Raw genomic sequence first — 57,671 nt, 5'->3', positions numbered from 1 at the left:
TGTTTGGTTACCAGTTCTTCCATTTTTAAACAGTTTTTCATGGTCGAAAAGTATTGTGCCTCATCAAATTTGGTAGCCGATCCTTTTTTGCCCCAGTTTCCTGTTGGGATGGTGTAATAGTGTAAAGTTAATCCCCACATCTGGTCGCCGATGTTTTTCATGCAGGTTTCTGTCCAGTTGTAATCGTCAGAATTTGCACCGCTGGCAATTCTTTTTAACGGAGCGCCCGGATAGTTACGTGCATAAGTGGCGTACCTGCGGTATAAATCAGAATAATAAGCAGGCGTCATGTTTCCTCCGCAACCCCAGCTTTCGTTACCCACACCCCAGAAAGAAACTTTCCACGGTTTTTCTCTACCATTTTGGCTGCGGATGGCCGTCATCGGGCTTACACCATCAAAATTCAGGTATTCTACCCATTTGGCCATTTCTTCAACGGTTCCACTGCCTACATTACCTGCAATGTATGGTTCACAATCGAGCATCTGACAGAGGTCTAGAAATTCGTGTGTACCAAAACTATTGTCTTCAGTTACGCCGCCCCAGTTGGTATTTACCATTTTCGGACGTTGATTTCTCGGCCCTATACCATCTCTCCAGTGGTATTCATCGGCGAAACAGCCGCCTGGCCAACGCAGATTTGGAACTTTTATCTTTTTTAAAGCATCTACAATATCTAAACGGATTCTTCCTTTATTGGGAATAGTCGAATTTTCATCCACCCAAAAACCATCATAAATACAGCGGCCCAAATGCTCGGAAAAATGACCGTAAATGTGCTTGCTTACTATCTGATCGCCAGCAGGTTTAATGGTTAACTGGGTTTCGCTTTGTGCGTGCGCTAAAATAGAACTGCAGAATACAGCCGCAGATAAGATAAGTTTTTTCATCATGATCTCGTTAAATCTATTGGTTAAATGGAATTTTGATAACGTTAAAAGAATAAGGTTTTAAAGTGATGTTGAGTTTCTTGCCTTTTAGGTTTATAGTATTTTTTTGTGGGCTAACCGCTTCAGGATTTTCGAAAGAGTTGAGTTGATTTAGGTTACTGCTGGCTATTTCCTCGTTGGTGGCCTTATTTTTTAGTTTCATTTTTCCCTCCAGGTCGAAATCTATGTTTTGTGCCTGATCGGAGTTGTTGGCAATTTTAATGATCAGTTCTTTTTTTGTCTGATCGGTTACCGCAGAAGCGTAAAGTCCGTCCTGGCCGATAATGTTTTTATCATCTAGCGTAACCGAAACTACATCTGTTCCTTTATTTGTAGAAAACTGTTTCTGAACATAATAATCGGGCGTACCGTACGATTTTAGGTTATCTACCCAGATCATGTCGGGTGCCCATTGCCAGGCATCGATATGGGCGAAAAGTGGTGCATATGAAGCCATTTGTACCACATCGGCATTGCGTTCCAAGCCTGTCATCAACGAAGCAGAAGCTAAAGCACTTTGCCAGTTGTTTCTGCTGCTGCCAACAAAATTTTTATCCGCATGAACGGCGTATTCGCCAACAAAAATTTTTGTTCCGTTTCTTGGGTAGTTATCGTAACGGCCGGCATTTTTCAAAAACCAATCGGCCGGGCGGTAATAGTGTTCATCGATAAAATCGGCATTATTGCTTCTTAGAGTAGTATTCAACAAATTAAAGCGGTCGCCTTCGGGATCGGTTCCCGAGCTGTTGATCAGTTTAAAATCGGGATACTTGGCTTTTATGGCTTTAGTGAAAATCGCTAGCCTTTCCAGGTATTGTGGCCCCCAGTTTTCGTTTCCAACCCCCATCATTTTTAAGTTGAAAGGTTTTGGATGACCCAGATCTGCCCTCATTTTTCCCCATTTGGTGGTTACATCACCATTGGCAAATTCGATCAGGTCTAAAGCATCCTGAACATAGGGATCGAGTTCGTCAAGTGAGGCTACTTCTGCAGAGTTAAACTGACAGGCCATGCCGCAATTTAATATCGGAAGTGCATCAGAGCCGATATCTTCTGCCAGTTGGAAATATTCGAAAAATCCCAAACCAAAACTCTGGTAATAATCAGGTGCCGGGCGGTGGGCAAATTCCGTATTCCAACGGTTCATCAACAGCTGTCTGTTTTCAATCGGGCCAATGGTTTTCTTCCATTGATAACGGTTGGCCAGATCGGTCCCTTCTACAATACAGCCACCCGGAAAACGGATAAAACCCGGTTTCATATCAGCCAGCAACTGTACCATATCCGCCCTTAATCCCTGCGGACGGTTTTTCCAGGTGTCGCTGGGAAATAAGGAAATCATATCGAGATCGATATTTCCTTTTCCCTGGAACCCAATGGCAAATTTTGCTTTCGGGTCGGTTTCGGTAGCGGTAAAACTTGCCGACTGCTTTTTCCAGTCGCCACCCGTTTGGTCGGGTATTAAACTTCCCTGTCCGATAACTTTATTGTTCGCATCCTTTAACAGGAGTACAAGTTTAACCCCCGGGGTTGATTGACGGTACATCACAGAAAAATCGTAACGGAGGCCTTTTTTTACGCCGATGCCTTTAAAACCTTCATTTACGAGCTCAAAATCGTCTGTTTGTTTTTTTACCTGTAAATATCGTGGATTGGCGGTGTTCACCTCTTTCCGGTTTACTACCAATATCTCGCCTTCCTGTGGTTTTTTGGTTTGGAAAGTCCAGCCCATCAGCGGTTTTGCAAATTCGAAAGAGCGGTTTTTGATCAGTTCGGCATAAATGCCGCCATCAGCGCCAAAGTTGATGTCTTCAAAAAAAACGCCCCACATGTTAGGCTGTACCTTGGCAATGGAATGGTCTGTTTTAACTTTGATTACTTTTGCAGTTTGTGCCTGTACTTCGGAAATGTATCCGATTCCAACTGTTGCATACGCCAGGCATGCCGAAAACACACTTTTTACAGGGTAATTTAATTTCATACGGTTTAATATTTGGAAGATCCTAATGGTAAAAGTAAAATATTTAAAATGATAAACGTTATCTAAACATTTATTTTTTTATCCATCTACGATTTTGTTGATAAATTCTACAATCTTAGCATTGGTGAAAATGACGCAAGCATCTCAAATATGGATTGAGGTAGTAAAAGGGTTTAGTAAAGTAACTTTTTACATGATGTTTAAAATTTATTGAGCAAAAACCTCTAAAATCTTTCTTATAACATATTGTCATCGTCAAAAAGCAGGATACTACAGGATGCGCCTTAACGATATACTATTTACATTCGACATAAATCATTTAATGGCTGCTACCCAGCGGCTGTTATGATCCGCTAACCAATAAACACATGATGAGCCTTCGTTTTTTCAATATTCAAATATTGACTATTTTATTTAGTGGGGCTTTTATGTGCAAAATAGCTGGTTCACATGCTTGATAAAAGAACTATGAATCTTAAAAAATATACTTTGCTTGGCTTTTTAAGTGCAGCAACACTTTGTGGTTTTGCGCAACAAAAAGCTACAGATAAACAATCAGTTAGACTCTTTTTTGAGAAATCATACCTACAGGTAGACCGAAGTTATTACAGCACTGGCGAAGATATATGGTTTGGCGCCTATTTGGTAAATGGAAAAAGTAGCAGTTTAACTGCTACCAGCAATAATTTATATGTGGAGCTGCTTTCGCCAAAATCGGAAGTTTTAGACCGGAAAATGATCAGGTTGGATGGTGGTCTGGGAAAGGGGGATTTTAAACTGAAAGATTCTATTCCTTCTGGTTGGTACGCCATTAGGGCTTACACCAATTGGATGCGAAACTTTGGCGATGATTTTGTTTTTCAAAAACGGATCCACATTAGCAATAACATTATTGAAAACGCTTCTTATTTTACCCGAAATCCGGCCAAAAAAACAGATGTTTCCAATTCGAAAAAATCGATTGCCTTTTTCCCTGAGGGAGGTTCGCTGGTTGAAGGATTAACCAGTATTGTAGCCTTTAAAACCAATGATGATATTGGAAATGGGATTAAAGCCACCGGAAGTGTAATCTCATCAAAAGGAGATACTGTAACTACTTTTCAAAGTACCGATGCGGGCATGGGCATTTTTGCTTTTACACCCAAAACGGATGAGAAATATAAAGTTGAGGGATTTTATGGCAAAGAAAAATTTTCGTCGGAAATGCCCGTAAGCCTTAAAAAAGGCCTCTCATTACATATTACTGCCGATTCTTTAAATATCAAAGCAAATATTAGTGCCAACGGGTTAATGTTCGGCGAGTTGAAGGATAAAAGCATTTCGCTTATAATTAAACATGCAGGCGATAATATTTATTCCGGATCGATCAAATTAAGTAAAGCCGTAGTATCGGTATCTATCCCAACAAAAGGTTTTCCGAATGGCATTGCAAGCATAACCCTGCTCGACGACCAGAACAGGCCTAATTGTGAACGGCTTATTTTTATACAAGACGAAAATAAGGTCAATTTCTCAATAAGCCCAAACAAAGCTGTTTATAAACCAAGAGAGAAAGTGCTTATTAAGGTAAAAGCGACCAATTTTCTTGGTCAGCCAGCTAAAACGGCATTTTCCTTAGCTGCTGTTGATGGCCTTATTCCAGATGATGGAAATGATATCGTATCCTATTTGATGCTGCAATCGGAGGTAAAAGGAGATATTAAAAACGCTGCGCAATATTTTGATGCTAAAAATCCATCTCGTTTAAAACAGCTCGACCTATTGTTGCTAACCCAGGGATGGAGAGATTATATCTGGAGAAAACTGGCCGACTCCGCTATTAAAATAAGTTATTTGCCTGAACCTGGCATCACAATTAAAGGAATGGTAAGAGAGAAACTGGCCGATAAACCCATTCCGAATATGAATATTACCCTGTTTGGCACCAACTTTACAGGCAATAAAATCTATACTACAAAAACCGATCAGAGCGGACGTTATTTTCTGGATGGGTTGAGTTGGTATGGCAATCAGCAGGTAAAAATTTCATCAAAAGATGATAAAGGGAAAAAGGGTGGTTGGTTGCAGATCGATACGCTGATCAAACCTTTAAATTTGGCACCGTTAAAAACGATCTCATCTGGAATTTCGAACACATTGAACGTAGAAATCGGTAAACGCATGGATTATAACCGCACTTACAAGTTTGGCGATTCGATCAGTTTAAACGATATTGAAATTAAAGCTGCTCAAAATAACAAAGTGGTACTATTTCAGGATGTGCTTACCTCATTTGGGTATCCCGAGGAAGTTTTCAACATTACAGCAGCCGATTATTCTTACAAGGGATTGGAGCATTTTCTGCTAACAAAGGCTAAAGGAAGTTATCCGGCAGAAGATAACGACACGCTGGGAAATGAAGGAGTCACCTTTATTGCCAACGGAAAAAAAGTTAGGCCGGTGATTAAAGTAAACAACAGAGAAGAACTCTTTACAGAGCGCTTGGATTACTACAGTTTAACCATGGATCAGATTAACCAGGTTAGAATTCAGCATTTGTTAAACAGTACCGGAAAAGATGTGTACCTCATCAGCCTTAATTTAAAGGATGAGGCTTTGCGCGGACCAAATTTAGACTTGCTAAACCTCAATTTAAATGGTTATTATACTGCAAGAACTTTTTATTCGCCAAATTACAGCAGTCCGGCAACACCAAATAAAGATTTACGTACCACCGTTTTCTGGGCACCAGCTGTAAAAACCAACGAAAACGGTGAAGCAACGATCACTTATTTTAATGGAGATAACAAAGCCGATATTTTGATCAAAGCCGATGGAATTACCAATAAAGGAGTGGCTGTAGCGGCAAAAACAGGCTATAAAGTTCAATAACCCATGAATCGATTATATTTTTTAATTAAGCTCGTATATAAGTCATGATGATCAAAACCATTACAGTTTTCTGCTTTATGATCAGCTTTTTCTTTGCTACACAGCTTTTCGCTCAACGCCAAATGGAAAAATTGGGCCGTGGTGTAATTGCCGTACGGCAGAATAGCGATTCTGTTTATGTAGGCTGGCGGATGTTGGGTACCGATGCCGATGACATTGCTTTTAACCTATACCGCAAAAGCGGAAATAATGAAGCCGTAAAACTCAATCACGATCCCATTACCAAGAGCACTAATTTTGTAGATGCTGGGGTTAAATTCGATCTTCCGAACAGCTATTTTGTAAAACCCATTTTAAAAGGCAGTGAATTGGAAGCCAGTAAATCTTTTACGTTAGCAGCCAAGCCACCTATTCAGCAATATTTAACCATTCCATTAAAAACACCAGCAGGTTATTCGCCTAACGATGCTTCGGTTGGCGATTTAGATGGAGATGGCGAATATGAAATTGTGTTGCATCAAACTGGCCGGAGTAGGGATAATTCATCAAACGGTATTACCGATCCGCCGATTTTTCAAGCCTATAAATTAGATGGAACTTTTTTGTGGGAGATTAATTTAGGGAAAAACATCCGTGAAGGGGCTCATTACACCCAATTTATGGTATATGATCTGGATGGTGATGGCATTGCAGAAATGGTATGTAAAACTGCCGATGGAACGGTAGATGGCAAAGGAAAAGTAATTGGCGATGTGGCTAAAGATTGGCGCAACCCGAACGGTAAAATATTGGATGGCCCTGAATTTTTAACCGTATTTAGCGGTAAAACCGGAGCGGCATTAGCCACAACAGATTATATTCCTGCCCGTGGCAATGTGGGGGCCTGGGGTGGTAGAGGTGGGAACGGTAAAAACGATAATACGGGTAACCGTGTAGATCGGTTTAATGCCTGTGTGGCCTATTTAGATGGTGTTCATCCAAGTGTGGTGATGTGCAGAGGCTATTACGGCAGAACGGTTTTAGCAGCCTGGGACTGGCGTAATGGCAAACTAACATCGCGATGGGTATTTGATACCAAAGACGCTAAAAATCCTTTTTCTGGGCAGGGAAACCACAATCTTACGGTTGCAGATGTAGATGGCGATGGAAAAGATGAAATTATTTACGGTTCGATGTGTGTAGATGATAATGGAAAGGGATTGTACACTACGGGCTTAAGGCATGGTGATGCCATTCATGTTTCAGACCTTGATCCGGAGCACCCTGGGTTGGAGGTTTTTGGTGTACACGAAATAGAAGAAGGTACAAAAGGCCCAGGAGCTGCGGTTTATGATGCCAAAACAGGCAAAATATTATGGGAAGGGTCGCAAGATGAAGATGTGGGCAGAGGTGTGGCCGATAATATCGATAATACCCGTTTGGGCGCACAAATGTGGTGGTCGGGATCCAATGGATTATTTGATATGAAGGGCAATCGGATCGGTAATCAGCCCCGGTCAACCAATTTTTTAATTTATTGGGATGGTGATTTATCAAGGGAACTTTTAGATGGTAACCACATCGATAAATACAACGGAGGACGGCTTTTTACGGCAGATGGAGCTGTTTCTAACAATGGAACCAAATCTACACCAGCTTTAAGTGCTGATATTTTTGGCGATTGGCGCGAAGAATTGATTTTAAGGTCTTATGATAACCAAAGCCTTAGAATTTATACCACAACTATACCGACTGTGTACCGCAATTATACGCTAATGCACGACCCGCAGTACCGCTTAAGCATTGCCTGGCAAAACGATGGCTATAACCAACCTCCGCATACTGGGTTTTACTTCGGTTTTGGAATGAAGAAAGCACCAAAACCTAACATTGTACTTGTTGAATCCAAAAAATAATCATGTGCAACATAAATAAATTTTAACAGAACAAGAATGAAAAAATATAGCTTTATCCTGGCGGGAATGATCATCGTCATTTCTTCCTTTGCCTTTATCGCTCAACTTAAACCCACATTACATACCATTGGCGATTCTACAGTCCGCAACTCAAACAAAGAAACCTGGGGCTGGGGAACACCGATTGCTTCTTTATTTGATACCACAAAAATCCATGTAGAAAACAATGCAATGGCCGGAAGAAGTACCCGTACGTTTTTGTCGGAGGGCAGATGGGATAAAGTTTTAGAAACATTAAAACAGGGCGATTTCGTTACCATGCAATTCGGTCACAATGATGGAAGTGCTCCTGATACTACAAAAGCAGGTAGAAGGGGCGTATTAAAAGGAACGGGTGAAGAAACCAAAGTATTAACCTGGCCGGATGGAAAAGTAGAAACCGTGCATACCTATGGCTGGTATATCCGCAAATTTGTGCGTGAAACCAAAGCAAAAGGCGCCACACCAATTGTACTTTCGATGATACCCAGAAATATTTTTAAAGATGGTAAAGTAGTTCGGGCCAATAACGATTTCGGAAAATGGGCAGCTGATGTAGCCAAAGAAGAAAATGCCTATTTTGTAGACCTGAATAAAATAACGGCTGATAAATATGATGCACTCGGCCCAGATAAGGTAAAACTCTATTTCCCTGGGGACCATACCCATACCAATTTAGAAGGCGCAAAAATTAACGCCGCATCTGTTGTAGAAGGAATCAGGGAGTTAAAAAAATGTAATTTGAAAAAGTATCTGCTTTAATAAAGGAGAAAGACTAAAGTTGAAAGACCAAAGACAAAATAAATCTGTGTAATCCAACAATCGGTGTAATCATCCCGAAGGTTGTAACCTAATAATCTGTGTAATCATCCCCCGAAGGGCAATAATCATGAAATCAACAAAATACCTACCCCTCATTCTCTTAACTGTTTTTATTGTTTTTTCTTCCTGCATTATCTTAAAACAGCAGGCAAAACCCACTTTATTCCTCATTGGCGATTCGACCGTTAAAAACGGAAAAGGCAAAGGTGATGGTTCTTTATGGGGCTGGGGAAGCTTTATCGGAGATTTATTTAATTCCGAAAAAATCAATGTCGAAAATGATGCCCTTGGCGGTACCAGCAGCCGTACTTTTCAAACAAATGGTTTATGGGATGCTGTTTTGGCAAAAGTAAAAAAAGGCGATTTCGTGATGATGCAGTTTGGCCATAACGATAGCAGCCCATTAGACGATACCGCCCGTGCCCGCGGCACCATAAAAGGCATCGGAACGGAAAACAAGGAAATTTACAACCCGATCAAGAAAAAACAGGAAGTGGTGTATACCTACGGTTGGTACCTGCGCAAATTTATCAGCGATATAAAAGCCAAAGGCGCAACTCCGATTGTATGTTCACCGATTCCACGCAATCCTGTTAAAGATAATGTTATAGTTCCAGCCAACGATAGCTATGCCAGCTGGGCAGAAGAAATTGCAAAAACTGAAAAAGTCGATTTCATTCCACTGAATCAGATCATTAAAGATAAATATGCTGCTTTAAGTGCGACTGAGGTAAAGGCATTTTTTACCGAGAAAGACCGTACGCACACCAACGAAGCAGGGGCGAAGTTAAATGCAACTGCTGTTGTAGAAGGCCTAAAGAAATTAAAAAACAATAAACTGAATAGCTACCTGAAATAAGCCATTGAGCAGGATACTACAGGATGCTTTCCTGCCAATATTGTGTTATTTTAACCGCCTAACCAAATACCAGCGGTAATAAACCGTCCAATTTTATGCAGATACAAGTTAACCGAGTTTTTAAAGTGCTGTTAGGCATTGCTTTTATATTCTTAAGCATCACGCAGATACATGCGCAAAGTATTTCGCTTGCCGGCAAATGGCGTTTCAAAATTGATGCTAAAGATGAAGGTGTAAAAGGAAAATGGTATTCAACCGTTCTTCCCGAATCCGTTAATCTGCCAGGCTCAATGGCCGAAAACTTAAAGGGTGATGATATTACCCTCAAAACAAAATGGACCGGAAGTATTTACGACAGTTCGTACTTTTTTCATCCCCGTTTAGAAAAATACCGTAAACCAGGTAATATAAAAATACCTTTCTGGTTAACTCCTGCCAAACATTATACAGGTGCAGCATGGTATCAAAAAGATATCGAAATTCCTGCCAATTGGAAGGGTAAAAGACTGGTTTTATCCTTAGAATATCCCCATTCAGAAACAAAGGTTTGGATAGATGATATCGAAATCGGAACTCAATATACCTTTGTGGTTGCGCAAAATTTCGAACTCCCAGCAAATTTAAAAGGGGGGAAACATACCATCACGTTATTAATTGATAATCGCATCAAAGCGATAAACGTTGGGCAGGATTCACATAGTTTAACCGATCACACTCAAGGAAACTGGAATGGAGTAGTTGGCAAAATGGAGGTAATTGCCGGTTCGCCTGTTTATTTTGAAGACATTCAGGTTTATCCCGATTTGAAGAACAGGTTAGCCAAGGTTAAAATCCAGCTTAAAGCCAATGCTAAGCAATCCTCTGCCGGGAAAATTACACTTGCTGCTACCACCTTCAATACCAAAAATTTACTTCAGGTTAAGCCTGTAACAGCAACTTACCAAATTACAAATGGTGACGGTGCTTTGGAAATCAATTTACCAATGGGCGATAAAATAGCCACCTGGGATGAGTTCGATCCGGCATTGTACCGTTTAACAGCTACTTTACAATCGAAAGATGGCAAAAAAGACGAGAAAAAGGTACAATTTGGCATGCGTGAGTTTAAAGCCGTAGGCAGAACTTTTGAAATTAACGGTCGCCCGGTTTTTTTACGCGGAACGGTTAACAATTGCGAATTTCCGTTAACCGGTTATCCATCAATGGACGTTGCTGCATGGGTACGCATTTTTAAAATTTCAAAGGCACATGGGTTAAACCACATGCGTTTCCACTCGTTTTGTCCACCAGAAGCTGCTTTTATCGCTGCAGATCAGATCGGCTTTTATCTTCAGCCAGAAGGACCAAGCTGGGCCAATCATGGTTCATCTATCGGAGATGGAAAACCGATTGACCAGTTTATCTACGACGAAACCAACCGCATGACCAAAAACTATGGCAATTATGCATCCTTTTGTATGATGGCTTATGGAAATGAACCGCGTGGCAAACAAGTGGAGTACCTTACCAAATTCAATAATTATTGGAAAGCTAAAGATTCGAGAAGATTGTATACCGGAGCATCAGTTGGTGGTAGCTGGCCGGTTATTCCAAATAACGAGTTTATGGTGCGTGCGGGTGCCAGGGGTTTAGATTGGGGAAGAAAACCAGAAAGTACTTCTACTTATGCCAAACAGATTGAACAATTTACCGTACCTTTTGTAGCACACGAAATGGGCCAGTATTGTGCTTTCCCTGATTTCGATGAAATAAAAAAATATACAGGTGTTTATCGTGCGAAAAATTTTGAGATGTTTCAGGAAGATCTTAAAGACCACGACATGGCCGATCAGGGACATGACTTTTTAATGGCTTCGGGTAAACTACAAGCCCTTTGTTATAAAAATGAAATCGAAAAAGCATTACGAACGCCGAATTACAACGGCTATCAGTTATTATCGCTAAATGATTACCCGGGGCAGGGAACAGCGCTTGTTGGTGTTTTAGATGCCTTTTGGGATGAAAAGGGTTATATCAGCGCTAAAGAATTTAAACGTTTTTCTAATAGTACAGTGCCTTTGCTAAAAGTTTCAAAATTTGTTTTTACCAATAACGAAACCTTAGCAGCTGCGGTAGAAGTGGCACATTTCGGAAAGGCCCCTATTGAAAATGCAAAACTCTCCTGGACGCTCAAAGATGAAAGTGGCACAAATGTGGCAAAAGGTAATTTCGATCCTAAAACCTTAGCTGTTACCAATTGTATTGCCATCGGAGAAATCAAATTTCCCCTAAATAGCATTACAAAAGCAACAAAACTGAAACTGGAGGTTACCATTGATGGAACTGAATTCGCGAACGATTGGAGTTTCTGGGTTTACCCTGCACAATTACCACAGGTTAAAAGCAACGTATATTACTGTACCAGTTTAGATGACAAAGCACAGGCCGTTTTGGCCGAGGGAGGCAGTGTTTTTCTCAATGCATCAGGCAAAGTGGTAAAAGGAAAGGAAGTGGTGCAAACTTTTCTGCCTGTTTTTTGGAATACATCGTGGTTTAAAATGCGCCCTCCACATACTTTAGGTATTTTGTGTGATCCAAAACACGCCGCTTTTAACAACTTTCCGACCGATTACCACAGCGATATGCAATGGTGGGAAATCGTTAACAAATCGCAGGTCATGAATCTCGAAGATTTTCCTTCAGGATTTAAGCCAATTATTCAACCAATTGATACCTGGTTTTTGAACCGCCGCTTGGCATTGGTTTTCGAAGCAAAAGTAGGTAAGGGGAAATTAGTGGTTTCGAGTGCCAACCTCTCACCTGATTTAAAAGACGCACCTGCTGCACAACAACTTTATTTCAGTTTACAGCAGTATATGATGTCTGCCCAGTTTAATCCAAAATATGAAGTGGCTTTTAATACCGTAAAAGATATCTTCGAAAGTCCATCGAAAATTCAGTTCGATACCTTTACGAAAGATAGTCCTGACGAGTTAAAACCAAAACCAAAAACCAATTAAGATAAGCGAAATACCACCATGAGGAAATTTATATTCAGCACTGCAATAATATTCAGTATATCTGTACAACCGCTTTTGGCACAGAAAATCCCCAATAAAAAAGAGGTTTTAAAAGTATTAAAATCAACGAATGCTTATTTCATGAATAAATGGCCTGATGCAGGGAAATCAATCATAACGAACAGAGAGCGGCCAAGCAATATCTGGACAAGGGCAGTGTATTACGAAGGATTGATGAACCTTTATAAAATCCATCCGGAAAAAGAATATTACGATTATGCCGTTCAATGGGGTCAAAAACACAACTGGGGCTTAAGAAATGGTATTACTACAAAAAATGCTGACGACCAGGCTTGTGGGCAGACCTATATCGATCTTTACCTGATTGATAAACAACCCGAACGCATTAAAGACATTAAAGCTTCTATCGATCTGGTAATCAAATCGGGCAAGGTAAACGATTGGACATGGATTGATGCCATCCAAATGGGGATGCCTGTTTTTGCCAGACTGGGTAAATTATACAACGATACCACCTACTACAATTACATGTACAAAATGTACATGCATTCTAAAAATACTGAGGGTGGTGGTTTGTACAATGCCAAAGATGGCCTTTGGTGGCGCGATAAAGATTTTGTGCCCCCTTATAAAGAACCAAATGGCGAAGATTGTTATTGGTCGAGAGGCAACGGATGGGTGGTAGCCGCATTGGTGCGCGTATTGGAAATTATCCCTGAAAATGAAGCTCACCGCAATGAATATTTAAAAACTTATCACGAAATGATCAAAGCTTTGGTGCCAATCCAACGGGCTGATGGTTTCTGGAACGTAAGTTTGCATGATGCGACACATTTTGGTGGTAAAGAAACTTCGGGCACTGCTTTGTTTGTATATGGCATGGCCTGGGGCGTAAATCAGGGTATTTTAGATAAGGTTACTTACCTGCCTATTATCACCAAAGCCTGGAACGCCATGACGAAAGATGCTGTTCAAAAAAATGGTTTTATCGGTTATATGCAAGGAACTGGGAAAGAGCCAAAAGACGGACAGCCGGTAAGTTATACCAGCGTTCCCGATTTTGAAGATTATGGTTTGGGTTGCTTTTTATTGGCCGGAACAGAGGTGTACAAGCTTAAAAAATAATTAAGATGAATTTCAGAAATCTAGCTGGCTTATCGGTATTGATGTTGTTGTTCCTGCTGCCCAAACAAAATATGGCGCAAGGGGCGGGTATTGCTGTTTCTGAAATTAATGGTGTTTCATCTTTCCCGATTGTGGATGGAGGAAAAGCAGCTTCAATTTATATCGATGAAAAAGATGCTGAAGTAGTTGGAATCGCTGCTGAAGCTTTCAAGGATGATATTCACTTGTTAACGGGGACAATAAGTAAGGTTTTGAAAAATAGCCCTGCTTTAAGCGCTTATCCCATTATTATTGGTACGATGGGGCAGTCGTTTTATATCGATCAGTTAATCAAAGCCGGGAAAATTAATCGCACTACTTTATCCGGTAAATGGGAGACTTTTTCGGTTTCAGTAATCGAAAATCCTGTAAAGGGGGTGAAAAGGGCATTGGTAATTGCTGGCAGCGATAGGCGTGGGACTGCTTATGGTGTTTTTCAGCTTTCACGGATGCTTGGCGTATCGCCGCTTTGTTGGTGGGCTGATGTGAAACCGGCAATAAAAAAAACGTTATACATTAAAGCTGGCCGGCCTTTGGTAGAATCGCCATCGGTTAAATACCGCGGTATTTTTATCAATGATGAAGATTGGGGCATCCAACCCTGGGCTGCTAAAATGATGGATACCGATGTGAAGGATATCGGTCCCAAAACTTATACTAAAATCTTCGAGCTGCTGCTCAGGTTAAAAGCTAACTACATCTGGCCTGGCATGCATCCTTCAACCAAAGCGTTTTATCATTATGGCAATAATCCCGTAATGGCCGATAAATATGCCATTGTATTAGGTTCAAGCCATTGTGAGCCGATGCTGCGGAATAATGTTTTCGAATGGGCTGAGAATTTCGAGCACGAATACGGTAAAAAACCAGGCGAATGGCGCTACGATCTGAATAAAAATGAAATTGCAAACTATTGGGCGGACCGTGTAAAACAGGCGAAAAATTACGAATCGATTTATACTGTAGGGATGCGTGGTATCCATGATGGCAGCATGCCTGGACCGAAAGATAAAAATGAAAAAGTGAAATTATTGGGTGAGGTAATTACAGATCAACGAACCATTCTCAGCAAGAATATCACTAAACCGGTAAGCTCCATTCCACAGATCTTTTGCCCTTATAAGGAAGTATTATCTTTATACCAGGCTGGTTTAAAACTGCCTGATGATGTGACCATTGTTTGGGCCGATGATAACCACGGTTATATCCGTCAGCTTTCGAATCCTGAAGAGCAAAAGCGCTCGGGGGGAAGCGGGGTGTATTACCACATCTCTTACTGGGGTGCCCCACAAGATTATTTGTGGCTTTCATCTATTTCTCCATCGTTAATTTCGTACGAGTTAAGCAAAGCTTACCAGTATAAAGCCGACCGCCTTTGGGTTATAAATGTGGGTGATATTAAACCTGCCGAAATGGAAACGCAGTTTGCCATGGATCTGGCCTGGAATGTAAACCAGTGGAAACCCGAAAATGCAGATAAATATGCCGAAAGTTGGGCTGCTGAGACTTTCGGAGCTGAATTTGCAAAACCCATTGCTGAAATAAAAGCAATTTATTACCGCTTGGCACAGGCTGCTAAGCCAGAGCATATGGCCAATGTTAGTTTTACGGATGAACAGGCTGAAGAACGTTTGGCTGCATATCAAAAGATTTATGATCAGGCCAAAAGTTTAAATAATCAGATGCCAGCACGTTTAAAAGATGCTTATTTTGAATTAATCCTGTATCCTGTTGAAGGTGCCATGCTGATGAACCAGAAGATTTTATACGCAAAGAAAAGCCTGGTTTTAGCCGCTAACGGCGATCAATCGGCTTTAACTTATTCTAAAAAATCAACAGCTGCTTTCGATCAGATTCAGTTGATTACCAAAAAATACAATGAAGAAATTGCAGGCGGCAAGTGGAACGGAATGATGAGCTGGAAACCACGCGATTTAGCTGTTTTTAAAATGCCAAAAGTGGCCGATGCTGTAACGACGAAATCATCAGACATTACCACGAAATCTGAAAATAAAATTATTGTAGGTGCGGCTAAATATGCCGAGAAATCAGTGCCGAAGGGTCTATCTTTACAAACCCTAAAAGGACTTGGTTTAGGGGGTGATGGCATTTCGCTTTATCCTTTTACTTTTAAGCCGTTCGGGGAAACAGCGCTTCAAAATGCCGCTTTTACTATTTACGAAGTTGATTTCAAAACACAAGGCGAGCACCAGATCGAAGTAAAATGTTTACCTACTCAGGGCGTTAATAACGGCATTAAAGTGCGTTATGCCATTTCGGTAAATAACGACAAGCCGCAGATCATTAACATTTCTCCGGCTTCAGAAAATAATATCTGGAAACAGAATGTATTACAGGGTTACGCTTCGGGCATAACCAAACATGAGATTAATAAAACAGGTAAATCGACTGTGAAAATTTACATGCTCGATCCGGGCTTAGTAATTAACCAGTTGGAAATACAATAAATATGATGAAGAAACTTTTAGCCTTTGCCCTATCCTTAATTTTTATGCTTGCCATCGCCAGGGCACAAAACATTGGAGATTATAAATCTGGTTTTAAGAAAACGGGCAATATCGTTTCATTTTTAACCACAAGGGGAGAAGTGAAATTGGAGTTCTGTACGCCAGAAATTTTCAGGATCAGAACCAGTTGGAACGGAAAATTCGAAGCCAACGAAAACCTGATGGTGATTAACTACAACTGGGCCAATGTAGCGATTAAAGTTTCGGATAAAAAAGATCATTTCTTGCTTGCCACCTCAAAATTGGTGGTTAAATTATACAAAACCCCTTTCAGGATTGATGTTTTTGATGTCAAGGGTAAATTGCTGAGCAGCGAAGTCAATGGATCAATAAATAAAGAAAATACGCAGGTTGGGGTAACCAAAAAACTGCAGGCCGACGAACATTTCTTTGGGTTTGGCGAGCGCATGGATTTTATGGATCGCCGCTTTAAAAAAGTAACGTTAAATGTTGGGCGTGGTAAAGGTTTGCCGCATGCTATCGGCGCTTACAATATATTGGAAGCCAATTATTGTCCGGTTCCGTTTTTCATGAGTACAAAAGGTTATGGTATTTTTCTGCATAATTCTTTTGCCACCGAATGGGATATGGGCGCTTCTAAAAAAGATCAGTACAGTTTTAAAGCTGCTGATGGAGAATTGGATTACTATTTCATGTATGGGCCAACTTTTCCGGCTATTTTAGATCATTATACCAGCATTACAGGCAAATCGCCGATGTTGCCGCAGTTTGCTTTGGGCTTACATGCGGGTACGTACAGTGGTGGTACATGGGGCCATGAGGCAAAAACTTCTGATCATTATGTAGTTGAACTGGCAAAAAAATACCGATCGTTAGGTATTCCGGTTGATCTGCTTTGGTTAGATTCTACCTGGCGTTTATTCGGCGAAAATGGAGGTAAAGGGGCAACTTCTTTCGAATGGAGAGAAACGTTTAAAGATCCAAAATCGATGTTTGATAGCATTTATGCCATGAACTATAAAATGGTTGGCTTGCACCTTCGTCCGCGGTTTGATAATGCCAAAAAGTTAAACCTGTTAGATCAGGCCAGAGCGCAAGGTCATACTTATCCCGAAAATGGTAAACCCGGCGAATTTGTCAACTTTTTTGATGAAAAGGCCACACAATGGTGGTGGGATAACGGCGTAATGCGCGTAGCAAAATTAGGCGCTAAATTCTTAAAAACGGATGAAGGCAGTGCGTTCGGATCATTGGCCAACGAAAGTGAAAAAGTAGGACCTACCGGAAAAGATGCGGAACGTTTACATAATTTATTTCCAATAGCTTATGCCAAAGCCCCTTTTTTGGAGTTTGAAAAGTTTAATGGTTTTAGGGGATTAAATCAAACCAGGGAAGGTTATTCAGGCATTCAGCGTTATCCTTATATTTTTGCGGGCGATTGGCCTAGCGAATGGCAGTACTTTGCTCCGGTAATTAAAGCCGGATTAAATGTTGGTCTTTCGGGCGTAGGTTCATGGGCACATTGTATGGGCGGTTTCGAACATCAGGCCGATCCGGAGCTGTATATCCGTTGGGTACAGTTTGGGATGTTCAGTCCGATTGCACTCGTTTTTGGGATGGATCACCCTGGTTATAAAGAACCCTGGAAATATGGTGAGGACGCTTTGCGTAATTTCAAAAAATACGATCTGTTGCGTTACCGTTTATTTCCTTATATGTACACCAGTATGCATCAGCAATACGAAACAGGTTTGCCCATGATGAGGGCTTTGGTGCTTAACCATCAGGATGATGAAAATGTGTACGAAATTGGCGATCAGTATATGTTTGGCGATAATTTAATGGTTGCCCCGGTAACCACCAAAGGCGCCATTACCCGATCGGTTTATTTACCAGAAGGTACCTGGTTTAACTATTGGACAAATGAAAAATACGAAGGCAAAAGTTATCACCATGTGGTAGCACCTTTGGATACCATTCCTTTGTTTGTCAAGGCAGGAAGCATTATTCCGATGCAGCCAGAAATGGCTTACAGTGGCGAAAAACCAGTTGACGTGATTACCCTGGATGTTTTTCCTTATGGAACTTCTAAATATGATATGTACGAAGACGATAATTTAAGCGCTGCATACAAAACAGGGAACTTTGCTTTAACGAAGATCACTTCTTCATTAACAGCATCGGATTTAACGCTGAAAGTGGCTAAACCAACAGGTAGTTTTAAGCCAACTAAACATAAATACCTGGCTAAAATACATTGGGCGGGAAAGGCAAATCCTAATGGTGTTTCAGAAAATGGTGCTAAATTGAAAGTTTTAAAAACACCAGATCAATTGGATAAAACTGATGGCTGGTTTTATGATGTAAAAAATAAGATGCTTTGGATTAAATCAGGTGGAGATAACAGTGCTGATTTGAGTTTTGTAGTGAATTAATGGGTGGTTCGTGGGGACACGAACCACGGAAGAAATATCCCAGAGGAGATTTGTCATTCTGAACGCAGTGAAGAACCTAAGAAATAGAACACAGGTTTAGCTAAAAGAACTGAACCAGAATGTAAATGAAGAACTCAGTTTAAGTGCTTATCTGTTCGGGATTCTTCACTGCGTTCAGAATGACAGAACTAATAGTTAAAATCCTTAAAAAAATAAAATTGAAAACATGAAAATTGCATTTAAGATGAAACTTAAGCCAGGTTTTGAAACAGAATATAAAAAGCGCCATGATGAGATCTGGCCAGCGTTATCTACTTTGTTAAAGGAAAATGGGATCAGCGATTATTCTATCTTTTTAGATGAAGAAACCAATACACTTTTTGCTGTGCAACAACAAAATGGAAATTCCTCGCAAGATTTAGGCAGTACCCAGATTGTGCAAAAATGGTGGGCATACATGGCCGATATTATGGAAACCAATGCCGATAATTCTCCAAAAACATTTCCTTTAGAAATGGTATTCCATTTAGATTAAAAATATGCAATTACAACGATTCTGTTCTGTCCTTCTGTTAAGCACATTAATTTTTAGTTTGGCTAAAGCACAAAAGCCTGTAAAAAATGCCAGCAATTGGCCTGTTATCGAAAAGCAGATGAAACCCTGGACCCGCTGGTGGTGGATGGGCAACGCTGTAGATGAACAGAATTTGAACCTGGTTTTAAAGAAATATGCAGATGCTGGCCTTGGCGGTGTAGAAATTACACCAATTTATGGCGCAAAGGGTTTTGAAAAGCAATATTTACAGTTTTTATCGCCGGAGTGGGTGAATATATTGCACCATACGGTTAATAAAGCCAATACTTTAGGCTTAGGTGTTGATATGAACACTGGTACGGGCTGGCCATTTGGCGGTCCACAGATTAAGCCCGAAAACGCCGCTACCAAACTGATTATCCAACAATATAAACTCAAGGCGGGAGAGAAGTTAACCGAAACCATTAAAGTTAAAGAAGCGAAACAGGATTTCGCGCAGTTACAGGCTTTAACCGCTTACGGTAACAATGGTGAGGTGCTCAACCTGTTTTCTAAAGTTCAGGCTGATGGATCTTTAAATTGGTCGCCTGGTAGTGGGAGTTGGGATATTTATGCTGCTTTTGCAGGTAAAACCAGGCAAATGGTTAAACGTGCAGCACCTGGTGGAGAAGGTTTTACTTTAGATCACCTCGATAAAAATGCAGTTGATGTTTACCTGAAAAGATTTTCGGATGCTTTTGGAGGTAAACCACAAGGTATTCGGTCGTTTTTTAACGATAGTTATGAAGTTTATGGTGCAACATGGACGCCAACTTTCTTTCAGGAATTTAAGAAAAACAGGGGCTACGATCTGGCCACTCACATTAAAGAATTAACCGGTAAAGATTCTACGAATGCAAATATTGCCCGTTTAAAATCTGATTACCGCGAAACCATGAATGAACTTTTGCTCCATAATTTTACGCAAAACTGGACCAATTGGGCGCATCAGCTTAAATCGGTGACCAAAAACCAATCGCATGGTTCGCCGGGCAATCTGCTCGATCTTTATGGAGCGGTTGATATTCCTGAAACAGAAACCTTTGGTTCAAGTTACTTCCCGATTCCAGGCCTTAGGCGTGAGGCTGGAGATATCCGCAACGTAGATCCCGATCCGATAATGAGCAAATTTGCATCATCTGCAGCACATACAGGTGGCAAAAAACTGGCATCATCCGAAACGTTTACCTGGTTAACCGAGCATTTTAAAACTTCGTTTTCGCAATGTAAACCAGAAGCAGAACAATTGTTCCTGGCAGGAATTAACCATATTTTTTATCATGGAACCACCAATTCGCCAGCAAATGTGTCCTGGCCGGGATGGCTGTTTTATGCCTCGGTAGAAATGAATCCAAACAACAGTTTATGGCCACAGGCACAAGGATTAAACAATTATATTGCCCGTTGCCAGTCCATTCTTCAATCAGGAAAGCCAGACAATGAACTTTTGATCTATTGGCCAATTTATGATGTATGGAACAAGGCGAAAGGTTTAGATATGGCCTTAAAAGTACATGATGTTGATGAATGGTTACACCCAACAGCCTTTTATAAACTATCAAAAGAACTTTCTAAATCGGGTTATTCTTTTGATTTTGCTTCCGATCGACTGTTAAAGCAATCAACGGTTAACAAAGCATTGATCAGTACTAACGCTGCCGCTGCGCCATACCAGGTGTTAATTGTTCCGCAATGTGAAATGATGAGCCCGGAAACGTTAGATCAAATGATCAAACTGGCCAGCAATGGAGCAAAAGTCATTTTTCAGGCATTGCCTAAAGATGTTCCAGGTTTAAACAACCTGGAAACCCGCAGAGCACAGCTAAAAGCAACCTTGACTAAACTGATTTTTACGGACGGCGCAGGGGGTATTAAACAGTTTAAAGTTGGGGCAGGAGTGATTTTATTGGCTAACGATGTGCAAAAAGCATTAAATGTAATCGGCATTAACAGAGAAACTTTAACCGATAGCGGACTACAGTTTATCAGGAGAAAAACAACAACAGGTAAATATTATTACCTGGTTAACCACACCGCTAAAGATATTGATACTGAGCTTTCTTTAAATGAAAGTGGGCAGGTTTTAATCATGGACCCGCAAAGTTCGAATGTGGGCTTGGCTGCAGTACGCGATAAAAAGGTTCGTGTACAGCTTAAATCGGGAGAGAGTTTGTTTTTAAAGGTTGGTCAGAATGGAACCAGCTCACCTTGGGTTTATCTGAACAAAGCTGTTAATACGATCAATCTTAACCAACCCTGGGAATTACATTTTACCGAAGGTGGACCGGAGCTTCCTGCAGATCAGCAGTTAGCTAAACTGGTAAGCTGGACTACTTTAAACGATCCTAAATTACAGGCCTTTTCTGGTACTGGTGTTTACACCTCGGGTTTTAATCTGAGTTCGAAAACAGCCAAAGAATATGTTTTAAACCTGAGCGAGGTAGATGAAAGTGCCAGGGTGTGGATTAATGGTCAGGAAGTGGGCATTTTATGGAGTATCCCTTTTCAGGCCCGGGTTGGCAAATATTTAAAAGCAGGCCATAACACCATCAAAATTGAAGTGGTTAACCTGATGGCGAACCGCATCCGTGATATGGATATCAAAAAAATCCAATGGCGGAATTACCACGAGATCAATTTTGTAAATATTAACTATAAAGATTTTGATGCATCAAACTGGAATGTAATGCCTTCGGGATTGATTGGGCCGGTGAGCATTACGCCTTTTAACTAATCATATTTTCGCATATGGGAATCCTAAAGTTTTGTACAAATCAATAGCATTTTGTCATGAAAAAACTCATTATACTCGCTTTGTTTACCGCCATTGGTATAAATGCCATGGCTCAAGATTATATCATTACAAAATTTGGTGTCGGATCAGATAGCACTAAATTAAACACGAAAGTTATTCAGGCTGTAATAGATAAAGCTTATCAAAAAGGAGGAGGAACGATTGTAATTCCTAAAGGTGTTTACCTTAGTGGAGCACTTTTTTTTAAGCCTAAAACGAAGCTGTTGTTACAAGAAGGTGCTGTGCTTAAAGGATCTGATGACATAAAAGATTACCCTTTTATCCCGTCGCGTATGGAAGGGAGGAGCCTTAAATACTTTGCTGCATTAATTAATGCAACAAAAGTTGATGGTTTTAGTATTTCTGGCCCTGGCACTATTGATGGAAATGGCCTTAAATTCTGGAAAACATTTTGGGCACATCGCGATTCGCTTAAAAAATCAGGAAGAGAATCTACAAACCTGGAAGTGAGCCGTCCGCGGTTACTTTTTATCTGGGGATGCAATAATGTGAATATTAAAGGTGTAAAATTGCGTAATGCTGGATTCTGGACCACCCATCTATACCAATCTAATAATGTGTTAATTGAGAATTGCGATATCCGTTCGCCGTTTCGGCCAGTAAAAGCACCAAGCACTGATGGTATAGACATTGATTTTTGTAAAAAAGTAACGATCAGAAATTGTTATATCTCTGTAAATGACGATGCTATTTGCATTAAAGGTGGTAAAGGACCCGATGCACAGAAACTGCCGGAAAATGGTATTGTTGAAGATATTTTAATCGAAAACTGTACCATTGGCGAAGCACATGCTACTTTAACCATGGGAAGCGAGTGTATTCATGCACGCAATATTACCATGCGAAATTGTAAGGTAGAAAATAACTGCCCGATTTTAAAAATGAAAATGCGTGGAGATACGTTTCAGCTTTACGAAAATATTACGGTAGAAAACATTACAGGAAAATGTGGTGCTATTATCGACTTAAATCCCTGGAAGCAGTTTTTCGATTTGGCCGGTAGCACCGCAAAACCATTTGGTACAATCAGAAACATCAGGATCTCAAACATTAAAGTAGAAGCAACAAAATTTGGCGAAATGGATGGGAACCCTGAAGATAATGTATCGGGTTTTCTTTTTAAAGATTTGGAAGTAACTACAAAAACACCTTTTCTGAAAAACAGGTATCCCGATGTTAAAATTGAAAACGTAATGGTAAATGGAGCGCCTTTGGTTGTTAAACCTTAATCTAACACTTATTCTTAAGCTAATGATATTGGGCTTTGAGGTCAAACGATTTGGGTTCTAGGTCAAACGATTGGGGTGACAGTTTGCAAAGAACGGTCGTCATTCCCGCGCAGGCGGGAACCTTAATGCAACATATAAACCTGGCTAAAACGTTAAGATTATTCATAAGTTTTCTTTTTATTCATAGGCATTCATGAGCACGGAATGAAGATCCACCTGTAACTGCCATTTCCTTATCCTCGGTCTGTGTCCTCACAGAACGAAAAAATTATATTTAGGTGGTCTGTGGAGACACAGACCACGGCAACTTTTATTGCTCGCGCTCGTTAAAAACGAGCGTTAGCCAAAAAAAAGAATATTAGATGGTCTGTGAGGACACAGACCATGGAAACGAGGTGAGCTACCGACCAAGAGAAAAATGCTTCTTTATTCCGTGCTTTCATTGTTTTCCGTGGCAAAAAAGTAAAATGCTACCAATCCAACTTCAACAAAGCTACTCCTTGTCTGGCTAATTCCATTTCAAAAGCACCGCCCGTGGTGTCAAATTTTCTGGGTTTACCAATCATTTTAAGCTGGCCGGATTTTTCTAATGCTGCAATCTGTTTTGCATCTGGGTTTTGAGGTGAGCCCATTTTTTTCCATTCTGAATAAGAATTGCTATTTTCGGTATCAATGCGATATTCTGTAACAGATACCATTTTTGCAGGTAATTTATTCAACAAGATGGAAACAACATCTTTCGAATCCGTTTTATCCTCATCGTGGTAATTCCACAACATAACAGCAGCGTTTTTTTCGGCTTTGGTGGCTAAAACACCTATGTCTGTTTGTGGCTTTCTGATGCTCGAATCTAAAATAGCATTTAAATTGTACATGCGGTTACTTGTGACCTCAACACGGTTCCCTTTCATCTGGCCAAACATCCTGAATACATTTAAAACAGGTTTATCAACGCCATTGGTGGCTAAATCGCGGAAACCTGCAAACCAAGGCTGGTTTTCAAATTCGAACGACCAGGTAACAGCGCCCAACAGGTTGATTTTGTATTTATCTGTAAGTTCGTAAAGCCGGGCAAAAGAGGCGGCGGTATAACTCGAATACATGGTGCCGTTTCGGTAGGCATTTTCAGGATTGGTACTCATGCCACAGGCTGCACAACCTTCAGGATCGGATTCGCCGATAATTACAGGGATATTTTTAAGTTGAGGATATTTACTGATGATCTTATAATTTCCATCAATATTGCGGAGCTGAGCCCTTACATTCATCACTACGGTTCCATTAACCACCCTTGGTGAGCCTTTAGCATGAAAAAGAACAGCATCTAAAGGAGAACCGATTTTACCCGTTACATAATTGGTATCGTTTAAACAATGTTTGATAAAGGCATCCAGGTACTTCGTTCCACCGCCTGTTACGTTGGCACCACCAATTTTTGCTGTAGGTAAGGCGCGTTTTAGTCCATCGGCAGCGTAATCGTAAAGTTTAAAGAATTCGGCCTGTGTACCTTTCCAATAAGCGCCATCCGGCTCGTTCCACACTTCCCAGTACCAGCTTTCTACCTCAGCCTTGCCATATCGTGCTACACAATGTTTTACCCATTCGTAAACCAAGTTGCCCCACTTTTTATAATCTTTAGGCGGATAGGCCCAGCCGGTTAAAATTTCATCATATCGGGCGCCGGGTTTCCATTTGTGTTGATAGGGTTGAGGTTTCGTTGAAAGTGCCTCTGGCATAAAGCCAATCTGTGCCAAAGGTTTCATGCCTCTTTTAACGTAAGTATCGAAAATCTGATCAACAATTTTCCAGTCGTAAACCGGATTACCTTTGGCATCTTCTGTGTAAGCATTTGTAGATCCCCATTTTAAAGCAGGGGTGCCATCTCCAGAGGTTAACAAGTTATGCGCACGTACATATACCGGAACCGGACTTAATTTAGAAATCTCGGTCAATAACTTCTGGCCATCTTTCATATAGGTGTAATTTGGTTCATCATAACCAAACCAGGCCCAAATGGGTTTCATGGGTGCTATATTCTTGTCGAAATTAACCTCAATGTTGGCTTTAGACTGCGCATTTGCTGTATAGATGAAAGCGGTTAAGCTAAGGAGTAGGAGGTAAGCTTTTTTGAATGTTTTCATATGGTGTTTTTTATTTCGGTCAAGACTTCCGAAGTTTACCCTAGCATATGGCCTGGCAAAACTTCGGAAGTTTACTTATGGCTGTTCGTAAATTTCTGCTTCAATAATACTTAAACCACCTTTTAGTTTGGTTTCTGCACGGTCAACACCATCATCAAGTTTTTTACCATTTACTTCTACGCCAATATATGAGTTTTCTTTTTCTTTTCCGGAGCCCACCAACTGTATGGTAACTGTTTTTCCTTTTGTTGCTTTGCAATTTGCTGTAAAATAACCCAGACTGGGTTTGCTATTGCCTTCGAAAACTACCTTTCCATCAACCAGGATCCTTAATGGATAAATTTTGGTTCTAAAACCATTCAATTTTAAGGAGACTGCTGATACTGTACTTTCTTTTGCTAAAGTATATTTGATCCATGCGGTAGCAATCTTTCCATCGTTTACCCAATCGCTCAATTCATTATCATCGAAGCTTAAATTGGCTTTATCGCTATTGGCGCCAGCTTCGGCAGCAACAATTTTAATCGATTTCCGGGAAATAGTGTATGAGGGATCAAGCGGTGTTGCGCCTTTGCTTAAGTTCGGTTTCAAACCATCGCTTGGTAGTTGGTTAGCTAATCCCTGAGCAGTATTAACCGGTAAAGTTTCGAAAGAAAGGCTTGAAGACCGTAAGTCTTCTGCTTTTGCGGTTAAATTAATTTTCCCGGCAGCAGTTGTCGATCTGATGAGCACTCTGTTTACCCCATTTTCTACTGGCAGATTTTTAGCTAAAATATAATTATCTGGTCCCTGGGCTAAACCTCCACGCCATTCGGCTGGGCCATCCAAACTAAATTTGATCATATTTGAAGCCGTAGGGCAACGGTTTCCATCCTGATCTGTTACTTCAACCTGCACCAATACCACATCGGCACCATCAGCCTTAAAACCGCTTGGGTTTTTCATTACAGTAAGTTTTAACCCTACTGGTTTGCCTGCTGTTTTTAATTGTGTTTCTGCCAGTTTTTTTCCTGCAGAAGAATAAGAAATGGCCTTTATTGTGCCCGCCTGGAAAGTTATGTTTTTAAAGGTGAACATAAAACCATTGCTTTTTTCGCCAAAACCAAGTGATTTATTGTTCAAGATCAGTTCTACCTTGTCGCCACTGGCCACCACATAAACATTCTTCTTAACACCAGCTTTGTAGTTCCAGTGTCCGATTAAGTGGATGCCAGTTTTTTTTGCATCAACCCAACCATCCCACATTACTTTGTGTGCAAAAAAGGCATCTTTAGGAATGCGCATTGCATCCACTTCGCCACTTCTGCGGTAGTTTTCTTCGCCGCGGTGGTGGGTATTCGAATCAGAAAATATAATGTTTACCCCACCAGAACTTACTCTTGTTCCTGTTCCAGGGCGCTCTTCATAATATTCGTTCCAACGGGTTACATCTTCAATGGCAAAAGAATCCTGGTTGCGGTTATAATCGCTGGCATCGGCATCTTTGTATTTCGGACCAGCACCATTTACATGGAAGGGAGGAGAGAACTCATCCCAATATTTCCGTAGGGCCTCATCTCTCGAATATTCCATCGACCATACCGGTTTGGTTGCGCTTTTATTGATGTATAACATTTCGCCACCATATTCAGCTTCAGGGATATCGAGCATTTCTCTCGATCCGATTGCTCTGCCTCCATTTGGGTCGTAAAGATTTCTAATCTCTTTCATCTCCAGCATGTGCGCTGTACTGATCGATTCGTTTCCACATTCGTAAAAAACGATACTCGGGTTGTTGCGGTTGTAAATAATGGCATCTGTCATTACCGCTTTTCGCTGATCCCAACGGGTTCCGGTAACATCTTTTTCCGAATCTCCGGCAGGCATGGCTTGGATCAAACCTACGCGATCGCAAGATTCTATATCCTGTTTCCATGGTGTAATGTGCATCCAACGTACCAAATTGGCATTGCTTTCTACCATGAGTTGATTGCTGTAATCGCTTAGCCAGGGTGGAACCGATAAACCAATTGCCGGCCACTCGTTGCTGCTGCGCTGGGCATAACCTTTCATCATTAATACGCGATCGTTCAAATAAACCATCCCATTTTTAAATGCTGTTTTCCTAAATCCGGTTTTAGTGCTCAGCTCATCGATAATTTTGCCTTCCGATTTTAATCTTGAAGTAACGGTGTACAAGTAGCCGTAGCCCCAGCTCCAAAAGTTTAAGCCGGTTACCAATGCTTCGGCTTTTAAGGTCAAAGTATCGCCAGCTTTGATATTGGTTTCTGCAGATTTAAAAGTTTTAACGATTTTTCCATCAAGGTCTTTAAGTTCTACCTCATAAACCAGCTTTTTATCGCTTGCACTTTCATTTTTAACCTGCGATTCGGAAACCACTAAGGCTGATTTACCTTTAATATTGAAATCTTTAGCGTAACAGTAGTTACCCGTAGTTTTTAAAGTAGAATAAAGTGGAAGTGTTTGATATACATTACCAGTAACATGCAGGCGTACATTTTTCGATATCCCTCCATAATTGGCATTAAAATTTTTATCGTTCCATTGGTAGCCAGAGTTGGTCGCTTTTTCTTTGTAGTTCCAGGCATTATCAATCCTAACCGCGATCACATTTTCTTTGTTCTGGTTGATTAAGCTGCTAATGTCGAACCCAAAGGCCATCACGCCATTTTCATGCCGGCCAATAAACTTTCCGTTGAGGTAAAATTCACCCGCCTGCCTGATGCCTTCAAATTCCAGGAATATTTTACTGCTTTGGCTGGTTTCTGAAATGGTAAAATGCTTGCGGTACCAGGCAATACCGGTTGATAAATCTTCTATAGATTTTTTAAAGGCTTCATCTTCGTTCCAGGCATAGGGTAGGGTAATCGATTTCCATATCTTATCATCAAAATCGGTGCTTTCTGCACCAGGCAAATCACCTACAAAAAGTTTCCAGCCAGGATTAAAGTTGTAAGTTTTTCTTGGGGTAACGGGTTGTTGCGCCAAAGCGATAAAGGGCAGTAGTGCAACCATTAGGAAAAGGTAAATGTGCTTCATTATTTTTGGTTAGGACTTAATTTAATAGCTAAGGATTTATCACGGTTGCAACTGATTTCACCATTGGAGTATGCTAATTCAGCGAGTTGAATCACACTTCTTCTGGTCGTGTAGTTATCGGTTCCTTTATTTTCAGGTGTTCGGCCAGGGTGGGTAAAGTAATAGATGTAGGCTTTATCTCCATTCACCACCACATCGGCATGGCCGCCCATTACACCATCATCGGTTCCTTTTCCGGGTGCCTGTAAAATGTTTTTGGGCTGGCGTTTCCAGGTGAGGAGATCGGTAGATGAATATATGCCGAGGCCATTCCAGTTGTCGACCACCATCCAATAGATGTTTTTCCAGTAGAAAACTTTCGGACCTTCGCAGCCTTTATCACCAATTAACTTTTTGCCGCTATCTTCCCAATGGTATAGATCTTTACTGTCGGCATAATAGATAGATTTACCAGCCATTTCATTGTTGTAATACATGCGCCAGCCTTTGTTATCAGGCAATTTAAATACACAGGCATCAATGCAGCGATCGGAGGCCAGGTTCAGTTTGGATTCGAATTTCCAGTTGATGAGGTTTTTACTGGTAAGATGGACAATGTACCGTGGATGGCGCCAATCGTTAAAAACGCCAGGCACATAGGTTAAATACATGTGGTAAATTCCTTTATTTTCGATTACTTCTGGCGCCCAATGGGTATAATCGGTTAGCCGGTATCGAATATCGCAGGTATCACGATATTTCCACTTTACACCATCTTTCGATTCGGCAATGCCGATACGGGTACCATGTACCCAACTTACGCCATCAAGGTTTTTAACATTTGCCCTACGGTTGGTATAAAACATAAACCACTTCTTTTCTCCTTTATTCCAGATCACCACCGGATCGGCAGCCCCGCCGTAAACAGGGTCGCTGTACAACGGCTTGGGAACCAGCGTTGTTTTGTTGCTTTTTTGAGCAAAAGCACATATAGAAAACAGTATAAAAAAGGCAAGGAGGAGTTTTTTCATCTCAAATTGATCATTATTGGACCGTTTCTATACCATTGGGATAAAAACGCCATTAATAAAAAGGAAATATTTGGTTAAATAGTTTAAACGAGTTTACCGTTTAAAATTGAGAGGGCCGTCCTGCTCTATCCTGTAGAAGATAGATTGCATATGGATAAACAGCTTTTAGCGCTTTTCAAACGCTTAAAATAATGCTTTTTCCGATATAGCGAGGTGGTAACAAAAGCAATACAATTTAACGGAGCCGAATGTACGATGAAGGAAATAATAGTATAGCTCATTTTTTTATTTGGTTTTTTGTACGTTAAGATGTACATTTGATTGTACAAATTCAATAACTATGAAAGCAGTAACCATTTCTTCTCTGAGAACAAATATGAAAGGCTATTTCGATGAAGTAAGTGCTACAGAGGACGTTTTGATTGTTCCGAGAAATAATAATGAGGATGATGCTATAGTAGTGATTTCAATTAAAGAATATAATGCACTTACCGAAACTGCACATTTAATGTCGACAGAAGCAAATCGCAAAAGATTAGATAAATCTATAGAGAGTTTAAAAAACGGTAGAATGAAGCAATTTTCCGTAGAAGACGAAAAGTCTGTTGAGCTTTAAGCAATGAATATATTGTTTACTGAAGAAGCCTGGGAGGATTTTGAATATTGGATGGATAATGATGATGAAGCGGAAAGAAAAATTAGGGCACTCCTGAAAGATATAACAAGAACACCATTTCATGGTTTAGGAAAACCTGAAGCTTTAAAGCATAATTTAAAAGGCTTTTGGTCACGGCGGATAACCGGGGAACATCGTTTGGTTTATCAAATATCGGGTACCAAAGGCAAAGATCAACAATGTGCCGTTATTCAATGCCGGTTTCACTACAATAAATAGTAATATCCAAACAAAAAAGAGCAATAAACCCGAAAGTAAATTGCTCTTTTTTAAAGGCTTAACTGGCTTACCAACCTGGGTTTTGCATCGCTTGTTTTTGCTCAGGTGTTAATGCCGCTCCACCGCTCTTAATCACATCTAAGAAACTTTGAGGAATAGGGCGCAGGTAATGTTTGCTTTCTGATGGTTTTGCCTCATCGTTAAAGGCAGTTGTTCTTGCAACCAAGGTTTTGGTACGTGCCAAATCTTCCCAACGCAATAGCTCGCCCATGAGCTCTCTCGAGCGTTCGTTTAAGATGAAAGAGGTAAACTTATTTTCCTGTGAGGTAGCACCAATTTTATCGTAAAACTCTTTATTGGAGTTAAATATATCGGCCTCGCTGTTTAAGTGCATGCTGGTTAGGGTAGTGGCAGTTGTAGCGGTTAGGTTATTCGACTCGAAATAGCTGTTTTTATCAGAATATGAAACAAATGGCGCTGTGTTTGCAGCAGGGTTGTTTTTATACGACGCACCACCATCTACATATGCTGATCTGTCTTCTCCTTCTTTATACGCAGCGCGGTCTCTAACTTTATTTAAGTATGGAATGGCCTGCGCAAACTGGCCCATTCGTCCGTAAGCTTCAGCCGCAATTAAATAGGTTTCTGCCAGGCGGGCTAAAATGCCATCTCGTTGACCAAATTGTGATGCAACAGCATTTCTTGAACCATCCATAAATTTAGATAAAGCAACAAACTGACTTACACCATAATTTCCATGTCCACCCAAATAACTTTGCGGTTGGCCAGCAAAATACCTTACATACATACTTGGCTTGCGGCGGCCAATATCAGTGGGAAGTGCAGGGTTTGCATTTGCAACGGCGGGTGTATATCTGGTATCGCCTGCATTATTAACGATATATAAAATAGATTCTTCGCCGCCAGCAAATTTTGCTTTACCCACAAGGTCTGGTGTTGGTGCTGTTCCTGCCGTCCAGAGTGGTGCTGCGGCAGGTCTGTTGCATAAATAACGTGTTTTAAAGCTTTTCCAAAACCTCGAGTCGTTTACACGATCGAAAACATCGAGCGCATAATCTGTAGATCTTAAACGCTGGAATTCACGATCGCCAGGGATATCGCGTTGCATACCTGGTAAATTTTGGTAAATAGACGGATAATACAAATGTACCTGGTTACCATAACGGCCCTGAGTAGCTGTATTGCCAGAAAATTGTGCGGCTAATATGATTTCTTTGTTGGTTTCGTTTGCGCCGTCAATGGTAGTGAAATTCCATAAATCGCTAAAGTTGGTAGCCAGGGTATGCTGACCGCTGTTAATCACCAGGTCGGCATATTTTACTGCATTTTGTAAATCAGCAGTTTTGGTATCGCTATTCCATGCGTTGTTTATTTCGCTGGCACGGAATAAATACGCTTTTGCCAAAAAGTGTGCAGCTGCCCATTTGGTAATGCGGCCTGTTTCTGTTACCGTAGCAGGCAAAAAGTTATAAGCCTGTGTGAAATCTTGAATTACTTGCTCATATACCTCTTTTGCACTGTTCCTTGTAAATTCTTCCTGAATGAAATCCTGTGCTTCTAACCTCAACGGAACACCACCGTACTGTTTTACCAGTTTAAAATAATCGAAAGCACGCATAAAATAACCTTCGCCCAGGCGTGTGTTTTTACTTGCGCCCTGATAATACAATGGCACGTTTTTGATAAGAATATTGGCCGAATTTATGTTTTCGTACATATTGTCCCATACGCTGGCCACATCTGCATTAAGGGAATTCAAACTGGCATCGTAAGAGTTCCACATTTGCTCGGTTCTATCGCCACCAACGGTAAATTCATCCACTCCATAGTTAGATGTAGTGTATGCCCAGGTATAATTAAAATGAAATTTTAAACTTTGGTACATGCCTATGGTTAAACCGTCGAGGCCATCAGTTGTGATAAAATCTGCAGTGGTACGGGCATTAACAACTTCTTCATCTAGGAAGCTTTTTTTGCAAGAAGTAGGGAAAATCATCAATCCTCCTAATATTGCAGCACCCGATAATATATTTATAATCTTTTTCATGATCAATTTTTTTAAATAGCGATTAAGGATTAAAGGCTAACATTAACACCAAATACTACACCTCTGTTAAAAGTTGAGGTAACGCTGTTGTTGGATGAGATGCCCGAATCAGGATCAACCCAGCCAACATTAGAGTAAATTAAACCCGGATTAATGGCCTGTGCATATACCCTTAATTTAGATAATGCTAATTTTTTAGCAATTTTTTCAGGGAAATAATAGCCCAATGAGATATTTCTGATTTTTACGAAGGATCCGTCCTGGTAGTTCATAGCACTTCTGTAAGGATCGCCGGCTGCACTTCCATAATTTGGTGCTGGATAATCGTTTGTTGGATTGGTTGGTGTCCAATAATCAACCAAACGTTGGGCAAAACGGCCCTGTAGTGACTCTGCACCCGTGGCAATTAAGAAATTATATCTTGCAATAATAAAAATAGAAAGGTCGAAATTTTTGTAATTAAAGGTATTGGTTATCCCGCTGGTCCAGCTTGGCGTGTAACTTCCTCTGATCATTCTATCGTTATTGGCATCAATTTTATAATCGTTATTTAAGTCCCTAACCCTAATGCTGCCTGGTTTAAAAGCGCTTGCTGCTGGCAGGTTAGCATTAAATTTGGCCATTTCAGCTAAGTCTTCTGGTGTGTTTTGCCAGATGCCATCTTTTACAAAGTCGTATGCCACTCTAACTTTCTGACCGATAAATAATGTAGATTGAATATCATTTCCATTGGCCAATTTCGTTACTTCATCCTTATTGGCCGAAAAACTTAGGTTTGAAGACCAGCTAAAATCTTTGGATTTCACGTTAATGGTACTTAAAGTTAAATCGATACCACGGTTTTTCGTTTCGCCTATGTTATCAAAAGAACGGGTATAACCGTTTATTGAAGAAATAGGTTTAGACAAAAGAAGATCAACGGTGTTAGATTTGTATAAGTCTAATGACCCACTTATTCTTCCTTTTATAATGCTGAAATCTAGGCCCAAATTATATTGTAGGGTATGTTCCCAACCTAATAATTTATTTGGTAAGGTTGGCGGGTCGGCAAGTGATGCATCAGAGGCTACATATCCGGTTTGTACCGAACCACCATAAGTATAGGTAAGTGGCTGTAGTTTACCAAGTGTAGTACCAAAAGTGATGGCCGAGTTACCTACGCTACCTACACCCAGGCGAAGTTTAAGTTGATCAATCCATTTGATGTTTTTTAAGAAATCTTCCTGATCAATACGCCATGCAAGTGCGGTAGAAGGGAAAAAATCCCACTGATTTCCTTGTGCCAATTGAGAAGCAGCATCCCATCGGGCCGAAGCTGTTAAAAGGTATTTACTGTTAAAGCTATAATTTACCCTCGCCATATATGAAATCAGGGTATTTTTGCTTAAATCGGTACTAAATGCATCTAAACTTGGAATGTTTGCACCACCTAAACCATACCAAAGTGGTTTGCTTAAAGGTATTTTTGTTCCCGTCATCGACGACGTTTCTTCTTTGAAAAGAGATGAACTCTGTAATAATGTAACCCCGAAATTATGTTTTTTGATGGTTTTGTCGTAGTAGATCAAGTGATCTAAGGTATAGGCAAATCTATTGGTCTGGTTAAGTTGAGCATAATTGGTAGAGCCTGATTCGCCAGCGCCACGATTGATTGATTTTGCATCCTGGTATCTACCATTGTAATTGTTATAAAAGTCTGGTCCAAAGTTAATTCGGTATTTTAATCCCTGTAGTAAGCTTACTTCAGCATAAAAAGAGCCGATTGTTCTTAACACTTTACGTAAATTGATATTGTATTGATCCTCACCCACTGGATTTTGAATGTTGATATCGGCACCTGGTAAATTAATCCTGTTACCGTTTACATCAAAAGGTACAGCAACAGGAAGCATGCCAAGCGCTGCACCGTACAAACTGCTCGGGCCTGTTGCATTGCCTGTTGAGAATCCATAGTTCTGCAAGCCGTAAGATGCGGTAATGTTAGCCCCGAATTTAAACCACTTTACTGGATTCAGTTCTACACTTACCTTAGAGGTATAACGGTTATAATCCTGGCCAAGTTCTGTTCCGATCTGGTTTAAGTAACCAAATGAGCCATATGCTTTTAATTTATCTGTACCACCGCTGGCGCTTAATACATGGTCGTGCGTAACACCAGTTCTGGTAACCAGATCCGTCCAATCTGTTGTTGGCACTAAACTGCCATTGTAAACGCCATTTTGCCAGCCCTGGGCAATGTTGGCCGTTACATAACTGTCGTTAGGGAAAATACGGTTATCATCAGCTTGTGTAGGCACAGCAGGATAGGTGGTATTTGCTAGCGCAGCTGGGTTTAGAAAACCTATACGACGGTATGCATCACGGCGGAATTCAATGTATTCGGCAGCATTCATCATCTGTGTTCTGTCCTGGATGGTTTCGATGGTTGCCGTTCCAACGTAATCTAGGGTTAACCTTCCAGCCTTGCCTTTTTTGGTGGTGATTAAAACAACACCATTTGCTCCTTTCGATCCATAGATTGCAGTTGCAGAGGCATCTTTTAAAATATCGATGGCTTCAATGTCGTTAGGGTTAATGGCTTCAATGCCACCTGCGGCAAATGGAATACCATCAACTACATATAGCGGCGAATTGCTGGCATTGATAGAGCGCGTACCCCTAATTAAAATGGAACCGATCTGCCCCGGACGCTCGTTCGATGTAACATCCACCCCAGCTGCTTTACCTTGTATGGCCTGTAATGCATTTTGTACCGGCCTCGATCTGATCTGTTCTGCACCAACGCTCACAACCGCTCCGGTTAAATCACTTTTCTTTACGGTGTTATAACCAACAACTACAACCTCATCTAAATCATTTGTGGAACTTTTTAATTGGATGCTGATCGTAGTTTTTCCATCAACAGGTACCTCTTGTGTAGCATATCCAATGTACGAAACCACCAAAACCGGGTTGCTCACAGTTGATGGGATAGTAATGGAGAAAGCTCCATTGGCATCGGTAGAGGCTACAATAGTTGTACCTTTTACTTTTATGCTAACGCCAACCAAGGTTTCACCTTTTTCATCAACAATTTTTCCTTTAAGGTTAACATCCCGTTTGCTCGTTGAAATGTTTATACCCGAAGTTCCTGGTGTCGTTTTGCGATCGGTCGCATCTGCAGTGTTCGCCACACAAAGTAGGCACAACGCCGACATACCCGTAATCAGGATTTTTTTGCGCGAAGAGCCTCTTCGTCGCTTTAGATTTTCTGGATAAAAATTAAGATCCATAGTTTTGTTGGTTATGTAAATATTTGGTTATTTAGCCAAATAGCATATTAGATGGGTGTGCTATCTGTTTTGAGGGCATATAATTGAGCAATCAATCCATTGTTTGTTGGATGAATTAGCAGTTGTAGAATGAAAATGAGTTAGTTATTAATGTTTTTTGACTACAATAGTCTTTTCTTCGTCTAAGGCTTTAAAATGGCCGAATAGGAGTGGTTAAGTGCAAACGATTGCATTGTTTGATGTATTGTTTTTCTTGCTCATAAGTATCGATTAAAAGAATTGATTATATTTGGTTATACGAGATTAGAACTTTTATTTCGGTAATCCATCCTGTTCCATCCTGTAAGGCATATCCAGATGTCAAGATTTTCTTCTTTGGCTAATAGGTTTTGGCACATTGTTCAATAGTTGTTTGGCTACAACCAGGGGATTAACCCATACTGCTTTTGATTTCGGCTAATTTTTATTTGACAGGCCATTGCCTATTCGATATTTATAACTTCTTAGCGGTTTTTTGATAAAAAAAATGGTCCATGTAAACACACAGACCATTTTTATATTGTTCAATTTTTATATTGTTTAATTATTGTTAGCCTAAAATTGTTCCTGCCTTTTAAAGTTAAAGGCTGTTGTTCCAATTAGGATTACGGTTAGGATCGATATAGATAGCAAATTAACCCAAACTGAAGGCCTATGCTGAGGACTATATTTTTCCAGTTTATAGTCCTTAATATCTGTACTGTCAGCCGTTTTATTCAGAAAAATAACCGGGTAAAAATGTAAACGGATCTGTTCGTGATAGTTTCTAACTGCCTGCTGGAAATCGAGGTGGGCGTTAAGATCCGATCCAGCCATATTGTTTATCCCTAACTGGGTTTGTATGGTAGGGAAGAAAAACGCAAGCGTATTTGTAAATCGCTGTCTGGCGGCCAGTTTATTCTCAATTGCGCGCCTGCTTACCATTGCCTGATCATCGCCTATCTGTTGCATCGCATAATACCAGAACCAGCTAAAAGTTTTCTTTTGCGGGAAGGGATATTGCTTCAGTTCCGGATAATGTTCAAAAAATGGTTTCATTGTAACTTCTTTGGCCATATCCCATTTTTCGTGGTAACCCTCGCGTTGGTTAATTACATTCTGCAGTGCTTCTGGTATAGGATATTTTCGGGTAAGAAAAAGGTTAAGTGATGCTGGAATTACAATGCAGATAAGCACCCAAACAGCAACCAATGCCGATGCATTAAAGTTCGATGATTTTGCTAATGAAATGATAAAAAATGAAACTGCAAACCAGAAGGCCAGATAAAGAAAAATAAGTGTAGTTATTGAAAAGAAAATGAAATCCACAGGCAAATGCAGATAAAGAACAGCTACAAATAATAGTAATAAAGCAACAGAAAAAATTACGGCTACCCTAACTAAAAATTTTTGCCAGATTACCCGAAAAGACCGGTTGGTCTGCGCTTTTAAAAGCGACCAAACTCCACTTTCTTTTTGCTCCGAAAGTAAGTTATAGCTAAAGGCAATAATCACCAGGGGAAATAAAAAGATAAATACAAAACTCAGATCCATGTTGCCCAAAAGCAGGCTTACCGGGTTATTAATGTCTGTATCGTAAATCTGACCTTCTAAACCCAGCATGGTTACCGAAATTAAATAAGGGTTAATGTCACGCTGCCCATTAGCAAAGGCGGCCCAGGCATTGGGTGCATTAGCCAATGAAAACTTATTGTGGTAAAACAATAAGCCAATATCTTTACCAAAATGATCGATATTGCTGAAGGTGTTTTTCTTTTGTAATATTGCCGCTTTTTCAATTACGGCCTGTTGGTTGGCAATAAATGTTTTGCCGAAATACAAACCGGCAAAGCCTGTAATCAGCAGCACAATGATGCCTATCCATGAGGAGCTGTTTCTAAAAAACAGTTTAAATTCGAGGTTATATATACTTTTTTTCATCCTTAATCGCTATATCGTTTTAATCCACCTGGTCGTGTATTGTAACAGCATGACCGTTGCCAATAACCAACAGGTTAAAGCACTCAGTGCCAATAACTCATTTGTTATTACTGAACTTAATTTGCCAAAGTGGTAATTGAAATCAGGTTGCTCGGCCCAGTTTGCCTTGCTAATAGCCAAAGGTTTTTCTTCTTCTCCCGGGGCAATGTTACTGATCTTATCAATCTGTAGTTTATTCATCTTTTGCGCCAGCTGATAACGGTAGGCTTCTGCCTGATTCTGAAAATCAACAAAAGTATCAAAATCAGAGGCTGTTAAGGCCATCGAAATATGTTTGAGGGATAAGTAAGGGTTAATGAAACCTGCTACCGTTGTAATGCTGTTCTGCTTTTCAAAAATTTTATTCAGCTCCTTTTGGTGGTTGCTGTAAATTTTTGAGGTTATTTTTTCGCCCTCTGCCATAATATAACCACCATAGTTAAAAGGCAGTTTTTTTACATCGGTAACACCGTAAGTTTTGAGCAGTGAGTCTTTAATAGCAGCATAATGTGGGTCATCTGGATTATGGCTATCGCCCTGTTTATGGATGTCGGTAGCAATGGCATCGGCAAACTCTATTTTAGATGGGGAGGGGTAAATTTTGACGCCGATTGCCTGGGTGATCCTGGGCATAATAACCATAAAAAATATCCAGCAGGCCAATAAAGTAGTTAAAGCTGATTTAGAACTGCGTGCAAAAGCCGAAACTAAAACCGTAATGGCAGATACAATGAAGAAATAGATCGCATAGCTAAGTATCAATACCGTTAAGCGCAAACTGGCATCACCACTAATCTGCCAATGACTCAGCGAGGCCCATAACAAAATGGTAAGCAGCATAAGGGGGATAAATATCGACAAACAAACAGCAATTATGCCCAATGTTTTGCCCCAGAGGAGCTGTTTCCAGCTTACATTTTGGCATAGCAGGATCTTTAATGTCCCCGATTCGCGCTCAGCCGAAATGCTGTTGTAACCTAAGAAGAAAATGAGAAGTGGTACCAGGAGCTGCAGCACCATGGCTACACTGATTTCGCCGAAGCGCAACGTTCCGTTAGAAAAACCTGCTTCACTAAAATTTACTGTGTTTTGTTTATGCGCTTCTAAAAAGATCGATACACCGGCAAAACTTTCTATTCCAAAATCGAAGAAACTCAGTTCATGTTTCTCGCGAAAGGCGAGGTAACCATAGTGCGCCATCCGGTGTGGGTGTTTATCTGGTTTTGCCAACCATTGTGCCCTAACCAATTCTTTATAGTGCAGGCGCTGATTGTTTTGTGTTTTAAAATTCTGCCAGCCCACGTAAGTGGCCAAACCAAGCGATAAACCTAATAAAAGGGTTAAGGCTAAGGTGGCCCTGTTATTAAGGGCGGTTTTAAAAGTTTGTTTGGCTATAGTGCTTATTCTATTTGGCATTATATTCTATAGGTTACGTTAAACATTACATTTCTTGGTGTACCAGGGAAAAGGCGTAGATAGTTTTGTGCGCCAACCCAATAGGTTTTATTTAAAATGTTATTCATATTTACAGCCAGTTGCACTTTAGAACCAGCTGGAGAATAATAAAGCGCAGCATCTACCAGGGTATAAGCAGGCAATACAAAATCTCTGATGTACAGCGGAAGTTTAGTGCCACTATACTGTAAACCAGCTCCAAAACCTATTCCCTTTAGCTTAAGGGTTTCAAAATTGTAGCGTGTCCATAAACTGGCACTGTGTTTTGGTGTGTTCTGCACCCTTTGACCAATTAAATCAGGATTAAAATCATCCTTAATAATGGCGTCTACATAACTATAACCTGCATTAAACTGCCAGTTAGGCCTGATAAAACCAGAAGCTTCGAATTCGACACCACGGCTGCATTGGGCACCACGTTCTATCAGGCGGTTTACATCCAATGGATCGTTTGCATTCATCAATAGGTTTTTCTGGTTAATTTCGAATACCGAAATGTTAACCATTAAACTTTTATTCAACCATTCGGATTTTGCACCAATTTCTTTTAAATCACTTTCTAAAGGTTTAAAATTGGTGCCTGCAGGTGGTGGAACAATAACCAGAGTTGAGGTATTGCCTTGCGGCTGGTACCCTTGTAAATAGGTTGCGTAAAGGTTAATGTTTGTGTTTATGGCATAGGTAATTCCGGCCCTTGGCAAAAGCTTATGCTGATAAATTTTCTTTTCAGTAGCCAATTTGTAATTGCTGTAATCCTCATACCACTCTTGTCGTAAACCCAATGTTAAGGTAAGTTGATGGTATTTTATCTGATCTTGCAGGTAGACTGCATTAACCAAATTATATGCGGCCGGAATTTCTGTTTTGGTAAAAACGTAATCGCTTAAATTTTTAATGGTATAGGTCGGGTTGGACAGATTAAAGTGCTCTACATTCGGCACTGGTGCATTTATACCATTTACGACCTTAAATAAATAGAGGTCTTTTTTTGTGGGATCGTACCTTGCCGCAATGGTTCCATCTTTTAAACGGTAGCCCTGCGCCGAGTTTTCGCCTCCGCCACGCAGTTTCTGAGTGTTTATTCTATCGTACCCGATTACCAGCTTATGGCTTAGGCTAAAAGTATTGGCGTTTATACTAAAATAAGTGCTTAAGTTGTCGGTTCGCCATTTTTGCTGACGCTGAACGGCACGCATGGCCGCTAACGTAGGGATAGGTTGATTGTTTTCATCAACGCCAAAAGCATTTGTAGTTCTATGTTCTAAAAGATCCTCGTTCCAGTTTTGCTTCATATAGGCCACATTAAATACAATATCCTGTGTAAGGCTATGCGAAAAATTGGTCATCAACATTAAATCCTGACTGTTAAAACGGTCGTTACTGGCGCCCATATTAAAACTGATCGGTGTACTTTTTAAATCGGTTTTACCAGCAATTGCACCAAAAATAGCCTGTCCGCGGTCTAACCTTGAGTTGCTGTTGTTCATTACCACTTCTACATTTAAACTTGTTCGATCGTTCGGGATGTACGAAAAAGAAGGGGCAATCAGGTAACCCTTTCTGTATTGCAGGTCTCTGAAGCTTTTACTGTCTTCATAACCTACATTAAGCCTGTAAATCAGCGTTTTATCAGCATTTAAAGGGCCAGTAAAATCTAAAGCGCCTCTAATGGTGCTGAAACTTCCGGCCGAGAGACTGATCTCTTTGCGATCTTCAGTCAGTGGTTTTTTGGTTACCAGGTTAATGCTTCCCCCTGGATCTACGCTAGAGAATGTAGCACTTGCCGGACCTTTTATTACTTCTATCCGCTCCAGATTATTGGTTAAAGGCTGGTTAAAATAATATTGGCGGGTACGCATACCATTAATAATAGCACCCTCTTCGTTCTGGTTAATTCCCCTGATCGAAAATTGGTTGTAATAGCTGCTTTGTGATACGCTGGTTACATTTTTAACCGCATCGGCCAGTACAGCCGCCTGCCTGTCGGCAATTAATTCCTTCGAAACCGAAGAAATAGCCTGTGGAATGTCCTTGTTCAAAGTAGCCGTTTTAGTGGCCGAAAAAGAGTAGTTGCCATAGTACTTTTTGCCATTGGTACCTACCACTTCAACAGTCTGCAATTCTTCGTTGGCGCTTTGCAGCACAATTGCATCCAGTTTTAAATCACCAATGCCATTAACGGAGTAAATGCGATTAAAAGTGCTGTAGCCTATGGCACTAATGGTGATGGTATAATTGGCCATTTGAGGTAAAACAACTGAAAAATTACCGAGCGAATCGCTGCTGGTATTCAGTTGATCTTTCCCATTCTTAAATTTAATAGTGGCTTTTTGGATAGCTTGGTTTTGGGTATCGATCACTTTTCCACTTACCTTAATCTGAGCAAGAGTGACCAGGCTAAATGTGCTGAAGAGCAATAACAAACAGATTGCACGGAAAATAGAAAGACCTTTATATATTGGGTACATGAAATGGATTTGTTTTTAAATAGTTTGTAAGTATAATTCCTGCAGATCGGCCGCAGTAATGTCGCTGGCTTTAAGGGTATGGATCAATTCGCCTTGTTTCATAATGCCAATGTGCGAACCTACATTTACCGCATTAAAAATATCGTGCGTAGCCATCAGAATTGATTTTCCCTCGGCAGCTAATTGTTTAACCAGTTGGGTAAATTCTGCGGTGGCTTTTGGGTCTAATCCACTGGTAGGCTCGTCCATTAAAATAATCTTTGCGTTTTTGGCCAGTGCAATAGCTATACCCACTTTTTGGCGCATGCCTTTACTAAAGCCCGATAAATGTTTGTGGTGGGCAGCTTCCTGTAAACCACATTGCTTTAAAAAACCGATCAAGCTTGAAGTACCATAGTTAAACCCAGCCAGTTTAGAAAAGTAATCGAGGTTTTCGATTGCCGAAAGATTGCTGTAAAGCATAACCACCTCCGGAATGTAGGCCAGATGTTTCCGCCGTTCGTCATCGTGTGCAGAGATTTCCTCGTTGTCGATTAAGATTTTTCCGCTACTTGGCTCAATAAAACCCAGGAATAAATTGATTGTAGTGGTTTTTCCGGCACCGTTTTGGCCCAGCAGGCAAAATACTTCACCGGGGTTAACAGTTAAATTAAGCTGGTTTAAGGCCTGATAAGATTGATAATTTTTGGATAATGAAATGGCTTGAAGCATAATAAAATATTGGCGCATACCAAACAGGCATGTGCGTTAAACAGAGTAAATTTTAAGGTTATGAAAAGAAACTTCTTGAATGAAGATTAAGCCATTAGGCTAGGTGGGCCTTTATTGGCACAGCATAAGATATAAGCAACAGGATGCCTCATGAGGTACACGCAAGGTTTAATGGCTGGTTTAACTACAGGTAAAGCAAATGCAATAGGAGCAGGAAAATCGAAAAAGTGCGATCGGTGTTTCAACACCTCGCACAATTTACATTTTAGCTTTGCCGAGCTCAATTGTTTCAGTGGATACACCTGAGAACTTTGCTTGCTGTAACCGGTTTTTTCGGCGCCATGATGGTGAAGGCTTTCTATCAATGTTGCATTAAGAAATACCGCCAACAGCAATACCGCCCATATACGGGCAAAAATTTCTTTGCGATATGTGTACACTGAATATTTCAATGCAACAAAGTTACATTTAAAAATATATAAATCAAATACTATGTTGTTCTGTTATTACTGAGCCGGTTAACTTGATGTCGTTTCATCAACTGCGGACTAATATTATTGTCTTTTGACTTCGCTATCATCGACAGACTCCAATATAGGCATCGTCCTTTAGATTTGTATAATGGAATTATAGTTTATTTTTATCTATTAATAATATACAAATATTACCTAACTCGGTAGCGGCTCATTAACAGATCGTCAAGGTTTTTATACCTATGCAATGATAAAATCCGCTACCGTTTTTCCCTTAGTGACCAGATAACAATTAGGGCAATACCCATTATTAAGGACTAGGATCGATGGGTTGAAAAGTAGGTAATTATTACAAACATAAAAAAATGCCATCATGATTACCAAAACAAAATTTTTTATCGGAATTGATGTCTCAAAGCCCTACTTCGATGTTTCCCTAATGGCTGTTATAAAGCATAAAAAACAAGGTATTGAAACCGGACACTTTGCTAATACCGGTGATGGTATAAAACTGTTCGGGAAATGGCTTAAAGCAAATGGTGTTTCTATGGATGGGGACTCACTTGTTGTTATTGAAAATACAGGTATCTACCATCGGCTGATCTGGTCTTTCTGCAGCAAAAAAGGTCTGCCAATCCATATTGGAAATGCTGCCCATATTAAATGGAGCTTTGGGATTGCCCGGGGGAAGAATGACAAGATAGACAGTATGCGCTTATGCAGCTATGCGTTTAAGGAAGCTGATGAATTAAAGGCTACAGAAGCCTTAAATCCCGTTTTATGCAGGCGTTGCACCTTTTGAGAGCACTAGCGGGATTAGTATAAAAGGAAAGCCCAGAGTACACCGAATGGCAAACAAAGAACTCAAAAGGTTACTTCATTTAGGTGCTTTATCACTGATCCAGCATAATCAGGAATTTAAGAATTACTACAATAGAAAAAAGGATGAAGGTAAAAATAGTATGAGTATTCTAAATGCCATCAGGAACAAAATAGTGCTTAGAGTAGCAGCCGTCATTAAAAGTAAAACTAATTATAAAAACAACTATAAAATAGCAGCATAAAACTTGGATTAGTCATAACAATCATTGCGAGAAGGAATGACGAAGCAATCTTTCATGCCAGTGATCCTTGCCATAAAGATTGCTTCGTCAGCTGAAAAAGCCTTCTCGCAATGACGATCTCCCACAGCTACTTGAACCCGCAATGAAAAAAAATATATATTTTAGCAGCTTATCTAATATTAAAACTACAATATGAACAAGCAGATTCCTCCATTTTTTTTAAGCGACGAGTATTTTATTGATGAGAAAGTAAACTTTTTAAAGTTTGCTAATGAGTACAAAGTTTATAACGATCAGGGTGCTCAAATCGGGATTATTAAACAGCGTATTTCTGGCTGGCAAAAGGCTTTAACCTTATTGGTTGATAAGCGGATGATGCCTTTTAAATTAGAAATTACCGATATTAACGACCAGTTGCAGGCCACCATTACAAGAGGCTGGACCTTCTGGATGTCGAAAATTATTGTGACCGATCCGCTTGGTGTTGAAGTGGGCATTATTAAACAAAAATTTAAATTTTTCAAGCCAACTTTTACCATTTCGAGCCCAACATCGGGAGAAGAGATCGCAAAAATATCTGGTGATTGGAAGGCCTGGAACTTTAGCATCACCAATAATGCAGGTGCGGAAATGGGCAAAATAAACAAAAAGTGGGCTGGTGCTTTGAAAGAAGTTTTCACCACGGCCGATAAATACAATGTATCTATCGATCCAAGTTATGCCGAAAGCAATCAGAAAGTTGCAATTGTGGCCACAGCCATAACCATCGATATGGTTTTGAAGGAAAGTAAATAAGAAAGTTAATGATTGAATGAGAGAGTGACTGAATGAGAGAATGATTGAATGATAAAATGAGTGGATGATTGAATGTAAGGAACGAAAGATTTAATAAAAATCCTCTAAGCATTCACTCACTCAAAATTCAATCATTCTCTAATTAATTATTTTCTCATTTAATCATTTCTTTGGGTTAAATTTGGAGCCTACAATTTAAGGTATCTTCAGTGATATGGAAAAAACCAAAGAAGCCAAAAAGCCGAGTATTTTCAGTTTACTTGGAAACTACAGGGGCTTGATTTTTATGCTGATCCTGTTTGCGTTGCTCAGTAACGGTATCAACTTACTCTTACCAAAAATTATTGCAAGCGGTATCGATTCTTATACCAACAAAACTTTCAATCTTCAATCCATACTGCTTCAGTTTTCACTGGCTATTGTACTGGTTTTCATTTTTACTTATTTGCAGAGTATTGTGCAAACCTATGCTTCTGAACGTGTGGCAAGAGATTTAAGAACCAGGCTATCTGATCAGATTTCGAGACAAAGCCATGCCTACATTATTCAGGCTAATCCCTCAAAACTGCTAACCAACCTTACTGCCGATGCCGATTCGATTAAAATGTTTGTTTCGCAGGCTATTGTTTCTATCTGTTCGTCTATATTTTTAATTGTTGGCGCAAGCATCCTGCTCTTAATGATTAACTGGAAACTGGCACTTTGTGTAATTGCGATTGTACCAATTATTGGCGGCGCGTTTTTTTATGTATTAAGCAAGGTAAAAGTGCTTTTCAAAAAGAGCAGGGAAGTGATCGATTGGTTAAACAAAGTAATCAGCGAAAGTATTTTAGGTTCGGCTCTGATACGGGTAATTAATTCTCAAACTTTAGAATACCATAAATTTTTAGATGCAAATGCCAAAGCGAGAGATTTAGGGATATCCATCCTGCGAATGTTTGCAGCCTTGATTCCGGTTATTGTTTTTACAGCCAATTTATCTGGTTTGTGCATTTTGGTGCTTGGTGGTCATTTTGTAATTACCAATTCGATGACCCTGGGCGAGTTTACCGCTTTTAGCAGCTACCTCACACTCATTATATTTCCTATTTTGGTAATCGGTTTTATGAGCAATGTAATTGCGCAGGCTACGGCATCTTACCAAAGGATAGAAAGCGTGCTGAATGCTGCTGAAATTAAACACCCTGGTACGCTAAGCACACAATTGCGAGGGGATGTGGAAGCGAAAGACCTTAATTTGAGTTTCGGACAAAAACCAGTTTTAAAATCGGTTTCATTTTCGGCTAAAGCAGGTTCTAAAACAGCTATTATCGGCCCTACAGCTGCAGGTAAAACACAATTACTTTATATTTTAACAGGTCTTATTGAAGCGGATTCTGGTGTGGTGCTGTTCGATGACCAAGAAATTAAAAAGTACAACCAGGAGAATTTTCACCAACAGGTTGGCTTCGTATTTCAGGACAGCATTATGTTCAACATGAGCATCAGGGAAAATATTGCCTTTAGCGATACCGTTACAGATGAGTCTTTAGCGAAAGCCATAGCTACTGCCGAACTGAAAGATTTTGTAGATGCCTTACCTGATCAATTGAATACTATTGTTTCGGAACGTGGAAACAGCCTTTCGGGTGGGCAAAAACAACGCATTATGCTGGCCAGGGCTTTAGCGGTGAATCCAAAGATCTTGTTGCTTGATGATTTTACAGCCCGTGTTGATACCAATACGGAGAAAAGGATTTTGGAGAACATCCAACAAAATTATCCTGGTTTAACTTTACTTTCCATTACACAAAAAATAGCTTCTGTTGAACATTACGATAAAGTGATTTTGCTGATGCAAGGCGAAATCATCGCAGAAGGAACCCATCAGGAATTGCTGAAAAGCAGTCCCGAATATGTTCAGATTTACAATTCACAACAGAGCACCAGTAATTATGAACTACAATCTTAACCAGCTTAACACCAGGCAGGAAAAGCAATCTACTTTGAAGGCGCTGAAAAGCCTGCTAAAACTGATCTCGGCTGAACGTAAGAACCTTTGGTTGGCGCTGATTGCCATTTTGGTTAACTCAGGTCTGTTGCTTTTGGGTCCATTACTGGTTGGCCATACCGTTGATACCTATATCCGCACCAAACAGTTTCATGGTGTGCTTATTTTTGGTGGTATACTGTTGGTGATGTACATGATTGCCATGGTTACCGGTTACACCCAAACCAGGTTGATGGGCGGAGTAGGCCAACGAATGTTATACACTTTGCGTAATGCCATTTTTAATAAACTGCAGGAGTTACCGGTTTCATTTTTTAATCAGAACAAAGCTGGCGATCTGATTTCGAGGGTAAATAATGATACCGATAAGCTGAACCAGTTTTTCTCACAGTCCTTAATGCAGTTTATAGGTAGTATTGTAACCATGATCGGTGCCGGTATTTTCTTGCTATCGATTAATTTAGAGCTGGGCGCCGCAACACTTTCGCCTGCGGTGGTAATCGTTCTTTTCACGATGGCTCTATCACCCTGGGTAAAAGGAAAAAATGCCAAAAACTTAAAAAGCGTTGGCGGAATGAGTGCCGAAATACAGGAAAGCCTGAACAACTTTAAAGTGATTATTGCATTTAACCGCAGGGATTATTTTAGGAAACGTTTTAATGAAGCCAATACTGAAAATTATAAAACAGCCATAGTTGCAGGTTTGGCTAATAATATTTTTGTGCCGGTTTATGGTTTGTTATCGAGTATAGCACAGCTGATTACCTTATTATTTGGTATTTACCTGATTTCTACCGGCAACTTTACATTGGGTTTATTGGTGAGTTATATTGCTTATACCACAAATTTTTATAATCCGCTAAGGCAATTGGCTGCCCTTTGGACAAGTTTTCAGGTGGCTATGGCCAGTTGGGACAGGATATCTCAGATCCTATCGTTGGAAAGTGACCTAAAACAGATCAAAGTTGACGAAAATATCAATTCTGATGCTTTGCTTGAGTTTAAAAATGTACATTTTTCTTATGACGAGAGCAAAGAGATTCTGCACAACATTAACCTGAGATTTGAAAAAGGAAAAACTTATGCTTTGATTGGTCCAACCGGAGGAGGAAAAACCACTACTGCTTCTTTAATTTCGCGTTTGTACGATGCCACAAAAGGAACGGTTTTATTAAATGGTAAAGATATCCGTTCATTTTCTGCTGAAGAAAGAACACAAAAAATCGGATTCATTTTACAAGAACCATTTTTATTTACCGGAACTGTAAAAGAAAATATTCTATACGGCAATAGTCAATATAAGGATGTAAGTGATGTGCAGCTGGAGAAAATAATTGAAGAAGCCAACTTAAACGCACTTTTAGCTATATTTGATGAAGGATTAAATACACAGATTACTTCCGGATCGGACAGTATAAGTTTGGGTCAGAAACAGTTGATTGCCTTTATGCGTGCAGTGCTAAGAAATCCTGAACTGTTAATCCTTGATGAAGCTACAGCCAACATCGATACCATAACCGAACAGCTTTTAGGAAGCATTTTAAATAAACTGTCGAAAGAAACCACGCTTGTTATTATTGCACACCGTTTAAACACCATCGAAAATGCCGACGAAATTTATTTTGTGAATGAAGGCGAAGTGCAAAAAGCTGGTACGCTGAATGATGCATTAAATATGTTACTGAAAGGGAAACGGGTAAGTTGATATCTTTATAAACCTTTCAGGTTTTTGAAACCTGAAAGGTTTATTTAAAAAAAATACAATGAAAAAATATTTTCTCTTTTTGGCTCTTTCAGCCATAAGCACCGTCTCTTTTGCGCAAAGCGAAGGGCAAAACCTTTTTGTTCAGGATAGTTTAAAGTTGATTTCTTCGCAGTTTAAGTTTACAGAAGGTGCATCAGTGGATAAACAGGGAAACGTGTTTTTTACTGATCAGCCTAATGATAAAATCTGGAAATATAGTATTGATGGCAAACTGAGCCTATATATGGACAAATCGGGAAGGGCAAACGGTACTTATTTCGATAAAAAAGGTAACCTGATTGTTTGTGCCGACGAGAATAACCAGCTCTGGTCTATCGATAAAAACAAAAAGATAAAAGTGCTCTTCAGCGATTATGAAGGCAAAAAGGTAAATGGACCAAATGATATCTGGTTGGATGCTAAAGGAGGCATTTATTTTACTGACCCTTATTATCAGCGCGATTATTGGACCAGGAAATCGCCTGAGATTCAGGGGCAAAAGGTATATTATCTTCCGAAAGGAAAAAAAGAAGCCATTATCGTGACGGATGATATCATCAAGCCTAATGGTATTGCAGGTACTCCGGATGGCAAATTTTTGTATGTGGCCGATATGAGCGCCAATAAAACTTATCGTTATCGTATTGGTGCCGATGCGAAATTAACAGATAAGCAACTTTTCCTTAATCAGCATTCAGATGGAATGACTTTAGACAGTAATGGAAATATTTATGTAACTGGAAAAGGGGTGAATATTTACAAACCTACCGGCGAAAAAATCGGTCATATTGATATACCAGAAGAGTGGTGCGGTAACATTTGTTTTGGTGGAAAAGACAAAAACATGCTTTTTATTACGGCTTCAAAATCGCTGTATGTTATTCCAACGAATGCGAAGGGAGTGGAGTAATAGTTTGTTATAGCCATTTAAGCGCGTGTAAAGCCAAAAAATAAAAGATGAATTAAGCCGAAAAATTTTTCTGTTCAGTTTATTCAACCCCTAAAAATATTAAAGGCATTAATTAGTTTTGGATTCCTACTTATAGGGATAGACGACTATGAAAAAGCCCTCTCAGGATTGAAGGGCTTTTTTACTTTAAATTGTCTTGTTCTGAAAAAGACAATGCAAAAAAATATCACTGATATTCTCCTTCGGCACCTTAGTTAAGTTCTATAAAGCTGCAATCAATTTAAAACACCGAAAAGCTGGGATTAATTGATATGGCGTTAACTTAAAAAGAAGTTATATTGCTGTCGAATTTATTCTAAACAATTTCTGATGAAAAAAATATTATTACCACTATTTTTAGTGGGTATTTTTTGTTTAAATGCTGCTGCCCAAAGAACCGAAATCCTGTTAGATGAAGGCTGGAAATTTTCAAAAGGAAATTTCCCGAATGCTGCCGAAGCTACTTTTAATGATACCCGCTGGGAAACTGTTTCTGTTCCGCACGATTGGGCCATTAGCGGACCTTTTGATAAGGAAATAGACAAACAGGTAACCGCCATCACTCAGAACGGCGAAAGCAAAGCCACTGAAAAAACGGGCAGAACAGGAGCCTTACCTTATATTGGCGAAGGTTGGTACCGAAAAAAACTGAATCTCCCAGCGCTTAAACCAAACCAGAAAGTGCTGCTACAGATAGATGGCGCCATGAGCGAACCTCGTGTTTACCTGAACGGGAAACAGGTTGGACAATGGAATTATGGTTACAATTACTTTTATATCGACATCACGAACGACTTAAAAACGACTGGTAATTTGTTGGCTATTCATCTTAAAAATATGCCTAAATCTTCTCGTTGGTATCCTGGGGCGGGTTTATACCGAAATGTGCATTTAATCATCAAAGATGAAAAAAGCATCGAACAATGGGGGATTACGGTAACGACCCCAATAGTAAAGAAAGAATTTGCCAAAGTGAATATCAAAACCAAATTAACAGGCAAAGGTATTCGTTTGGTTACGCAGATTTTAGATAGTTTAGGTATGCAGGTGGCAATTGATACTGCGAAATCAATCTTTGGAAACGAAACCGATCAAAATATCGAAATCAGCAATCCCAAACTTTGGAGCCCCGAAAGGCCTTATTTGTACACTTCGGTATCGAGCGTATATGAAGGTGGGGTATTGAAAGATGTAGTGAAAACAAGATTTGGAATCAGAACAATCAATTTCAGCGCTGGGGTAGGATTTAGCCTGAACGGCAAGGTAAGAAAATTTAAAGGCGTTTGCCTGCACCACGATCTTGGTCCGCTTGGCGCTGCTATTAATACCGCTGCATTAAAAAGACAATTAACGATTTTGAAAGAAATGGGCTGCGATGCCATCAGAAGTTCGCACAACATGCCATCACCCGAGCAATTGGAGTTATGCGATGAAATGGGATTCATGTTTCTTGCCGAAAGTTTCGATGAATGGGCGAAGGCCAAGGTAGAAAATGGTTACCATTTATATTTCAATACCGGTGCCGAAAAGGATATTGTAAATCTGGTACAGGCCAATAAAAATCATCCTTGTATCGTGATGTGGAGCTCGGGAAATGAAGTGCCCGATCAGTTTGGTTCCGAAGGTGTTAAAAGGGCTAAATGGCTTCAGGAAATTTTCCACCGCGAAGATCCTACACGTCCTGTTACCGTAGGGATGGATCAGGTGAAGGCAACCATGCAATCGGGTTTTGGTGCATTAATGGATATTCCAGGTTTAAATTACCGGGTACATCTTTATGAAGAAGCCAATAAGGTTTTTCCACAGGGCTTTATTTTGGGATCGGAAACAGCCTCAACGGTAAGCTCCCGGGGGATATATAAATTTCCGGTTGTAAAAGGATTTGATAAACAATATCCTGATTTTCAGTCTTCTTCTTATGATCTTGAATATTGTAGCTGGTCTAATGTACCTGACGATGACTTTGTAATGCAGGACGATAAACCATGGGTAATTGGAGAATTTGTTTGGACAGGTTTCGATTACCTCGGCGAACCAACCCCTTATGATAGCAGCTGGCCATCAAGAAGTTCTTATTTCGGGATTTCTGATCTGGCAGGTTTACCCAAAGACCGTTATTACCTATACAGAAGCCGTTGGAATAAAGCTGCCCCAACGTTACATTTACTACCACATTGGAACTGGGAGGGAAGAGAAGGTCAAACTACGCCAGTTTTTGTATACACCAGTTATGATAGTGCCGAACTTTTCTTGAATGGTAAAAGTTTGGGTGTACGTAAAAAAGATAAATCAACGTCACAGAACCGCTACAGGTTGATGTGGATGGATGTAAAATACGAACCAGGAACCTTAAAGGTTATAGCTTTTGACAGCAATGGGAAAGCTGTAGCCGAAGAAAAGATAACTACGGCAGGTAAACCTCATAAAATTGTGTTAACACCGGATAGAAAAGAGATTGCAGCCGATGGAAAAGATCTGTCTTTTGTAACCGTATCGGTCGTTGATCAAAAAGGTATTCCTTGTCCAATAGCCACTAATGCTTTAAACTTTGAAGTAAAAGGAGCAGGGACATTCAAAGCGGTTTGTAACGGCGATGCTACTTCTTTGGAATCGTTTGTAAAACCAACCATGAAATTATTCAGTGGAAAACTGGTGGTGGTGGTACAGTCAAATAAAAAAGGCGGAACTATACAATTAAATGTTAAAGGAAAAGGATTAAAGAGTGAAGGTTTGGAAATTGTTTCCCTAAAGTAATCTTTCATATTAAATATATCTTTATTTAGTGTGTAAGTTAAAATCATACATGTTTTTTATTCAAATAATTGATTTTAAGTTTTTTAATAATAAGTAATTGTCGTTTTAGTTGAAAAATTATCATTAAAAGAGCTGCATTCTGCGGCTCTTTTGTTTTTTAACACGAATTGTATAGGTCCTGTTACAATTAATCTTATTTGGAATAATTTTTTAAATTAGCATATATTAAAAAACCTGATAAGCTTATGGAAAATCTAAAAGAAGAAACCAAAATCAAAGCTTTCCTCACCAGGATAAAAGCAGAGTGGCCAGGAGTGGTAGAACGCTTTGAGTTTAAAACAGGCAGTGTAATTTACGTTCATTTAAAGGAAGGCATATCGAGTATGGATTTTCTCGGTAAACTTTCCAGACAGGTAGAACGTTTTGTCGATTTCAGTATGCCGATTATCTTGTATCATATTGAGAGTGATGGCATGAACTTAAGGTCGCACCCAATTAATTGGTATTCTTCCATTACGCAAGGAAAATCTTTTTAATGCTCATAAACATTCGTGGTTAATACCTTAAACTGTAAAATGGCAGCCATAATCTTTACAGTTGTAAATCTTTTGTGCATAATTAGCAATTTTGTTTGCCAGTAATTTTGGTTTTTGGGTTTTAATCCTATTTTTGGTTTTTAATTTAAAAACATCCAGTATAATGAAAAACGGAACAGTAAAATTTTTTAACTCAGAAAAAGGCTTTGGCTTTATTAAAGAAGAGAGCGGATCTGAGATTTTTGTGCATGCATCAGGCCTGATTGACGAAATCAGAGAGAATGATACAGTTGAATACGAAGTTCAAGAAGGCAAAAAAGGCCTTAATGCAGTGAAAGTAAGAGTTGTTTAATTCTTCCCCAAAAGATTTTGAGCAGGATTTAGTCCTGCTTTTTTTTGCCCTTATATTTTGTATTTCGCCATCGAAACCGGGTACATCATTAACTGAACAAAAAGGTTGAAAAAATTTCGTTCTCATTTCTAGTTGATTACCAATCTGACCCGCTTTACCCGCTATCTATATAGTTGTTTTCTGAATTGGATTTTTATTTTTGCTAATGTCGATCTAGTCGGCCGGAACCAAACAAATTAAATATTTTTGCAACTTTCTATTTTTTCAATTCAGGAACCTGTTATAAGCAACAAACCTCTTGATCGGGGTACTTTTATGGCTGCAGCACAGTTTGTAACAGCACTTAACTTTGCGGGCGAATTTGAGCTCTTAAGTTTATCGGCCATGAATACACAGGTTGGAGCAGCTAAAAAGGGCGGATTGGTATTTGTGCGCAATGGGAAGTTGAAAATGCATCCCGAAATCTACGATCATTTATCCCTGATATCAATATCTTCCATCTGTGCAGGAAGTGTTTATTTTCATGGCCGTGATAAAATTGCTGTAGAAATTGTAAATCTTCCTTATAAGGATGGCCTTTTAAACTTAGCAGGTGCTGAAGAGGATTATATGGCCTTTAAGCGTTTATGTAGTCCTGTTTCCCGGTTCTTTTTGCTACAAGCCAAAAAAGTACAGTGGTCTGCAATCCTATCTACATTTAGGTTTTTTATGATGGAAGGCATTTGGGATGTGGTTAATTTTGTTGCCCATGCACTGCATCAGGCTGATACCGATGTACTCGCCTGTGCACAGCTTTTAGAAAGCATGCAAAAACAAGAATGGTATCCTGGTTTTTGTCAGTCGCTACAAGATTTCCACGGTTCTCGTTATCCTTTAAGTAAAGTAGGTTTAGAATCAGAACTTCCAGAAATGGCCTAAATTATTTCAGGTAATTTTCTAATAAAGCACTTATTTCATCTCCGATAGCTCTATTGCCCATGTTATTAAGTTTTTGCTGCGAAGAATTATGTTTTTCGATATATGTAGCCTCTGTTTTATTGAATTTAAGATAACCCTGCTCAAAATAACGTTCTTCAATTTCGGTAGAAGAATCCATCGACCTGAACCATAATTTAATCAACGAGCCTGTAATTTTATCAAAGTAAAGCCAGTGGTAGGTCGCTTCTGCATCTGCATTATCAGGCAGACCAAGACGCTGAATTTCTAGAATAGCAGTATCAGAATTTTGGAAAAAGTATAAAATCTTATATTTAGACGACATGCCGCAAAAATAGGACTTAATTTTTGATCACAAAAAACATTTTTGCTGTTTAGATTTAATATTGTTGATTTAAACGAATTCGTCTTTCCCGCGCAGGCGGGAATCTTAAAGCTTATTGCATTACGATTATTCATAAGGTTTCCTTTTATTTAGAGGCATTCATGAGCACTCCGTGGTTCCCAATCAACCCGATAGCAATCGGATGTAGCGCAGTCCCGAATTTTCGGGAGAGAGATCTTTGTGCCAAAGTTATGGAATCAAAGTTAAAAGATTTTGCTTCGCAGAGCCTTCGGGTTCTCCACTGCGGTCGAAATGACGATTTATCCTAACTAATGTTTCTCGCCTTTAATTACCTTAAATAAATGCAAAACCTGTGGGAATAGGGCATCCATACTTTCTTCTACACCACTTTTTGAGCCAGGGAAGGTAAGTACCAATGTTTCTCCGATAAAACCAGCTACGCCGCGAGAAAGCATGGCATAAGGCATGCGCTCCTGTCCGTAATGTCTCGCAGTTTCCATAATCCCATCGATATTGCGGTCAATTAAGGGGGCAATGGCCTCTGGAGTTACATCACGGGGTGAAAGGCCTGTTCCTCCGGTAAAAATGATCAGATGATAACCACTTGCACTTAATTCACCGGCTTTATCCCGAATGATATTGATCTCGTCGGGTACGATTTCATACTTCCCGGCATTGATGTCCCATTGGGTTAATCTCGAAATAATCGCTTTGCCCGAGCTATCTTGTGCTTTGTTTTCGAAAATAGAATCCGAACAAACTACAACAGCCGCTTTTAGTTCAGGGAATTTGGCATTTTTAAGATCAGATTTTCCTCCAGATTTTTTTAAAAGCCTAATATTTTCTATTTCAACGCCTTTATCAATCGGTTTTAACATATCGTACATGGTTAAAGCCGTAACCGAAGCACCATGCATGGCTTCAACTTCTACACCTGTTTTGTAAATGGTATGTACTTCAACCGTAATAATGATGGTTAAACCAACAATTTCGTAAGTAATAGCGGTATATTCAATTGGAAGCGGGTGACAATCCGGAATTACATCGCTGGTTTTTTTTACGCCAAATAAACCCGCTGCACGGGCAAATTCAAATACATCGCCTTTGGGGATTTTGCGTTGCTCAACGGCATCAATGGTTTCTTGCTTCGATACCTTTACAGTAGCGGTTGCAACGGCAATCCTTAAGGTGTTGGATTTTTTTGTGATGTTTACCATATTAAATATTTTCTTTCCACTGGTGGGTTTCGTCTTCGAATATTTCTTTTCCCCAGATCGGTAATTCTGCTTTTAACCGGTCTACCACTTCACTACAGGCCGCCATTGCCGGTTTACGGTGTGCCGACGAGGTGAAAACAAAAAGGCAGATTTCGCCTGTTTTAACTGTGCCCAAACTATGATAAATATGCATGCAATTGAGTGGGTATTTTTCGAAGATTTCTTCCCTGATCTGATGCATTTTTTCGAGTGCAAGGTCTTCATATGCCGTATATGCTATCGCTGCAACAAATTTGCCTTCAATTTCATCTTTTCTCACCTGGCCCATAAAAATACTATGGCCTCCAATAGCTGTTTTGCTGTTGTGTTTGGCAATACTGTCGGCTATAAAAGCAGGTTCGATTGGGCCATTTACAAATATGTTTTTTATCTTTTTTTCGCTCATGTTAGGGTTTGAGAAAATGATCTCTCCATTTTACGATACCACCTTTTAAACTGTATATTTTTTTTGCATCACCATATTTTTCCTGCATGGCCTCTGCTGCGGCTACACTTCTGATGCCATGCTGGCAGATCAGAACCACATGTTTTTGATAAAATTCTTTACTCATAAAGGCGCCAAATTCTGACATTGGTACCTGCGTAAAAATCTGTTTATCCAGTATGGGTACTTCGTGCCTTTCGCGTACATCGATTAAAATTGTCGATTCTAACTGCTGAAGTTTAACCAGTTCACTGGCATCAATTTCTATATATCCCTGTGGTCCTTCGCTCGTATCCTGATAATCCATATTTAAAAATTCATCAACAGTTTTGGGAAGGGTATACCCGCCTCCATGACTGATGTTGATGGTATATTGTTCTTGTGTAAGTAAGTTGTAACTTAAAATTTTATTGGTGAGCGGCAGCCCGATTTTGGCAATCAGTTTAATGGTTTCAGCGGCAGCCATGGTACCTAATATGCCCGGCAATACACCTAAAACGCCATTTTCGGCACAATTGGCTACTTCTCCTTTATCGGGTGGAACGGGGAAAAGATCGCGGTAATTGGTGCTGGGCGTTAAATGATCAGGAGTGTTAAATATGGCCAACTGACCCTCAAAGCCTGAAACTGCAGCAAATATAAGCGGTTTGTTCAATAGTGCACAGGCATCGTTAATGAGGTACCTGGATTCGAAATTGTCTGTACCATCCAATATATAATCGTATCTGGATAGAATATCGAGGATGTTATTTTTCTGCAAACGGATGGGATGACGGATAATCCCGATCTGGGTATTCATCTCCTGCAAGCGCTTTGCTGCAACCTCTACCTTCAGCTTTCCGATATCAGCTGTAGTAAAAAGAATCTGCCTATGTAAATTGGACAATGAAATGGTATCGTCATCAACTAGACCAATATGGCCAATGCCTGCAGCAGCAAGATATTGTAATGCAGGACAGCCTAAGCCTCCAGCACCAATTACCAGTACTTTTGCCCTTAAAAGCTGCTGTTGTGCCTCCTCTCCAAATCCTTTAAGGATAATCTGCCTGTTATATCGTTCTGCACTCATATCGTTTATCCCCCAGAAAAAGGTGGCATTATGGCAATTGTAGCATTGTTGGTAATTTCTGTATTTTCCTGAATGATATTTTTATTCAAGGCAAGTTTATATTTCATGCTTTTTAAAGCAGGAAACTGATTTTCTAGATACTGTTTAAAAGTATCGGTATCAGCAATGCCATCAACTTCAATATTTTGATTGTTAATAAACTCGGCAATTTTACCAAAACTAATCAATTCGATTTTCATCTGTATATCTTTGTTTTTTATCGGTGATGAAGCTATCATGAGCATATTTTTCATCAGTATATGTTTGTTTTTTAATTGTTATGAAGCTATCATGAGTTTATATGCATTTCTGTTGGTGACTTGTAACTCATGATGGTTTCACAAGTTTCTATTTGATTTTTGTGTTTAAGCGCTCGCAGGCTCGGATTATTACCGTGTGAGAGTGTTTGCTCATGATGGTTTCATGCTGCTAATTTACCTGTAAGATGCTGATTTTACTCAATCCTTTTACAAATCTTCTTCCTGTAGCGAAATCGCTTGGTGTAATAATGGCGATATTTCCCTTTTCAGCCTTGGCAGGATTGGTATCATAACCGGTTAAAACCAGCACTTGATTTCCCGTAGGCGAATTAAAGATTTCATTCCACGAGTACACCACCTTATAATTATCGGTTGCAGTAAAAACCAGGTAATATTCACTTAATTTTTTTGGAACGCTGGCATCTATTTCTACCTTGGCCAAAATATCTTTCAAAAGCACACCTTTAATATTTTTAATGCTGCT

At 39.9% G+C, this 57,671-nt stretch carries 41 protein-coding genes (2 of these 41 cut by a window edge); 23 read left to right on the top strand and 18 right to left on the bottom strand.

Annotation, left to right across the window (positions count from 1 at the left end; genetic code table 11):
* Positions 1–893, bottom strand: the 5' portion of a protein-coding gene (locus tag ACTJKN_RS14720; RefSeq protein ID WP_440826099.1) for an alpha-N-arabinofuranosidase. It extends 649 nt beyond the left edge of the window; 893 of the gene's 1,542 nt are visible here — the first part of the coding sequence; the start codon lies at positions 891–893; its stop codon lies beyond the left edge, outside the window.
* A gap of 13 nt (positions 894–906) precedes the next feature.
* Positions 907–2,910 carry an alpha-L-arabinofuranosidase C-terminal domain-containing protein gene (locus ACTJKN_RS14715; protein WP_440826097.1) on the bottom strand — a complete coding sequence of 668 codons (2,004 nt, stop codon included), beginning with the start codon at positions 2,908–2,910 and terminating at the stop codon, positions 907–909.
* A gap of 468 nt (positions 2,911–3,378) precedes the next feature.
* Between ACTJKN_RS14715 and ACTJKN_RS14710 the strand changes: the two genes are divergently transcribed.
* The 11 genes from ACTJKN_RS14710 (at position 3,379) to ACTJKN_RS14660 (ending at position 23,122) form a co-directional block, all read left to right on the top strand.
* Complete coding sequence (locus ACTJKN_RS14710; protein ID WP_440826094.1) at positions 3,379–5,781, top strand: hypothetical protein; 2,403 nt, start codon at positions 3,379–3,381, stop codon at positions 5,779–5,781.
* 44 nt (positions 5,782–5,825) lie between these two features.
* Positions 5,826–7,676 (top strand): rhamnogalacturonan lyase, encoded by a 1,851-nt coding sequence (locus tag ACTJKN_RS14705; protein ID WP_440826092.1) that lies wholly within the window; start codon positions 5,826–5,828, stop codon positions 7,674–7,676.
* A 36-nt stretch (positions 7,677–7,712) separates the two neighbouring features.
* Positions 7,713–8,477, top strand: a complete 765-nt coding sequence (locus ACTJKN_RS14700) for a rhamnogalacturonan acetylesterase (RefSeq protein WP_440826090.1) — start codon at positions 7,713–7,715, stop codon at positions 8,475–8,477.
* Positions 8,478–8,604: 127 nt separating this feature from the next.
* A complete protein-coding gene (locus ACTJKN_RS14695; RefSeq protein ID WP_440826088.1) occupies positions 8,605–9,396 on the top strand; it encodes a rhamnogalacturonan acetylesterase in 792 nt (263 codons plus the stop codon).
* A gap of 95 nt (positions 9,397–9,491) precedes the next feature.
* On the top strand, positions 9,492–12,395 hold the full coding sequence (locus ACTJKN_RS14690) for an exo-beta-1,4-galactosidase (protein WP_440826086.1): 2,904 nt from the start codon (positions 9,492–9,494) through the stop codon (positions 12,393–12,395).
* Positions 12,396–12,413: 18 nt separating this feature from the next.
* Positions 12,414–13,541 (top strand): glycoside hydrolase family 88/105 protein, encoded by a 1,128-nt coding sequence (locus tag ACTJKN_RS14685; protein ID WP_440826084.1) that lies wholly within the window; start codon positions 12,414–12,416, stop codon positions 13,539–13,541.
* 5 nt (positions 13,542–13,546) lie between these two features.
* Positions 13,547–16,048: a glycosyl hydrolase 115 family protein gene (locus ACTJKN_RS14680; RefSeq protein ID WP_440826083.1), complete on the top strand. Its 2,502-nt coding sequence runs from the start codon at positions 13,547–13,549 to the stop codon at positions 16,046–16,048.
* Positions 16,049–16,050: 2 nt separating this feature from the next.
* Positions 16,051–18,504 (top strand): glycoside hydrolase family 31 protein, encoded by a 2,454-nt coding sequence (locus tag ACTJKN_RS14675; RefSeq protein ID WP_440826082.1) that lies wholly within the window; start codon positions 16,051–16,053, stop codon positions 18,502–18,504.
* Positions 18,505–18,730: 226 nt separating this feature from the next.
* Positions 18,731–19,039: an L-rhamnose mutarotase gene (gene rhaM, locus ACTJKN_RS14670; protein ID WP_215130962.1), complete on the top strand. Its 309-nt coding sequence runs from the start codon at positions 18,731–18,733 to the stop codon at positions 19,037–19,039.
* Positions 19,040–19,043: 4 nt separating this feature from the next.
* Positions 19,044–21,812: a glycosyl hydrolase gene (locus ACTJKN_RS14665; RefSeq protein ID WP_440826081.1), complete on the top strand. Its 2,769-nt coding sequence runs from the start codon at positions 19,044–19,046 to the stop codon at positions 21,810–21,812.
* A gap of 56 nt (positions 21,813–21,868) precedes the next feature.
* Positions 21,869–23,122 carry a glycoside hydrolase family 28 protein gene (locus tag ACTJKN_RS14660; protein ID WP_440826079.1) on the top strand — a complete coding sequence of 418 codons (1,254 nt, stop codon included), beginning with the start codon at positions 21,869–21,871 and terminating at the stop codon, positions 23,120–23,122.
* Positions 23,123–23,592: 470 nt separating this feature from the next.
* Here ACTJKN_RS14660 and ACTJKN_RS14655 read toward each other — a convergent pair whose 3' ends face one another.
* From ACTJKN_RS14655 to ACTJKN_RS14645, 3 genes are all read right to left on the bottom strand, one after another.
* Positions 23,593–25,263 carry a GH39 family glycosyl hydrolase gene (locus ACTJKN_RS14655; protein WP_440826078.1) on the bottom strand — a complete coding sequence of 557 codons (1,671 nt, stop codon included), beginning with the start codon at positions 25,261–25,263 and terminating at the stop codon, positions 23,593–23,595.
* Between the two features lie 75 nt (positions 25,264–25,338).
* The gene (locus ACTJKN_RS14650; RefSeq protein WP_440826077.1) at positions 25,339–28,302 is read right to left on the bottom strand and encodes a glycoside hydrolase family 2 protein; all 2,964 of its coding nucleotides are present in this window, start codon (positions 28,300–28,302) and stop codon (positions 25,339–25,341) included.
* Positions 28,302–29,312: a family 43 glycosylhydrolase gene (locus ACTJKN_RS14645; RefSeq protein WP_440826076.1), complete on the bottom strand. Its 1,011-nt coding sequence runs from the start codon at positions 29,310–29,312 to the stop codon at positions 28,302–28,304. The genes ACTJKN_RS14650 and ACTJKN_RS14645 overlap by 1 nt, the downstream gene beginning before the upstream one ends.
* A gap of 340 nt (positions 29,313–29,652) precedes the next feature.
* On the opposite strand from ACTJKN_RS14645, the gene ACTJKN_RS14640 reads away from it, so the two are divergent.
* Together ACTJKN_RS14640 and ACTJKN_RS14635 are read left to right on the top strand one after the other, a co-directional pair.
* Positions 29,653–29,928 carry a type II toxin-antitoxin system Phd/YefM family antitoxin gene (locus ACTJKN_RS14640; RefSeq protein WP_440826074.1) on the top strand — a complete coding sequence of 92 codons (276 nt, stop codon included), beginning with the start codon at positions 29,653–29,655 and terminating at the stop codon, positions 29,926–29,928.
* A 3-nt stretch (positions 29,929–29,931) separates the two neighbouring features.
* The gene (locus tag ACTJKN_RS14635; protein WP_440826072.1) at positions 29,932–30,207 is read left to right on the top strand and encodes a Txe/YoeB family addiction module toxin; all 276 of its coding nucleotides are present in this window, start codon (positions 29,932–29,934) and stop codon (positions 30,205–30,207) included.
* A 67-nt stretch (positions 30,208–30,274) separates the two neighbouring features.
* On the opposite strand, the gene ACTJKN_RS14630 is transcribed toward ACTJKN_RS14635, so the two are convergent.
* The 7 genes from ACTJKN_RS14630 to ACTJKN_RS14600 form a co-directional block, all read right to left on the bottom strand.
* Entirely contained in the window at positions 30,275–32,275 is a 2,001-nt protein-coding gene (locus tag ACTJKN_RS14630) for a RagB/SusD family nutrient uptake outer membrane protein (protein WP_440826071.1), read from the bottom strand.
* A 29-nt stretch (positions 32,276–32,304) separates the two neighbouring features.
* Entirely contained in the window at positions 32,305–35,547 is a 3,243-nt protein-coding gene (locus ACTJKN_RS14625; protein WP_440826070.1) for a SusC/RagA family TonB-linked outer membrane protein, read from the bottom strand.
* 594 nt (positions 35,548–36,141) lie between these two features.
* Positions 36,142–37,506, bottom strand: coding sequence for a DUF3526 domain-containing protein (locus ACTJKN_RS14620; protein WP_440826069.1), 1,365 nt, complete (start codon positions 37,504–37,506; stop codon positions 36,142–36,144).
* Positions 37,507–37,515: 9 nt separating this feature from the next.
* Positions 37,516–38,961, bottom strand: a complete 1,446-nt coding sequence (locus tag ACTJKN_RS14615; RefSeq protein ID WP_440826068.1) for an ABC transporter permease — start codon at positions 38,959–38,961, stop codon at positions 37,516–37,518.
* Complete coding sequence (locus tag ACTJKN_RS14610; protein WP_440826067.1) at positions 38,961–41,468, bottom strand: TonB-dependent siderophore receptor; 2,508 nt, start codon at positions 41,466–41,468, stop codon at positions 38,961–38,963. Before ACTJKN_RS14610 ends, ACTJKN_RS14615 begins: the two co-directional genes overlap by 1 nt.
* Positions 41,469–41,483: 15 nt before the next feature.
* Entirely contained in the window at positions 41,484–42,179 is a 696-nt protein-coding gene (locus ACTJKN_RS14605) for an ABC transporter ATP-binding protein (protein WP_440826065.1), read from the bottom strand.
* An 86-nt stretch (positions 42,180–42,265) separates the two neighbouring features.
* Positions 42,266–42,631, bottom strand: coding sequence for a hypothetical protein (locus tag ACTJKN_RS14600; RefSeq protein WP_440826063.1), 366 nt, complete (start codon positions 42,629–42,631; stop codon positions 42,266–42,268).
* Between the two features lie 394 nt (positions 42,632–43,025).
* On the opposite strand from ACTJKN_RS14600, the gene ACTJKN_RS14595 reads away from it, so the two are divergent.
* The 10 genes from ACTJKN_RS14595 to ACTJKN_RS14550 all read left to right on the top strand — a co-directional run bounded on the left by ACTJKN_RS14595 (position 43,026) and on the right by ACTJKN_RS14550 (position 53,754).
* A complete protein-coding gene (locus ACTJKN_RS14595; protein ID WP_440826061.1) occupies positions 43,026–43,454 on the top strand; it encodes an IS110 family transposase in 429 nt (142 codons plus the stop codon).
* Positions 43,423–43,716 carry a transposase gene (locus ACTJKN_RS14590; protein ID WP_440826555.1) on the top strand — a complete coding sequence of 98 codons (294 nt, stop codon included), beginning with the start codon at positions 43,423–43,425 and terminating at the stop codon, positions 43,714–43,716. Before ACTJKN_RS14595 ends, ACTJKN_RS14590 begins: the two co-directional genes overlap by 32 nt.
* A 192-nt stretch (positions 43,717–43,908) precedes the next feature.
* On the top strand, positions 43,909–44,511 hold the full coding sequence (locus ACTJKN_RS14585; protein ID WP_230145212.1) for an LURP-one-related/scramblase family protein: 603 nt from the start codon (positions 43,909–43,911) through the stop codon (positions 44,509–44,511).
* 214 nt (positions 44,512–44,725) lie between these two features.
* Complete coding sequence (locus tag ACTJKN_RS14580; RefSeq protein WP_440826059.1) at positions 44,726–46,462, top strand: ABC transporter ATP-binding protein; 1,737 nt, start codon at positions 44,726–44,728, stop codon at positions 46,460–46,462.
* The gene (locus ACTJKN_RS14575) at positions 46,446–48,206 is read left to right on the top strand and encodes an ABC transporter ATP-binding protein (protein WP_440826057.1); all 1,761 of its coding nucleotides are present in this window, start codon (positions 46,446–46,448) and stop codon (positions 48,204–48,206) included. Before ACTJKN_RS14580 ends, ACTJKN_RS14575 begins: the two co-directional genes overlap by 17 nt.
* Before the next feature lie 58 nt (positions 48,207–48,264).
* A complete protein-coding gene (locus ACTJKN_RS14570; protein WP_440826055.1) occupies positions 48,265–49,155 on the top strand; it encodes an SMP-30/gluconolactonase/LRE family protein in 891 nt (296 codons plus the stop codon).
* Between the two features lie 369 nt (positions 49,156–49,524).
* Complete coding sequence (locus ACTJKN_RS14565; RefSeq protein ID WP_440826054.1) at positions 49,525–51,948, top strand: DUF4982 domain-containing protein; 2,424 nt, start codon at positions 49,525–49,527, stop codon at positions 51,946–51,948.
* Between the two features lie 245 nt (positions 51,949–52,193).
* Positions 52,194–52,484, top strand: a complete 291-nt coding sequence (locus ACTJKN_RS14560) for a hypothetical protein (RefSeq protein ID WP_057933358.1) — start codon at positions 52,194–52,196, stop codon at positions 52,482–52,484.
* A gap of 163 nt (positions 52,485–52,647) precedes the next feature.
* Positions 52,648–52,836 carry a cold-shock protein gene (locus ACTJKN_RS14555; RefSeq protein ID WP_025142821.1) on the top strand — a complete coding sequence of 63 codons (189 nt, stop codon included), beginning with the start codon at positions 52,648–52,650 and terminating at the stop codon, positions 52,834–52,836.
* Between the two features lie 246 nt (positions 52,837–53,082).
* Positions 53,083–53,754, top strand: coding sequence for a hypothetical protein (locus tag ACTJKN_RS14550; RefSeq protein WP_440826052.1), 672 nt, complete (start codon positions 53,083–53,085; stop codon positions 53,752–53,754).
* A 1-nt stretch (position 53,755) separates the two neighbouring features.
* Here the strand turns inward: ACTJKN_RS14550 and ACTJKN_RS14545 are convergent, their stop codons facing one another.
* The 6 genes from ACTJKN_RS14545 to ACTJKN_RS14520 all read right to left on the bottom strand — a co-directional run.
* Positions 53,756–54,097, bottom strand: a complete 342-nt coding sequence (locus ACTJKN_RS14545; protein ID WP_440826050.1) for a hypothetical protein — start codon at positions 54,095–54,097, stop codon at positions 53,756–53,758.
* A 329-nt stretch (positions 54,098–54,426) separates the two neighbouring features.
* Positions 54,427–55,335 (bottom strand): bifunctional molybdenum cofactor biosynthesis protein MoaC/MoaB, encoded by a 909-nt coding sequence (gene moaCB, locus ACTJKN_RS14540; RefSeq protein WP_440826048.1) that lies wholly within the window; start codon positions 55,333–55,335, stop codon positions 54,427–54,429.
* Between the two features lies 1 nt (position 55,336).
* Positions 55,337–55,780 carry a molybdenum cofactor biosynthesis protein MoaE gene (locus ACTJKN_RS14535; protein WP_440826046.1) on the bottom strand — a complete coding sequence of 148 codons (444 nt, stop codon included), beginning with the start codon at positions 55,778–55,780 and terminating at the stop codon, positions 55,337–55,339.
* Position 55,781: 1 nt separating this feature from the next.
* Entirely contained in the window at positions 55,782–56,888 is a 1,107-nt protein-coding gene (locus ACTJKN_RS14530; RefSeq protein WP_440826045.1) for a ThiF family adenylyltransferase, read from the bottom strand.
* A 5-nt stretch (positions 56,889–56,893) separates the two neighbouring features.
* Positions 56,894–57,181, bottom strand: a complete 288-nt coding sequence (locus ACTJKN_RS14525) for a MoaD/ThiS family protein (RefSeq protein ID WP_440826043.1) — start codon at positions 57,179–57,181, stop codon at positions 56,894–56,896.
* Positions 57,182–57,356: 175 nt separating this feature from the next.
* A protein-coding gene (locus tag ACTJKN_RS14520) for a molybdopterin-binding protein (protein ID WP_440826042.1) crosses the window boundary here: on the bottom strand, positions 57,357–57,671 show its 3' portion. It continues 183 nt past the right edge of the window; the window shows 315 of its 498 coding nt (coding positions 184–498); the start codon falls outside the window, past its right edge — the gene reads right to left on this strand; the stop codon is at positions 57,357–57,359.

The sequence above is a fragment of the Pedobacter sp. 22163 genome (assembly GCF_052045595.1).
GTDB lineage: Bacteria > Bacteroidota > Bacteroidia > Sphingobacteriales > Sphingobacteriaceae > Pedobacter.
The sequence above is the reverse complement of the archived record's forward strand: the minus strand, read 5'-3'. Positions and strand labels throughout refer to the sequence as shown.

Excerpts from the sequence above, each read along its gene's own strand:
- ACTJKN_RS14715 (WP_440826097.1), bottom strand. The coding sequence starts at position 2,910 with ATGAAATTAAATTACCCTGTAAAAAGTGTGTTTTCGGCATGCCTGGCG.
- ACTJKN_RS14710 (WP_440826094.1), top strand. The coding sequence starts at position 3,379 with ATGAATCTTAAAAAATATACTTTGCTTGGCTTTTTAAGTGCAGCAACA.
- ACTJKN_RS14705 (WP_440826092.1), top strand. The coding sequence starts at position 5,826 with ATGATGATCAAAACCATTACAGTTTTCTGCTTTATGATCAGCTTTTTC.
- ACTJKN_RS14700 (WP_440826090.1), top strand. The coding sequence starts at position 7,713 with ATGAAAAAATATAGCTTTATCCTGGCGGGAATGATCATCGTCATTTCT.
- ACTJKN_RS14695 (WP_440826088.1), top strand. The coding sequence starts at position 8,605 with ATGAAATCAACAAAATACCTACCCCTCATTCTCTTAACTGTTTTTATT.
- ACTJKN_RS14690 (WP_440826086.1), top strand. The coding sequence starts at position 9,492 with ATGCAGATACAAGTTAACCGAGTTTTTAAAGTGCTGTTAGGCATTGCT.
- ACTJKN_RS14685 (WP_440826084.1), top strand. The coding sequence starts at position 12,414 with ATGAGGAAATTTATATTCAGCACTGCAATAATATTCAGTATATCTGTA.
- ACTJKN_RS14680 (WP_440826083.1), top strand. The coding sequence starts at position 13,547 with ATGAATTTCAGAAATCTAGCTGGCTTATCGGTATTGATGTTGTTGTTC.
- ACTJKN_RS14675 (WP_440826082.1), top strand. The coding sequence starts at position 16,051 with ATGATGAAGAAACTTTTAGCCTTTGCCCTATCCTTAATTTTTATGCTT.
- rhaM (WP_215130962.1), top strand. The coding sequence starts at position 18,731 with ATGAAAATTGCATTTAAGATGAAACTTAAGCCAGGTTTTGAAACAGAA.
- ACTJKN_RS14665 (WP_440826081.1), top strand. The coding sequence starts at position 19,044 with ATGCAATTACAACGATTCTGTTCTGTCCTTCTGTTAAGCACATTAATT.
- ACTJKN_RS14660 (WP_440826079.1), top strand. The coding sequence starts at position 21,869 with ATGAAAAAACTCATTATACTCGCTTTGTTTACCGCCATTGGTATAAAT.
- ACTJKN_RS14655 (WP_440826078.1), bottom strand. The coding sequence starts at position 25,263 with ATGAAAACATTCAAAAAAGCTTACCTCCTACTCCTTAGCTTAACCGCT.
- ACTJKN_RS14650 (WP_440826077.1), bottom strand. The coding sequence starts at position 28,302 with ATGAAGCACATTTACCTTTTCCTAATGGTTGCACTACTGCCCTTTATC.
- ACTJKN_RS14645 (WP_440826076.1), bottom strand. The coding sequence starts at position 29,312 with ATGAAAAAACTCCTCCTTGCCTTTTTTATACTGTTTTCTATATGTGCT.
- ACTJKN_RS14640 (WP_440826074.1), top strand. The coding sequence starts at position 29,653 with ATGAAAGCAGTAACCATTTCTTCTCTGAGAACAAATATGAAAGGCTAT.
- ACTJKN_RS14635 (WP_440826072.1), top strand. The coding sequence starts at position 29,932 with ATGAATATATTGTTTACTGAAGAAGCCTGGGAGGATTTTGAATATTGG.
- ACTJKN_RS14630 (WP_440826071.1), bottom strand. The coding sequence starts at position 32,275 with ATGAAAAAGATTATAAATATATTATCGGGTGCTGCAATATTAGGAGGA.
- ACTJKN_RS14625 (WP_440826070.1), bottom strand. The coding sequence starts at position 35,547 with ATGGATCTTAATTTTTATCCAGAAAATCTAAAGCGACGAAGAGGCTCT.
- ACTJKN_RS14620 (WP_440826069.1), bottom strand. The coding sequence starts at position 37,506 with ATGAAAAAAAGTATATATAACCTCGAATTTAAACTGTTTTTTAGAAAC.
- ACTJKN_RS14615 (WP_440826068.1), bottom strand. The coding sequence starts at position 38,961 with ATGCCAAATAGAATAAGCACTATAGCCAAACAAACTTTTAAAACCGCC.
- ACTJKN_RS14610 (WP_440826067.1), bottom strand. The coding sequence starts at position 41,468 with ATGTACCCAATATATAAAGGTCTTTCTATTTTCCGTGCAATCTGTTTG.
- ACTJKN_RS14605 (WP_440826065.1), bottom strand. The coding sequence starts at position 42,179 with ATGCTTCAAGCCATTTCATTATCCAAAAATTATCAATCTTATCAGGCC.
- ACTJKN_RS14595 (WP_440826061.1), top strand. The coding sequence starts at position 43,026 with ATGATTACCAAAACAAAATTTTTTATCGGAATTGATGTCTCAAAGCCC.
- ACTJKN_RS14585 (WP_230145212.1), top strand. The coding sequence starts at position 43,909 with ATGAACAAGCAGATTCCTCCATTTTTTTTAAGCGACGAGTATTTTATT.
- ACTJKN_RS14580 (WP_440826059.1), top strand. The coding sequence starts at position 44,726 with ATGGAAAAAACCAAAGAAGCCAAAAAGCCGAGTATTTTCAGTTTACTT.
- ACTJKN_RS14575 (WP_440826057.1), top strand. The coding sequence starts at position 46,446 with ATGAACTACAATCTTAACCAGCTTAACACCAGGCAGGAAAAGCAATCT.
- ACTJKN_RS14570 (WP_440826055.1), top strand. The coding sequence starts at position 48,265 with ATGAAAAAATATTTTCTCTTTTTGGCTCTTTCAGCCATAAGCACCGTC.
- ACTJKN_RS14565 (WP_440826054.1), top strand. The coding sequence starts at position 49,525 with ATGAAAAAAATATTATTACCACTATTTTTAGTGGGTATTTTTTGTTTA.
- ACTJKN_RS14560 (WP_057933358.1), top strand. The coding sequence starts at position 52,194 with ATGGAAAATCTAAAAGAAGAAACCAAAATCAAAGCTTTCCTCACCAGG.
- ACTJKN_RS14555 (WP_025142821.1), top strand. The coding sequence starts at position 52,648 with ATGAAAAACGGAACAGTAAAATTTTTTAACTCAGAAAAAGGCTTTGGC.
- ACTJKN_RS14545 (WP_440826050.1), bottom strand. The coding sequence starts at position 54,097 with ATGTCGTCTAAATATAAGATTTTATACTTTTTCCAAAATTCTGATACT.
- moaCB (WP_440826048.1), bottom strand. The coding sequence starts at position 55,335 with ATGGTAAACATCACAAAAAAATCCAACACCTTAAGGATTGCCGTTGCA.
- ACTJKN_RS14535 (WP_440826046.1), bottom strand. The coding sequence starts at position 55,780 with ATGAGCGAAAAAAAGATAAAAAACATATTTGTAAATGGCCCAATCGAA.
- ACTJKN_RS14530 (WP_440826045.1), bottom strand. The coding sequence starts at position 56,888 with ATGAGTGCAGAACGATATAACAGGCAGATTATCCTTAAAGGATTTGGA.
- ACTJKN_RS14525 (WP_440826043.1), bottom strand. The coding sequence starts at position 57,181 with ATGAAAAATATGCTCATGATAGCTTCATCACCGATAAAAAACAAAGAT.